Source organism: uncultured Abiotrophia sp., from assembly GCF_938010525.1.
In the GTDB taxonomy this organism is placed as follows: Bacteria; Bacillota; Bacilli; order Lactobacillales; family Aerococcaceae; genus Abiotrophia.
Genome location: NZ_CALLVK010000021.1, coordinates 230,687 through 288,357, shown reverse-complemented (window position 1 = coordinate 288,357; position 57,671 = coordinate 230,687). Strand labels below are relative to the sequence as shown.

The 57,671-nt window shown below is 46.2% G+C and carries 51 protein-coding genes (2 of these 51 running past the window's edge); 44 read left to right on the top strand and 7 right to left on the bottom strand.

All coding sequences use genetic code 11. From position 1 onward, the window contains the following. From Q0339_RS05945 to Q0339_RS05935, 3 genes are all read left to right on the top strand, one after another. Positions 1–12: the final stretch of a hypothetical protein gene (locus tag Q0339_RS05945; protein ID WP_070756218.1), read on the top strand. The gene continues 738 nt to the left of window position 1, outside the view; 12 of the gene's 750 nt are visible here — the last part of the coding sequence; the start codon falls outside the window, past its left edge; it ends in the stop codon at positions 10–12. A 20-nt stretch (positions 13–32) separates the two neighbouring features. After that, entirely contained in the window at positions 33–1,121 is a 1,089-nt protein-coding gene (locus tag Q0339_RS05940) for a D-alanine--D-alanine ligase (protein WP_070756219.1), read from the top strand. Positions 1,122–1,194: 73 nt separating this feature from the next. Next, positions 1,195–2,355, top strand: coding sequence for a low temperature requirement protein A (locus Q0339_RS05935; RefSeq protein ID WP_298077902.1), 1,161 nt, complete (start codon positions 1,195–1,197; stop codon positions 2,353–2,355). A 36-nt stretch (positions 2,356–2,391) separates the two neighbouring features. Here Q0339_RS05935 and Q0339_RS05930 read toward each other — a convergent pair whose 3' ends face one another. Next, positions 2,392–3,477: an aminotransferase class I/II-fold pyridoxal phosphate-dependent enzyme gene (locus Q0339_RS05930; protein WP_298077901.1), complete on the bottom strand. Its 1,086-nt coding sequence runs from the start codon at positions 3,475–3,477 to the stop codon at positions 2,392–2,394. Between the two features lie 481 nt (positions 3,478–3,958). On the opposite strand from Q0339_RS05930, the gene Q0339_RS05925 reads away from it, so the two are divergent. The 4 genes from Q0339_RS05925 to pcp all read left to right on the top strand — a co-directional run bounded on the left by Q0339_RS05925 (position 3,959) and on the right by pcp (position 7,507). Then, complete coding sequence (locus Q0339_RS05925; RefSeq protein WP_298077900.1) at positions 3,959–5,068, top strand: hypothetical protein; 1,110 nt, start codon at positions 3,959–3,961, stop codon at positions 5,066–5,068. A 171-nt stretch (positions 5,069–5,239) separates the two neighbouring features. Next, positions 5,240–5,914, top strand: a complete 675-nt coding sequence (locus Q0339_RS05920) for a DUF969 family protein (protein WP_298077899.1) — start codon at positions 5,240–5,242, stop codon at positions 5,912–5,914. A 5-nt stretch (positions 5,915–5,919) separates the two neighbouring features. Then, the gene (locus Q0339_RS05915; protein WP_143227688.1) at positions 5,920–6,843 is read left to right on the top strand and encodes a DUF979 domain-containing protein; all 924 of its coding nucleotides are present in this window, start codon (positions 5,920–5,922) and stop codon (positions 6,841–6,843) included. Positions 6,844–6,859: 16 nt separating this feature from the next. Further along, a complete protein-coding gene (pcp, locus tag Q0339_RS05910; protein WP_298077898.1) occupies positions 6,860–7,507 on the top strand; it encodes a pyroglutamyl-peptidase I in 648 nt (215 codons plus the stop codon). Between the two features lie 29 nt (positions 7,508–7,536). Here the strand turns inward: pcp and Q0339_RS05905 are convergent, their stop codons facing one another. Further along, a complete protein-coding gene (locus Q0339_RS05905) occupies positions 7,537–8,484 on the bottom strand; it encodes a glycosyltransferase family 2 protein (protein ID WP_298077897.1) in 948 nt (315 codons plus the stop codon). A 248-nt stretch (positions 8,485–8,732) separates the two neighbouring features. On the opposite strand from Q0339_RS05905, the gene Q0339_RS05900 reads away from it, so the two are divergent. The 3 genes from Q0339_RS05900 to Q0339_RS05890 all read left to right on the top strand — a co-directional run bounded on the left by Q0339_RS05900 (position 8,733) and on the right by Q0339_RS05890 (position 12,318). Then, positions 8,733–9,656 (top strand): sugar phosphate nucleotidyltransferase, encoded by a 924-nt coding sequence (locus Q0339_RS05900; protein ID WP_298077896.1) that lies wholly within the window; start codon positions 8,733–8,735, stop codon positions 9,654–9,656. A 25-nt stretch (positions 9,657–9,681) separates the two neighbouring features. Beyond that, positions 9,682–10,809 (top strand): aminoglycoside phosphotransferase family protein, encoded by a 1,128-nt coding sequence (locus tag Q0339_RS05895; RefSeq protein ID WP_298077895.1) that lies wholly within the window; start codon positions 9,682–9,684, stop codon positions 10,807–10,809. Positions 10,810–10,968: 159 nt separating this feature from the next. After that, entirely contained in the window at positions 10,969–12,318 is a 1,350-nt protein-coding gene (locus Q0339_RS05890) for a hypothetical protein (RefSeq protein ID WP_298077894.1), read from the top strand. 60 nt (positions 12,319–12,378) lie between these two features. Here Q0339_RS05890 and metA read toward each other — a convergent pair whose 3' ends face one another. Both metA and Q0339_RS05880 read right to left on the bottom strand, forming a co-directional pair. Further along, on the bottom strand, positions 12,379–13,302 hold the full coding sequence (gene metA / locus Q0339_RS05885; RefSeq protein WP_298077893.1) for a homoserine O-succinyltransferase: 924 nt from the start codon (positions 13,300–13,302) through the stop codon (positions 12,379–12,381). Positions 13,303–14,360: 1,058 nt separating this feature from the next. Next, on the bottom strand, positions 14,361–14,699 hold the full coding sequence (locus Q0339_RS05880) for a helix-turn-helix domain-containing protein (RefSeq protein ID WP_070756231.1): 339 nt from the start codon (positions 14,697–14,699) through the stop codon (positions 14,361–14,363). Between the two features lie 147 nt (positions 14,700–14,846). On the opposite strand from Q0339_RS05880, the gene Q0339_RS05875 reads away from it, so the two are divergent. The 23 genes from Q0339_RS05875 (at position 14,847) to Q0339_RS05765 (ending at position 41,361) form a co-directional block, all read left to right on the top strand. Continuing rightward, complete coding sequence (locus tag Q0339_RS05875) at positions 14,847–15,272, top strand: MarR family transcriptional regulator (RefSeq protein WP_298077892.1); 426 nt, start codon at positions 14,847–14,849, stop codon at positions 15,270–15,272. 138 nt (positions 15,273–15,410) lie between these two features. Further along, positions 15,411–15,638 carry a hypothetical protein gene (locus Q0339_RS05870; RefSeq protein WP_298077891.1) on the top strand — a complete coding sequence of 76 codons (228 nt, stop codon included), beginning with the start codon at positions 15,411–15,413 and terminating at the stop codon, positions 15,636–15,638. Between the two features lie 357 nt (positions 15,639–15,995). Beyond that, positions 15,996–17,405: a glycoside hydrolase family 1 protein gene (locus Q0339_RS05865; protein ID WP_298077890.1), complete on the top strand. Its 1,410-nt coding sequence runs from the start codon at positions 15,996–15,998 to the stop codon at positions 17,403–17,405. Further along, the gene (locus tag Q0339_RS05860; RefSeq protein WP_298077889.1) at positions 17,402–18,253 is read left to right on the top strand and encodes an ROK family protein; all 852 of its coding nucleotides are present in this window, start codon (positions 17,402–17,404) and stop codon (positions 18,251–18,253) included. The genes Q0339_RS05865 and Q0339_RS05860 overlap by 4 nt, the downstream gene beginning before the upstream one ends. 364 nt (positions 18,254–18,617) lie before the next feature. Then, entirely contained in the window at positions 18,618–19,502 is an 885-nt protein-coding gene (locus Q0339_RS05855) for an ABC transporter permease subunit (protein WP_298077887.1), read from the top strand. 11 nt (positions 19,503–19,513) lie between these two features. Next, positions 19,514–20,434 (top strand): carbohydrate ABC transporter permease, encoded by a 921-nt coding sequence (locus tag Q0339_RS05850; protein WP_023391290.1) that lies wholly within the window; start codon positions 19,514–19,516, stop codon positions 20,432–20,434. Between the two features lie 59 nt (positions 20,435–20,493). After that, entirely contained in the window at positions 20,494–21,948 is a 1,455-nt protein-coding gene (locus Q0339_RS05845; protein WP_291454054.1) for an ABC transporter substrate-binding protein, read from the top strand. Positions 21,949–22,103: 155 nt separating this feature from the next. Next, positions 22,104–24,386, top strand: coding sequence for a GH92 family glycosyl hydrolase (locus Q0339_RS05840; RefSeq protein WP_298077884.1), 2,283 nt, complete (start codon positions 22,104–22,106; stop codon positions 24,384–24,386). Next, positions 24,376–25,002, top strand: a complete 627-nt coding sequence (locus Q0339_RS05835) for a DUF624 domain-containing protein (protein WP_298077882.1) — start codon at positions 24,376–24,378, stop codon at positions 25,000–25,002. Before Q0339_RS05840 ends, Q0339_RS05835 begins: the two co-directional genes overlap by 11 nt. Next, the gene (locus Q0339_RS05830) at positions 24,974–26,701 is read left to right on the top strand and encodes a sensor histidine kinase (RefSeq protein WP_298077881.1); all 1,728 of its coding nucleotides are present in this window, start codon (positions 24,974–24,976) and stop codon (positions 26,699–26,701) included. Before Q0339_RS05835 ends, Q0339_RS05830 begins: the two co-directional genes overlap by 29 nt. Beyond that, positions 26,659–28,140 carry a response regulator transcription factor gene (locus tag Q0339_RS05825; protein WP_298077880.1) on the top strand — a complete coding sequence of 494 codons (1,482 nt, stop codon included), beginning with the start codon at positions 26,659–26,661 and terminating at the stop codon, positions 28,138–28,140. Before Q0339_RS05830 ends, Q0339_RS05825 begins: the two co-directional genes overlap by 43 nt. A gap of 159 nt (positions 28,141–28,299) precedes the next feature. After that, positions 28,300–30,150: a nucleoside-diphosphate sugar epimerase/dehydratase gene (locus Q0339_RS05820; RefSeq protein WP_298077879.1), complete on the top strand. Its 1,851-nt coding sequence runs from the start codon at positions 28,300–28,302 to the stop codon at positions 30,148–30,150. A 12-nt stretch (positions 30,151–30,162) separates the two neighbouring features. Further along, positions 30,163–30,993, top strand: a complete 831-nt coding sequence (locus Q0339_RS05815) for an LCP family protein (RefSeq protein ID WP_298077878.1) — start codon at positions 30,163–30,165, stop codon at positions 30,991–30,993. Between the two features lie 10 nt (positions 30,994–31,003). After that, complete coding sequence (gene galU / locus Q0339_RS05810) at positions 31,004–31,897, top strand: UTP--glucose-1-phosphate uridylyltransferase GalU (RefSeq protein ID WP_298077877.1); 894 nt, start codon at positions 31,004–31,006, stop codon at positions 31,895–31,897. A 305-nt stretch (positions 31,898–32,202) separates the two neighbouring features. Then, the gene (locus Q0339_RS05805; protein ID WP_298077931.1) at positions 32,203–33,552 is read left to right on the top strand and encodes a sugar transferase; all 1,350 of its coding nucleotides are present in this window, start codon (positions 32,203–32,205) and stop codon (positions 33,550–33,552) included. A gap of 173 nt (positions 33,553–33,725) precedes the next feature. After that, positions 33,726–34,589, top strand: coding sequence for a diadenylate cyclase CdaA (gene cdaA / locus Q0339_RS05800; protein WP_298077875.1), 864 nt, complete (start codon positions 33,726–33,728; stop codon positions 34,587–34,589). Next, positions 34,586–35,716, top strand: coding sequence for a CdaR family protein (locus Q0339_RS05795; protein ID WP_298077874.1), 1,131 nt, complete (start codon positions 34,586–34,588; stop codon positions 35,714–35,716). Before cdaA ends, Q0339_RS05795 begins: the two co-directional genes overlap by 4 nt. Positions 35,717–35,767: 51 nt before the next feature. Next, the gene (gene glmM, locus Q0339_RS05790) at positions 35,768–37,123 is read left to right on the top strand and encodes a phosphoglucosamine mutase (protein ID WP_070756244.1); all 1,356 of its coding nucleotides are present in this window, start codon (positions 35,768–35,770) and stop codon (positions 37,121–37,123) included. Positions 37,124–37,258: 135 nt separating this feature from the next. Further along, a complete protein-coding gene (locus tag Q0339_RS05785; protein ID WP_298077873.1) occupies positions 37,259–38,152 on the top strand; it encodes a methyltransferase domain-containing protein in 894 nt (297 codons plus the stop codon). Positions 38,153–38,302: 150 nt separating this feature from the next. Then, the gene (locus tag Q0339_RS05780; RefSeq protein WP_298077872.1) at positions 38,303–38,935 is read left to right on the top strand and encodes a GTP pyrophosphokinase family protein; all 633 of its coding nucleotides are present in this window, start codon (positions 38,303–38,305) and stop codon (positions 38,933–38,935) included. Between the two features lie 17 nt (positions 38,936–38,952). Then, complete coding sequence (locus Q0339_RS05775) at positions 38,953–39,789, top strand: NAD kinase (RefSeq protein WP_298077871.1); 837 nt, start codon at positions 38,953–38,955, stop codon at positions 39,787–39,789. A 31-nt stretch (positions 39,790–39,820) separates the two neighbouring features. Further along, entirely contained in the window at positions 39,821–40,429 is a 609-nt protein-coding gene (locus Q0339_RS05770; RefSeq protein WP_298077870.1) for a thioredoxin family protein, read from the top strand. A 2-nt stretch (positions 40,430–40,431) separates the two neighbouring features. Further along, the gene (locus Q0339_RS05765; RefSeq protein ID WP_298077869.1) at positions 40,432–41,361 is read left to right on the top strand and encodes an RluA family pseudouridine synthase; all 930 of its coding nucleotides are present in this window, start codon (positions 40,432–40,434) and stop codon (positions 41,359–41,361) included. Positions 41,362–41,409: 48 nt separating this feature from the next. Here Q0339_RS05765 and cbpA read toward each other — a convergent pair whose 3' ends face one another. Continuing rightward, positions 41,410–42,045, bottom strand: coding sequence for a cyclic di-AMP binding protein CbpA (cbpA, locus tag Q0339_RS05760; protein WP_298077868.1), 636 nt, complete (start codon positions 42,043–42,045; stop codon positions 41,410–41,412). A 228-nt stretch (positions 42,046–42,273) separates the two neighbouring features. Here cbpA and Q0339_RS05755 point away from each other — a divergent pair, with 228 nt between their 5' ends. From Q0339_RS05755 to Q0339_RS05725, 7 genes are all read left to right on the top strand, one after another. Continuing rightward, a complete protein-coding gene (locus tag Q0339_RS05755) occupies positions 42,274–43,650 on the top strand; it encodes a hemolysin family protein (protein WP_298077867.1) in 1,377 nt (458 codons plus the stop codon). Positions 43,651–43,719: 69 nt separating this feature from the next. Continuing rightward, entirely contained in the window at positions 43,720–44,235 is a 516-nt protein-coding gene (locus Q0339_RS05750; protein ID WP_298077865.1) for an AAA family ATPase, read from the top strand. Between the two features lie 153 nt (positions 44,236–44,388). Further along, positions 44,389–45,186, top strand: a complete 798-nt coding sequence (locus tag Q0339_RS05745) for an epoxyqueuosine reductase QueH (protein WP_298077864.1) — start codon at positions 44,389–44,391, stop codon at positions 45,184–45,186. Next, positions 45,179–45,778, top strand: coding sequence for a GNAT family protein (locus tag Q0339_RS05740; protein WP_298077863.1), 600 nt, complete (start codon positions 45,179–45,181; stop codon positions 45,776–45,778). The genes Q0339_RS05745 and Q0339_RS05740 overlap by 8 nt, the downstream gene beginning before the upstream one ends. 210 nt (positions 45,779–45,988) lie before the next feature. Then, positions 45,989–47,038 carry a Gfo/Idh/MocA family oxidoreductase gene (locus Q0339_RS05735; RefSeq protein WP_298077862.1) on the top strand — a complete coding sequence of 350 codons (1,050 nt, stop codon included), beginning with the start codon at positions 45,989–45,991 and terminating at the stop codon, positions 47,036–47,038. 42 nt (positions 47,039–47,080) lie between these two features. Beyond that, the gene (locus Q0339_RS05730; RefSeq protein WP_298077861.1) at positions 47,081–48,556 is read left to right on the top strand and encodes an HAD-IA family hydrolase; all 1,476 of its coding nucleotides are present in this window, start codon (positions 47,081–47,083) and stop codon (positions 48,554–48,556) included. 58 nt (positions 48,557–48,614) lie between these two features. Continuing rightward, positions 48,615–50,171 (top strand): ClC family H(+)/Cl(-) exchange transporter, encoded by a 1,557-nt coding sequence (locus Q0339_RS05725; RefSeq protein WP_298077859.1) that lies wholly within the window; start codon positions 48,615–48,617, stop codon positions 50,169–50,171. A gap of 37 nt (positions 50,172–50,208) precedes the next feature. On the opposite strand, the gene Q0339_RS05720 is transcribed toward Q0339_RS05725, so the two are convergent. Then, entirely contained in the window at positions 50,209–51,552 is a 1,344-nt protein-coding gene (locus tag Q0339_RS05720) for an APC family permease (protein ID WP_298077858.1), read from the bottom strand. Positions 51,553–51,846: 294 nt separating this feature from the next. On the opposite strand from Q0339_RS05720, the gene Q0339_RS05715 reads away from it, so the two are divergent. Continuing rightward, positions 51,847–53,814: an alpha-N-acetylgalactosaminidase gene (locus Q0339_RS05715; protein WP_298077857.1), complete on the top strand. Its 1,968-nt coding sequence runs from the start codon at positions 51,847–51,849 to the stop codon at positions 53,812–53,814. 56 nt (positions 53,815–53,870) lie between these two features. Here Q0339_RS05715 and Q0339_RS05710 read toward each other — a convergent pair whose 3' ends face one another. Then, the gene (locus tag Q0339_RS05710; RefSeq protein WP_298077855.1) at positions 53,871–54,704 is read right to left on the bottom strand and encodes an AraC family transcriptional regulator; all 834 of its coding nucleotides are present in this window, start codon (positions 54,702–54,704) and stop codon (positions 53,871–53,873) included. A 495-nt stretch (positions 54,705–55,199) separates the two neighbouring features. Here Q0339_RS05710 and Q0339_RS05705 point away from each other — a divergent pair, with 495 nt between their 5' ends. The 3 genes from Q0339_RS05705 to Q0339_RS05695 all read left to right on the top strand — a co-directional run. After that, positions 55,200–55,598, top strand: a complete 399-nt coding sequence (locus Q0339_RS05705) for a hypothetical protein (protein ID WP_298077854.1) — start codon at positions 55,200–55,202, stop codon at positions 55,596–55,598. Positions 55,599–56,283: 685 nt separating this feature from the next. Then, positions 56,284–57,510, top strand: a complete 1,227-nt coding sequence (locus tag Q0339_RS05700) for a hypothetical protein (RefSeq protein ID WP_298077853.1) — start codon at positions 56,284–56,286, stop codon at positions 57,508–57,510. Positions 57,511–57,618: 108 nt separating this feature from the next. After that, positions 57,619–57,671, top strand: the 5' portion of a protein-coding gene (locus tag Q0339_RS05695) for a hypothetical protein (protein ID WP_298077852.1). Its footprint extends 769 nt past the window's final position; only the first 53 of its 822 coding nucleotides appear in the window; it begins with the start codon at positions 57,619–57,621; the stop codon falls past the right edge of the window.

The following is a 57,671-nucleotide window of genomic DNA, read 5'->3' as shown; positions in this document are numbered from 1 at the left end:
TTGAATATCTAAAATTGATGGAGGAACTTTACATGAAAATCGTCTTACTCTATGGTGGGCAGAGTGCTGAACATGATATTTCCTTGATTTCAGCACATAATATTATGCAGTCCATCATGTACAATTACTATGAAGTACAACCAGTTTATATTACCAAGCAAGGAGACTGGCTCAAGGGGGCGCCTTTATCAGGTCCGCTTAGCCACTCTAATCAACTTGCCCTAAGCGCTGGTCCGCAAGCACGTTGGGCTGAGGGGCCAGAGGGTCAATCAGTCGGGACCTTAATTCAACCTGGCGACATTAAGGAAGCAGATACCATTGTCTTTCCTATCTTACATGGGCCTAACGGCGAAGATGGGACCATCCAAGGTTTCTTGGAAGTCTTGGGTATGCCTTATGTCGGGGCTGGCGTGACTGCTAGCGCCTGCGGTATGGACAAGGTTATTTCCAAACAACTTTTCCACCAAGCTGGCTTACCACAAGTGCCATACGTGGCCTTTGATTCTCGTGAATGGGCTCAGTCCCCTGAGGAATGGATGAATCGCTGCGAGGGCAACTTGCTCTATCCGCTCTTTGTAAAGCCTGCTAATATGGGCTCTAGCGTGGGGATTTCTAAAGCCACCACGACCGAAGAGCTGCGTGCAGCCGTAGAGAAAGCCCTGCAATTTGACCGCCGTATCGTGGTGGAACAAGGGATTTCTGCCCAAGAATGCGAAGTAGCAGTTCTAGGTAACGATGATGCGCACGCTAGTGTAGTCGGCCGCCTGGTCAAGACTGCTGATTTCTATGACTACGATGAAAAGTACGTCAACAACACAGTTGAAATGGAGATTCCGGCTCAATTGCCAGACGCCATTAGTGACAAGATTCAAGAATATGCCCTACGCGCCTACCGCGCATTGGATGGCAAGGGCTTGTCACGGGTTGACTTCTTTGTCACGGCTAGCCACGATATCTATATCAATGAAATTAACACCATGCCAGGCTTCACGCCTTACAGCATGTATCCATGTCTTTGGGAAGCAACCGGGCTTAATACCCGCGACTTGATTGAAGAGCTCTTGCAGTTAGCGCTTAAGAGCTTCGAAGACAAGCAAGCTTATAAACAAGTAAGTCGTTAAAGACAAAACCACATGGCAGATGCCGTGTGGTTTTCTTTGTCGCACAAAAACTTTATCAGAAAGGAAGTTAGCTGTGTCAGTCACTGCCAAACGCGTTTCCAACTACGAATTATTTTATGACTTGGTCTTTGTCATGGCCACTTCGTCTATGGTGGGCATGTTCCATCACGTTGGGGAGCACTCGCCTATTGGAGCTTTAGATATCATCCAATTTGTGGTGGTCAACATTAGTTTCTGGAGCCTATGGTTTACTCAAAATATCTATATGAATAAGTACAGTCGCAGGGACCGTAATGATATTTACTCCCTGATTCTGTCCATGTTAGTCATCGGTAATCTGGCCATCAACTTGCATGCTGAATGGCGCACGACTATCCTTAATTTTAATGGGCTGAGTCTCCCAACATATTTTGTATTTAATGGCTTATTAATCCTAGCTTATGCCATTATTTTGCTTCAGTACTGGCTGCATGGTCGCCGCTATAAGGTTTACACGCCAGATATGGCAATGCAAATGCGTCTGATAGTCTTCGTAATCGTCATTCTCTTATTGACTTTGCCGCTTATCGCAGTGCTTCCTGTTGAGATGGGAGTCTATGTTTATGGGCTAGCCTATCTCTTGATTGTAGGGGTGCCTCTATGGATTGAGCGCTATAACAATCATGATGCCATGAACTTTCCCCATTTGGTTGAGCGGATGCAGCTGATTACGATTCTGACCTTTGGGGAAGCTGTTATTAGTGTAATTCGAACTTTCCCTCTGAGTCAGAATGTCTGGCTAGCGCTTGTGACCTTTGCCTGTCTGGGGGCAGCCTTTATTAATTATGTCTCACAAACGGCCATTTCCTTGGAACATAACCAAAAGAATAGTCCAACCCTTTTAATTTCTGCTCATCTAGTACTCTTAATGGGACTCAATATGTTTACGGTTGGAATTGAGCTAACAACAAGTGATTTAGCCTATTTGACTAGCCCCTTCTTAGTCTTGCTAGGCCTGGTGATTTATCATCTTTGCCTACTCTTAACCGCTCGCTATAACAAAGAAGAGCTGCGTTTGACCCGGCGCTTGCTATTACAATATGTAGGGTTATTGGCTCTAGGCGTAGGCTTGGCTTGGTACTTCCGGGACAGCATTTGGATCTTCTTCTCTGTTATTGCCCTTATGGAGTATGCCATGATGCGTGTGGGTTATCTTCATAGACGAGACTGGATTCGTCAAAACCTCAAATTCTAATGAGAAAAGCGAAGTGCAGAAGCACTTCGCTTTTTCTTAGGCATTGAGGGCCTGAATAATGTCTGCGATTAAATCTTGCGGGTCTTCAATCCCTACGGATACCCGTAATAAGTCAGCTGTTAAACCATAAGACTCGCGGATGTCTTGCGGGATGTCAGCATGGGTTTGGGTGGTTGGGTAGGTGATGAAGCTCTCGACACCTCCCAGGCTTTCGGCGAAGGTAAAGACTTTGAGAGCGCGTAAGAAGCTGTCTACCTTGCTGGCATCTTGAATCTTAATGGACATCATGGCGCCGCGACCAGGGTAGAGGACTTCTTTGATTTGAGGGTGTTGGCTTAGGGCTTGGGCTAGGGCCTGAGCATTGGCTTCTTGCCGGTCTAGTCGCAGGGACAGGGTTTTAAGTGAGCGGATAAAGAGCCAACAGTCAAAAGGTGACAAGGTTGGGCCTGTTGTGTTGGACAACCAGACTAGTTGCTCGCCCAAGCTAGCATCCTTGGTCACCACCACACCAGCCAAGATGTCGTTATGGCCAGTCAGGTATTTGGTGCCTGAATGAATGACTAGGTCAGCCCCTAATTCTAGGGGACGTTGACGTAGGGGCGTCAAGAAGGTGTTGTCCACGATAAGGCGTGTTTGGTGGTGTTGACAGAGTTGGGCCACAGCCGCCAAATCAATTTCCTGCATTAGCGGGTTGGTAGGTGTCTCGACGAAGACAGCAGCTACTTGATCGCTAATTAAGGAGGTCAAGTCTTCAAAATCTTGGAAATAAGTAAATTGATAGAAGCCTTGCGCTTGGAGCTTATCGAAGTAGCGGAAGCTGCCCCCATATACGTCTCGTGTTACCAGGAATTGACTGCCAGCTGGGAAGAGGCCCAGGACTAGCTGGATGGCACTCATACCAGAAGAGGTCACCACTGCTTGGGCGCCACCTTCAAGGGCAGCCAGGCCTTCTTCTAAGACCGTACGAGTGGGGTTTTTGGTTCGGGTATAGTCAAAGCCTGTACTTTGGCCCAAACCTGGATGGGCGTAGGCGGTAGACAGGTGAATAGGCAGGGAGACTGCGCCAGTCTGTTGGTCTTGTCGGTTGCCCAGTTGGGCTAGTTGAGTGTCACGATGGGTCATCAGGGTCAACTCCTTTATGGATTAATAGGTCAAAGAAAAAGCCCGACGCACAGGAAAAGGCCTGCGCGCCGGGACGAATCTTCGTGGTACCACCCGATTTTGTGCTTGCCTCACAGCAAGCACCTTGGTAAGTCTAAGACTTGGCAGTAACGTTGCGAACGTCTCACTGGCTGAAAAACAGTGAAATTCTCAGAGGTCATCTTGGGTCAAGGTGGCCACCCCTTTGCAGCAACTAGGGCTCTCTATAGACCGTGGCTTGACTTACTCATCTCGTCATCGAAGTAGTATTTGCCTCAGTGTAACACGAAAGCAGAAGCCTGTCAACAGAGCCATTCTGTCCTAAGTCGACTAATATGGCTGTCATGGGCTTTAATCATATTATTACCTCTCGGTGGCAATTCTTGACCTTGAACCACTAGGGGCTATCCAGTATAATAGAGACTATATTGGTGACCAATTGGACTGAAAGGGAGGAACTATAATGGCGCAAAATAATACAAGAAAAACTTCAATCTGGCGTCAGCTAGGTTACATCGTGCTATGCCTCATAGTGGGCGCTGCAATCGGCCTTCTAATAGGACGCTTCTTTGGTCCATCACTTGCCAATCAGATGCGTCATGTGTCTATTACCTATTTGCTAGCGACCTTTATAGTGAGCACGGTCTTACATATTATTATTCATGAAGGAGGCCACTTGCTTGGTGGTCTGCTGACGGGTTATAAATTTGTTAGTTTCCGGGTCATGGATTTAAAATTGGAAAAATCTGAGTCAGGTGGCTTTAAGTTTCGTTGGCAACATGTGGCCGGAACAGGTGGCCAGTGTTTGATGCGCCCTCCACGCTATCAAAGTCAACATTTTCCCTTTAGGCTCTACTTAGCGGGTGGTTTTCTGGCCAATATTTTGACTAGTGTCTTGGCCTATTGGCTCTGGCCTAATATCTATGTCTTTGTCTTTGCTAGTCTAGGGATTTTAATGGGCCTGACCAATGCCATTCCCATGAGTTTTAATGATGGCAAAAACTTACTTTTATTGAGCAAAAGTGAATTAAACCGCCTGGTTCTCTTCATAATGTTAGAAGATAATTACTGGGCCAATCGTGGTAAGTCTTATGATGAGAAATATCGCTATCTACGGCGTGTTACTATTAATGAGACGAACTTCTTGACTGATGCTACGATTTTTTATGACTTAGAGCAACTAGTGGATCAGGGTCAGTTCGAAGAAGTCTATATCCTGTCTAAGAAAATCTACCAGGAACGGGAGGATATGGTGACGCCCTATCGTCAGGAAATCTTGCGTCTCTTACTTTTTGCGGCTAGCCTGCAACATCCGGAAGACCCCCTGATTACGACCTTACTGGAAGATCCACTCTTAGTGGCCATGCTGAAAACCAAGCGACCAGAAAATTCAACGGCCCAGGCCGCCTATCACTGGCGGGTCAAGGGGGATGTGGCGACGGCGCTGGAACATTTGGCCCAAGCTAAGAAACGACTACCTCGTGCTCATAATCTTAGAGCTCAGGAGCAGGAAGCTCGGATTATTGATTACCTGGAAGAGAAAATCCAGGCAGAACAAACCAGCAATAATTAAGAACCTCAAGAATCGGCTACTAAACCGATTCTTGAGGTTTTTGGTTAAGTCAGAATACAGGACTAAAAAAACGGACGTTTACATATAGTAGGCGCTTTTTGTTCGGAAAAGCTTTACTTTGAGCAGGATAATCGCTATATTTAGATTAAACAATTTGAAAGGAGTGACAGTATGAACTGGTTCATATTAATTGGTATTGTTATTATTGTCCTTGGTTTTTCGCTTAAGTTGGATACCATGGCGGTCTTAATTGTAGCAGCCCTATCCACAGCCTTGGTGGCTGGTATTAACTGGCAAGAGGCGCTAATTCTCTTGGGGGAGAACTTCGTCAAGAACCGTTTGGTCACCATCTTCTTGATTCCAATTCCTATGATTGCTATGGTAGAGCGCTTCGGCCTGCGTCAACAAGCCCAGCATCTGATTAGTAAGCTCAAGGGCTTGACGGCACCTATTTTGCTTTATACCTATGTCTTGATTCGTGAGGTGTCCCTAGCCTTCCATATCCCTCTGGGTGGACATGTTCAGTTCGTTCGCCCCTTGATTTATCCTATGACCGACGCCACTGTGCGAGAAAAATGCGGCGATGATTTAAGCGATGAGGAGGTTGACGCTATTAAGGGCAAATGTGCGGCCGTAGAAAATATCGCCAACTTCTACTCTCAAAATATCTTTGTCGGTTCTTCAGGGGTCTTGCTGATTATTTCTACTTTAACTGAAGCAGGTTATGAAGCGGCGGCAACAGATGTTGCCAACACAGCTCTGACTGTAGGGATTGCTAGCTTAATCGTGGTAGCACTCTATATGGCATACTGGCAGCAAAGTCTGAATAGAAGGGGGAGAAAATAATGGAAATCACTGCAGTACGTGATCTGATTTTAGAATTCGCTTATTACATTGCGGGGGTAATCTTCTTCCTGTCAGCCTTCTATGTTTATCGCTCAGATAGTAAGACTCGATTGGGGGCTACCATCTTCTGGAGTCTCTTAGGGGTTATTTTTGCCTTTGGGTCTTACTTGCCACCATTTATAGTAGGGGTTCTGTTAGTAGTCATGGCGATTTTAACTGTGACTAAGCAAGTGACTACTCCTAGTCTTCATACGGTGTCCGATGCTGTGAAGGAGGAACGTGCTAAGCGCTATGGCTTATGGATTTTCTTGCCTTCTCTGACCTTGGCCTTAGTTGCCGTCTTGTTAGTTTACAATGTTAAAGGTTTAGGGGGGCAAGCGCCTTTAGTAATTGGTGGCTTAATTTCCTTGGCGGTTGCTTTGATTATGTTACGTCCTAAGCCAAAAGAAGTCTATGATGGGACCACTCAGATGACGCTACAAATGGGGGTAACCATCATTCTGCCTCAATTACTTGCTGCTCTGGGAGTTATCTTTACCAAGGCACAAGTCGGGACCTTGATTTCGACAGCTGTAGCCTCAGTGGTGCCAGCTGAGAATCGTTTGTTAGGTGTAGTAGCCTATGTTTTAGGGATGGTAATTTTCACCATGATTATGGGGAATGCCTTCGCAGCCTTCACAGTAATTACGGCAGGTATTGGGATTCCGTTTGTTTTCGCTTTGGGAGCTAATCCGGTGGTAGCCGGCACCTTAGCTATGACAGCGGGCTATTGTGGGACCTTGATGACACCGATGGCAGCCAATTTTAACTCTATGCCTGCTTCTCTCTTAGAAATGAAAGACCCAAATGGCGTCATCAAGCAGCAAATTCCTGTTGCGCTTGTCATGATTGTCTTGCACATTGCCTTGATTTACTTTATGGCATATTAGAATAGGAGATGAACTTATGAAAATTTTAGTAACAGGTTTCGATCCTTTTGGCGGAGAAGCCATTAACCCCGCCTGGGAAGCCGTTAGTCGCTTACCTAAGGAAATTGAGGGTGCTGAGATTGTGACGGTTCAGATTCCGACCGTTTTTGGTGATTCGGCTAAGCGTCTCTTTGAAGCGGTAGAACAGCAGCAGCCTGATGCGGTAGTCTGCGTCGGTCAAGCGGGTGGCCGCTTTGGTATTACGCCTGAACGGGTGGCCATTAACGTGGATGATGCACGGATTGCGGATAACAAGGGCCAACAACCTCTGGATACAGTCATTCAAGCTGACGGGGCGCCAGCCTACTTTACGACCTTGCCGGTTAAGGCCATGGTAGAGGCAGTCAAGAAAGCGGGCTTGCCAGCCAGCCTATCTAACACGGCTGGGACCTTTGTCTGCAACCATATCATGTACCAGAATCTCTATTATCTGGCTAAGCACCATCCCAATACTCAAGGGGGCTTCATTCATGTCCCTTATGTGACGGAACAAGTGGTCGACAAGCCTGGCCAGGCCTCTATGGCTTTAGCCGATATTGTTAAGGGCCTGACGGTCTGCTTAGAGACCCTTGTGGCCTACCAAGGCAAGACGGATGCTCGACTTGTGGGTGGCGAAACCCATTAATAACAATAAAAAATGAAGCCAACCCAGGGTTAGGCTTCATTTTTTTTGTCTGAACTTGTTTCAGTTTCCTTAATAATATAGATAGGACGCCGTTTGGTTTCCATAAAGATTTTACCGATATAGTTACCGATAATCCCTAAAGACAGGAGTTGGATACCTGAGAAGAAGAGGATGATGGAGACAATTGAAGGCCAACCAGCCACTCGGTCGCCGAAGAGAAGGGCTCGTACGATAATAACAACTAAGAAAAAGGCTGAAATTAGGCAGGTGATAGTCCCCATAATAGAGGCTAAGGTCAGAGGGGCATCGGAGAAGTTAATAATGCCATCAATCGAGTAGCGTAGCAATTGGAAGAAGTTCCAACTAGTTTGGCCAGCTACCCGGTCACGGTTTTCGAATTCTAAGTAGATTGTATCAAAGCCTACCCAGCTGAACAGACCCTTGGAGAAGCGGTTGTACTCGGATAACTCCAAGATAGCATCGACCATTTGGCGAGTCATTAGGCGATAGTCGCGGGCCCCGTCTACGATTTCGGTCTGGCTAATGCGATTGATAATTTTGTAGAAGAGACGGGCGAAAAAACTACGAATGGGTGGCTCACCCTTGCGGGTAGTCCGTCTAGTCCCGACGCAGTCTACCTCTTTGCTTTGGATAAGTTCAAACATCTGCGGAAGTAGCTCCGGTGGATCTTGTAGGTCAGCATCCATTAAAGTGATGTAGTCACCACGACAGGCTTTGAGTCCAGCAAAAATGGCGGCTTCTTTACCGAAATTACGAGAAAAGGAGAGGTATCTCACTCTGTCAGGATGCTCTTGATGTAAGTTACGTAGGACAGTTAGGGTCTCATCCTTTGAGCCATCGTTAACAAAAATATATTCTGTTTGGCAGCCAAGGCTTGTGATAACTTCTTCGGTCGCAGCAAAGAAATATGGGATGGCATCTGCTTCGTTGTAGCAGGGCACAATAATAGATAACATGCTGATTCCTCCTATCCTATCTCGTGACTATTATAGCACAGAGGCCCTACTAATGCGAGGTTTGTGGCGAAAGCCAGCGCCTGGTCCTTGTGTCAAGTGATGACAAAATGCCTGAGGAGAAATTATGTTAGCTCAAATGAAATAGCTTACAAACAGTTCGAAATATGCTAAAATAAAGTTGGCATCCATTCGATGATGGATAGCGAATAGAATATCGCCCCACTAGGGGTGTTAGGGGAGTCTTACAGATGAAAGAACCAATCCTGGTCATCATGGCAGCCGGAATGGGCAGTCGTTATGGTGGCCTCAAACAGCTTGATTCAGTCGGACCAAGAGGGGAGGTTATGCTGGATTATTCGCTTTATGATGCGAAAGAAGCAGGCTTTAAGAAGGTTATTTTTATCATTAAACCCGACATGGCCGAACGTTTTAAGGCCCAAGTTGGTGACCGTGTAGCGCAATATATGACGGTAGAATATGCCTATCAGAAATTAGAAGATTTACCGGCGGGTTTTGCTGTGCCAACTAGCCGAACCAAGCCATGGGGAACTGCTCATGCGGTTTGGTGTGCGCGAGACTTGATTGATGCGCCTTTTGCAGTTATTAATGCCGATGATTTCTATGGCCGGCACGCCTTCCAATCGGTCTATGATTATTTGGTGAAAATGCAGACCTATCGTAATCCGCGTTATAGTATGGTGGGCTATCCTCTCAAGAAAACTATCTCGGCTAACGGAGCGGTTTCGCGTGGCCTTTGCCAGCTTAATGAGTCAGGCTACTTAGTTGAAATCGAAGAGCAGACTCAGATTGAAGCCTATCCAGAAGGGATTCACTATACGCAAGACGGCTTAAACTGGGTGGATGTAGATCCAGAAACCATTGTGTCCATGAACCTCTGGGGCTTTCCCGAAGGTTTCATCCAAGTTATTGAAGGCTATCTACCAGAGTTCTTGGAGAAGGGCCTTCGGACTAAGCCTGATAAATGTGAATACTACCTACCAAGTGTAGTTCGCAAACAAATTAAGTCTGACCAAGCCAGAGTCAAGATTTTAGAAACCCAATCCCAGTGGTTTGGGGTCACCTATCAAGAAGACAAACCTTTAGTGGTAGAAGCCATTGAAAGCTTGACCCAGTCAGGTGTTTACCCAAGCCCCTTGTGGCCAGAAGTTTAGGATAGTAGCAAAAGGAGTGAAGCATATGTCAACCGTTCTAGCGACCGATTCGCCGGCCTACTTGGCCTATCAAGCTTATGATTTACCAGGGAACTTGCTTGCCCTAGAGCCCTTAGGCAACGGCCTGATTAATAAAACCTACCGCATCCAACAAGGGAATCATCAAGGCTGGCAAGGGGAGTACGTCCTCCAAGAAATCAACCAGTCTATCTTCCCTGATGTTCCCGGTCTTATGCAGAATATCTTGGCCGTGACAGATTACATGAAAGAAATTATCAGTCGCCGCGGTGGCGACCCCGAGCGGGAAACCTTGACGGTTGTGCTTAATCGTGAGGGCCTACCCTATACGCGCTTGGAAGATGGAACCTATTGGCGCATCTATGAGTTTATTAAGGACAGCTTCAGCATTGAACAAGTCACCAATGAGGACGAGTTCTATCGGGCTGGCCAAGCCTTTGGGGCCTTCGCCGCTGATTTAGACGATTTTGATGCTAGCCAACTGACTGAGGTCATTCCCAAATTCCATGATACCCGTCATCGCTATGCTCAGTTTGAAGAAGCCGTCGCCCAAGATCGGGCTGGTCGCGTAGCAGAGGTTCAAGATTGGATTGATTTTGTACGAGCTCGCAAATCTGATTGCTACCTGCTCTATGACTTGTTAGATGCAGGCCAATTGCCTCTACGAGTGACCCACAATGATACCAAACTCAATAATATTCTCATGGATGCTAGCACTGGCCAGGCCCTCTGTATCGTAGACTTGGATACCATTATGCCAGGTCTGGTGCTCTTCGATTATGGGGATGCCATTCGCTTTGGGGCCAACCATAATGCGGAAGACGAGGCAGATTTGAGCAAGGTCCAATTTGATGCCCATTTATTTGAAGTCTATACGCGCGGCTTTTTGAAGGGGATGGGGGATCGCCTCACCACCTTAGAAATCGAATTGCTACCTTGGGGAGCACGGGTCATTACCTTGGAGCAGGGGATTCGTTTCCTAACCGACTACCTCAATGGCGACGTCTATTATGGCACCAGCCGTCCAGGCCAGAATTTGGATCGGACAGCTACCCAGTTGACCTTAGTGGCTCAGATGGAAGCTCAATGGCCTGAACTCAAAGCCATTGTAGCGCGCGCGGCTCAAAGTCGCTAATAACAACTAAATTAGACTCGAAAATGCCGATTCTGTCGGCATTTTTTCTTGGCCTTGAATAAGTCAAAAAAGTTTTTATGGCTTTAAGTAGATTTTAAGTAAGCATCCTATACTTAAGCTATCAACTAAAACAAAAGAGTTGACGAAAGGATGATTAAGATGAAAAAACTACATAAAATTGCCGCACTCATTACTTCTGCTTTTATCTTAGCGCAAGCCAGTCTCATGACGCTGACGCTTAATACCCCACTTGTTCAAGTTCAGGCGGCACCACCTCAAGCACCTCCAGGCGGAGGATTTGGTGGATCTGGCACCGTTAATCAAGGGACGACTGCTACTGAGATTAGCGAGGACGGTACTGCGACCGATAGTCAGTATAGCTCTACTGGTGATGATGAAAATGCCCTCAGAGTAACCAATGCCAAAGTTACCTTAACAGGCATCAAAGTGGATAAAACAGCAGGAGCAAGCTCTAACACAGAAGATGGTGACTTCTACGGAATGAATGCCGGCTTACTAGCAACAGACGGCGCTAGCGTAACCATCAAAGACGCGACCGTTAATACCAGCGCTCAAAACGGTAATGGGATTTTCTCCTATGGCCAAGGCACGACAGTGAATGTAGCGGATACGACCATTATAACCACAGCCGATAACTCTGGAGGGATTCAGACGACAGGGGGCGCGACTATGAATGCGACCAACTTGACCGTCGAGACAGCCGGGAACTCAGCAGCAGCTGTCCGGTCAGACCGGGGTGGTGGTAGAGTAGTGGTTGATGGCGGGACCTATACTTCTAAAGGTTACAACTCACCAGCCATTTACTCAACGGCCAATATTACAGCTAAAAATGGGACCTTCACAGCTCAGAACTCTGAAGCCCTAGTAATCGAAGGTCAAAACTCTATTACCTTAGAGAATGCGACAGTTGAAGGCAATATGAGTGATACCAAAGGTAGCAGCTCTGATACCAATGTCCATAATGTCATGATTTACCAGTCTATGTCTGGGGATGCGGAAGTCGGTAAGGCCGCCTTCACCATGACGGATGGCAACTTGATTAGCAAGAATGGCGATTTAATCTATGTCACCAACACGCATGCTGACATTAACTTAACCAACGTGACTATCAAAAACCTGGATACAGAAGGCCGTCTCTTAGCTGTCTTAGGGAATGATGCTAGCCATGGTTGGGGGACTGCCGGGGCCAATGGCGCTAACGTCACTATGACAACCCATAATCAAACCTTGGAAGGCGCAATTGAGGTCGATACCATCTCTACCTTGAATTTAACCTTAGGCAAAGGTACCAACTTTACCGGCACCATCAAAATCGTCGATAACGCAGATGGTGGTAGGTCGGTTGCGGATAATGCAGTGGTCACAGTAGAAGAAGGGGCGACTTGGAACTTAACTGGGGATGTCACCTTGACTAGCTTAACCAACAAAGGCACTATCAACTTCAATGGACACACCATCACCTTAGCAGACGGGACTGTCCTTAAATAAGCACAAAAAGCAGCCCTCCCACTTAGGGGAGGGCTCTTGCTGTGTTTGGAGGTCTTATTTTTAAGCTTGGTCATCAAGCGTGGTTAAATCATAAGGTGTTTGTTGATAAACCAAGTTCAGCCAATTATGGAAGAAAAGATAAGCGCTAGATCGCCAACGATGTTGGGGTGGTAAATCTGCTTGATCTTGAGGATAGTAGTTCAGAGGCAGGCAGACTTGAGGATTAGAACCTAAATCCCGACGATATTCCTGATCTAAAGTCAAGGCATCGTATTCCATGTGACCCGTGACAAAAATTTGTCGATTATCCTTAGAAGCGGCCAATAGGGTCCCCGTTTCAGGCGCGGTAGCCAACACATCCAGCTCTGGGTGCTGGGCCAGTTTAGCTTCATCGATACCCGTGTGGCGCGATTGTGGCGCTAAGAAAGTGTCGTCTAGACCACGCGTTAGAGGATGGTGGCGCTGGGTCAGGGCATGACTAAAAATACCAAAAAGCTTAATAGGTAGGGTATGCTTAGCTATGCCATAGTCGTTATAGAGTCGCGCTTGCGCCCCCCAGCAGATATGGAGGCAAGAGAAGACATGGCTTTTAGACCAGTCGAAGATGCTTTGGAGTTCTGACCAGTAGGTGACGTCTTCGAAGTCGAGGTGCTCTACTGGAGCTCCCGTCACGATTAAGCCATCATAATAGCGGTCTTGGATTTGATTAAATTGATAGTAGAATTTCTCCAAGTGCGAGGCATTGGTGTGACTGGATTTACGGCTCGACATTTGGAGGAAGTCGACTTCAATTTGTAGAGGTTGGCTACCTAGAAGGCGTAGAAATTGAAGTTCAGTTTCTTCTTTTTTGGGCATGAGATTGAGGAGCAAAATTTTAAGCGGGCGAATATCCTGGCGCTGTGCGGTCTGCTCTTCCATGACCTGGATACCTTCATGAAGTAATTCTTGTTTGGCGGGTAGGCCATCAGCAATACGAATAGGCAAAGGGCAACCTCCTTACGTGATCACTCCTATCAAGTAAAGGAGCTTTTCTCTTATTGTAAGGGCTAAAGCGGGCTAGGGTCAATCATCTGGCTATACTGATTTTATAGGAGTATCTATAGTTTTTAACTATGAATAGGCAGGATAAATAAAAAATATAGGGTATAAATAGCTATTTATCTTATAAAAGGCGAAAGAAAACATATAAAATAGGAGCTATTATTAAGTTGTGAATAAAAATAAGAATACATTTAGAGAATATTCTAAGAAAGTTCAGGTTATTCCGAATATTTAGCGAAACGAATCTCTATTTATTTAGGAAAAGATTATGAAAATCAATGTATTGACCGAATGTCATTGACGTGATATAATTATTTCGAATTCGAGATAACTAAGTGCTTTAAGCGACTGCTTTTAGAACAGAGGGGAAGTAGTTCTTTTACTATGAGTCATTTCGAATTTAGGATGATCGTGACAACGGGTGATATCAATTACTTCAATCACTTGTTTGGTAGAAACCTAAATCTTTAGCTACTTATGGTTCTTTTTCTCGCCCGAGGGCGAGATCGGCTAACAGAAACTAACTTTGTCAAGCAACTGCGGCGCGTTGTAAATGGTGACAAAATATGTGAGTAGGCGAGAGAGGCGGGACAAGTGATAGCCACTATTTGCTAGTTGCAATGAATAGTGAACTCATTATTCGGATGGAGTGGAGACTTTCTCCCGTTGATCACATTATCTGAGGTTGCCTTTTGAAGAGGCGGAAGATACCTCGCCTTGGCACCTATCATAGACCACTAAGATTGAGGGATCTTGGTCAGATAGTCAAGGTACCACAGCTAGCAACAGGCTAGCGCAACCTTTTTAATTATTGGTTACTATTGATGATAGATGGCTCAGTTAGTACTTTTCCCTTTAGGGGAAGGTAAAAGTACAGTTGGGTGGAGCATCTTCAGTCAAATAGGAAGTTTAGGGGCTTACCGAATACTTTTCTATTTTGACGCGTCTATCATTATGAGAAAAGCGTGTTGACTTGGGGAAGTCAACACGCTTATTCTTTATTATTGAGTTTTAAGGAAATGGATATACTTGTTCCCCCAGGCCCCCAATTGTTGAAGCACTAAACGAAATTCCATGCCGATAGCGGATAGTTGATATTCTACCTTAGGTGGAATCTGAGGATAGGCCTTGCGGATAATGATGCCATCTTCTTCCAACTGACGTAATTGTTTAGTGAGGGTAGCTTGAGTGATTCCAGATAATTCACGGTGGAGAACATTAAAGCGTTTAGGACCTTGCTCAAGGGCGTGGAGGATGAGAATACTCCATTTGCCAGAGAGAACTTTTTGGGTAACAACAAAGGGGCAAGTAGGGAGTTTGTCACTGCTGAAGCGTGCCATATCTATTAAGTCCTTTACATAATTATTTTTGATACTTAATACAGTGTATAAAGTTATATTTAAAAGGTCAAGTATAAATATTTCTCTTGTTTAAAAAAACAAGACTTGTTATAATGAGACCTTAAGAAAAAATGAGGAGGTTGGCCTATGCATCAAGAATTAGCTTTGAAAGTGGTTGTGGGACTTATGCGGACCAGTGGCCAACTGACACAATTTTTAAAGAATGACGTCAGTAGTTACGGGCTTAATTCGACAGAGTTTGGTGTTTTAGAATTGCTCTGGTCTAAAGGGGAGTACCCTGTACAGCAAATTGCTAAGAAGATTCTGATTTCTTCCTCATCGACAACTTATGTCATTAATCAGCTAGAAAAAAAGGGGCTTGTTCAACGGAGAATTGATGCTAAGGATAGAAGGGTAGCTTATATTAGCCTAAGTCCATCAGGTTTTGACTTGATGCGAGAGATTTTCCCTGTTCACGTAGCCAAACTTGATAAAGTATTTGGTAACTTAAGCGAAGAGGAGTTGCAAGGGCTTAGCAGCCTACTCAAGAAAATAAATTTCGATCAATCATAGGCGATTTCCATCCATTTTTAATAAAGTAGCGCTGTTCTGACAGAAGAACAGCGCTACTTTTATGTTTCAAGAAAGGACTGCTTTACTTAATCATACCCCGCCCAGAAAGAAGGGGCTCGTTGGAGCCTCTATGGGGAGTTGCGTCGTCTCAACGGGACAACCAACAAAGACAAGGTCTTAAATGATTTCAAGGCCCTCATCAACCGTGGGGAAAACTTGATGTCTCTCTTCCCAACATCCACCTTATATCCATCCATTCAAAAAGCAGTGAACGCGGCTAAGGCCTTGTTGCCTTTAGAAGTGATTCCTGCTAGAGAAATAGAATCACTTAGCCGACAAATGAAAGACTTATTTGCTTGGTTTTAAGCCAAGAGGTGGGAGACTTAGGTCTCTCGCCTTTTTCTGTCTAAAGGGGCAAGCTAGAGAATTTTTAGGGAAAAGATTTTTGGCGAAATGAGAGACATTTTATCCAGGCCTACTTGATATAGAGGCATCCTTTTTGTCTTATATAACTTTCTTGTTTGGTCACGATTTTGACTCGAGTTGTGGTTAACCACAACTCGGTGTAAAAAATTGCCGCAATAAGGTGATGGTTCTCTGGGGCGGAGGGTAGGCTGTTTATGAATCCGTTTGGCGCGCTTTAAGATAAGCCTATAGTTTGTTGCAAAAGGTCTATATTTTGTACAGTCAGGGTCATGCTATAATAAGGGTGAGGTGATGACGATGAAAGTAACATTTCCAGTAGATTTTTGGTGGGGCGGGGCAACCTCTGGTCCACAAAATGAAGGGCGATTCCATAAGCCCCATGTCAATGTATTCGATTATCATTATGATACCAAGCCGGAAGATTTCTTCCGCTATGTAGGGCCGGATGCGACATCCGATTTCTACCATTTATATGAGTCTGATATCGCCCTATTCAAGGACTTAGGGTTTAATAGTTTGCGGACCTCCATTCAATGGACCCGCTTGATTGATGATTTAGAGGAAGGTACCTTGAATCCAGAAGGGCTAGCTTACTACAACCGGGTCATTGATGCCCTCTTGGCTGCCGGCATTCGGCCAATTATCAACCTTCACCACTTTGATTTACCGATCGAACTCTATGAGCGTTACGGTGGTTGGGAGTCCAAGCATGTCGTAGAGCTTTTTGTGAAATTTGCGCGCCGGGCCTTTGAGTGTTTTGGTGATCGTGTGACCGATTGGATGACCTTCAATGAACCTATGGTAGTCGTAGAAGGCCAGTATCTCTATGGTTTCCACTATCCTATGTTAGTAGATGGCAAGAAGGCTGTGCAAGTGGCCTATAACCTACAATTAGCCTCTGCCAAGGCCATTCAAGCCTACCGCCAAATCAATCAAAATCCAGCAGGTCGGGTCACCATTGCCCTTAACCTGACACCGGCTTATCCTGCTAGCCAAGCTGAAGAAGATTTGGCAGCAGCACATTTTGCCAACTTATTTGTCAACCGCCTCTTCTTAGATGCTTCAGTTAAGGGACATTTTCCAGAGGAATTAGTGGCCATTCTGGCTAAAGACGGAGTATTGTGGGAATCGACGCCAGAAGAGCTAGCCATTATCCGCGACAATCGTGTGGATTATATCGGGGTTAACTACTACCACCCTCATCGGGTTAAGGCTCCCGAAATCTCGCCTAACAGCTTAACCGTTGATTGGATGCCACAACGCTACTTTAACGACTATCAAATGCCAGGCCGTCGTATGAATGTGGACAAGGGCTGGGAAATCTATCCTCAAGCTCTTTATGATATTGCTAAGAACCTTCAAGATAATTATGATAATATTCCTTGGTTTGTCTCTGAGAATGGGATTGGCGTTTCGCGTGAGGAGCGCTATCTGGATCAAACAGGCGTTATCCAGGATCAGTATCGGATTCAGTTCTTTAGCGAACATCTCTACTGGCTTAACCGGGCCATGCAAGAAGGGGCTAACTGCTTTGGCTACCATGTCTGGACACCAGTCGATGGTTGGTCCTGGCTCAATGCCTACAAGAATCGCTATGGCTTAATCTCTAACGATATTCATACCCAGACTCGGACCGTCAAGAAATCCGGCTGGTGGTTCAAAGATTTGACTGCTAATCATGGTTTTGAATGGGAGGAAATGACATGAGCGAGCAACTATTAGTTTGCGATGTCGGGGGGACGAGCGTTAAGTATGGGATTTTTGATGGGCAAGTATTGAGCCATCAAGGAAAGTTCCCAACACCAGCGACTTGGGAGGAATTCCAGTCCCAGCTTGCCAAACTCCGCCAAGAATTGGACTTGCCGATCAAAGGGATTGGCTTTTCCGTGCCGGGGACTGTTTTGCCAGATAAAGGCCTTATCGAAGGTATTAGTGCCGTCCCTTATATCCATCATCGGCCTTTTGTTCAAGAGATGACCCAGGCCTTTCAAGTGCCCGTTACCATTGAAAATGACGCCAACTGTGCGGCGGTAGCTGAAGTGCATTCAGGAGCTGCTCAGGGAGCCCAAGCCGCCGCCCTCCTAGTCTTAGGATCTGGCATTGGGGGCGCCCTGGTCTTAAATGGCCAGCTCTACCGGGGCCCAGGGGGCTTTGCCGGTGAATTTGGCTATGGCATGGTCGACTTTAGTCGCCGGGTCAGCCCAACCATGAGCCCGGTCAATGTGGCGCGGCGCTATAATGGGTCCAGCGACTTTAAGGCCCTTTTGGAACTGGCGGAACAAGGCTATCCAGAAGCTAAGGAAGCCGTCAATCAAATGGTAGATGACTTGGCTCTCTTGATTCATAATCTCTATGTCTTCATGGATTTGTCACTTATTTTGATTGGCGGCGCCCTGTCGGGTAATCAGGACTTCAGTCGGCTACTGGAAGAGCGGGTCAAGACCTTCTTAGATGCGTCTGAAGTCCCTCATCATCCTCAGGTGCGTTCTTGTGCCCATCAAGCAGATGCTAATTTGATTGGGGCAGGGGTAAGCTGGTTGGCAAGGTCTAAGTGAGTTTAAGTCATAATATTTTTGCGTTTAAGGCATGACTGAAGTCATGCCTATTTGCTTGGCCAAAAGCCTATTAAATATCTGCCTAAATTAGCTAGAGGATAGTGCCTTAAAAACTTCAATCTAGATGCTAGAGTCTCAGCATGGACTAGTATTTGCCTATGCTAGTTTAATATACAAAGTATGATTTAATACCTATAATTTTTAATAAATTACCTATGATTTGAGGATAGGAAGTCAGGGGCAATTGGCGTATAATACAAACTGTAAACGTTAACAGAAAAGAGGAGTGACAATGGAAGCAGCGAAAAAAGCTAAAAGCTCCAAAAAACGACGCAAATGGAAACAAAATATACCCTTGCTCATTATGACTTTACCGGGGCTGATTTGGCTTATTTTTTTCTACTATATTCCAGTATTAGGGAACGTGGTGGCCTTTAAGCAATTCCGTTTCTCCAAGGGGGGATTTGTTCAGTCCATCCTCGACAGTAAATGGGTAGGGTTCGCTAACTTTAACTACTTATTTTCAAGTTCTAAGGCCTATCTTATTACCCGGAACACTGTCTTATATAACCTAGCCTTTATTGTTATTGGCCTTATCTTCGCCGTTATGTTCGCGATTATTCTCAGCCAATTACGCAGTAAGCTCTTGGTTAAGACCATTCAAACCTCCATGCTCTTACCTTATTTCTTGTCATGGGTTATCATCAGTATCTTCGTCTTAACCTTCCTATCTACTGACCGCGGTCTTTTGAACCAAATGTTAGGGGATATGGGCATGAAGGCCGACACTAACTGGTATACAACACCTGATATGTGGCCACCATTCCTTGTCTTCATGGGGATTTGGAAAGGGATTGGTTATTCCTCCATTATCTACTTCGCGACCATCGTGGGGATTGACCGGACCTACTATGAAGCCGCTCAAATGGATGGCGCTAGCAAGTGGGACCAAATTCGTCACGTCGTGATTCCACATTTGGTGCCTATGATGATTATTCTGGTTATCTTGGGGATTGGGAACATCTTCCGGGCCGACTTCGGTCTCTTCTACCAAGTGCCACTTCAATCTGGCCCGCTTAAAAATGTGACGTCCGTCTTAGATACCTACATCTATGATGGTTTGAAAAACGCAGGGAACCTGGGGATGACCACCGCAGCTGGGCTTTATCAGTCCTTCGTTGGTTTCATCTTGTTGCTGTCAGCTAACTTGATTGTGCGCAAGATTGATCCAGATTCTGCTTTATTCTAGGAGGTGCCACCATGACTCAGACCAAGAAAAAACTGGGTAAGGTATCGGTGGATACCTTCGGCCCCAAAGCTAACTTCTTCTTCAGTCTTCTGATGACCTTGGTTGGTTTAACGGGTGTTTTTCCCTTCATCTTTGTTATCATCTTATCGCTAACCGATGAAAACTCCATTGTGCGGAACGGCTATCGCTTGATTCCGGATGCCTGGTCAACGGCAGGTTACGAGTATCTCTTTACGCAAAGTTCTACCATCGTCAATGCCTTTATGGTGACAGTCTTCGTGACCGTGGTCGGGACCTTGATTAACGTAACAGTTACTTCGACTTATGCCTATGCCTTATCACGACCTTACTTCATTTTCCGCCGATTCTTCCTCTTCATCATTTTGGTGACCATGTTGGTAGGGGCTGGGATGGTGCCAAGCTATATCGTGATGACTTCCTTACTTAAGTTAAGAAACTCCATCTGGGCCTTGATTTTGCCAATGGCCTTGAGCCCCTTCAACGTCATTATCATGCGGACCTTCTTCCGTAAGTCTATTCCCGAATCCATCATTGAATCCGCTAGGATTGACGGGGCAGGCGAATTTCGGATTTTCCGCCAAATCGTCCTACCACTGGCTATTCCAGGGATTGCAACCATCTCCCTCTTTGCGGCCATTGGTTTCTGGAACGACTGGTTTAGCGCTTTGCTTTACTTAGATGATCAAAACCTCTTCCCACTGCAATATGTCTTGATGCAAATCCAAGCTAATATTGACTATATCGTTAAAAATGCTGCCCAAGGTGCTTCGGCCGTATCGGGCGTCTCTATTCCGCGGGAAGCAACGCGTATGGCCATGGTGGTTATCTCCACCTTGCCAATCGCCTTAAGCTATCCTTTCTTCCAGAAATACTTTATTTCTGGTTTAACCATAGGTGGCGTCAAGGAATAGACGTGACCACTCCATTCTTACAGGTAATAACAATATAAAAATTTTAGGAGGAATCCACAATGAAAATGAAACGTCTTGTACGTAATATGGCTATGTCTGCTTTAGCAGCAGTATCGGTAGCTTCTGTCTTCACTCCAGCTGTTAAAGCTGAAGAGCCAACTACTATCACCATGTACCAAATCGGGACACCACCTGATAACTTGGATCAACTTTTGGCTAAAGTTAACGAAGCTTTCGTTCGTGACTTAAACCTTAAACTTGAAATCCGCTACCTAGGTTGGGGTGAGTACGATGACAAGATGAACGTGATGACCAACTCAGGTGAAAAATACGACATCGCGCGTGCCTCTGGCTACATCCAAAATGCTTCAAAAGGTGCTTATGCTGACTTGACTGACCTAATCAAAGAACACGCTCAAGACTCCTTCAAGTACTTAGATGAAGCTTACATCAAAGGGAACACAGTTGACGGCAAGATGTATGCTTTCCCAGTGAATGGGAACGTTTATGCACAAGAATTCTACACCTTCAACCCAACCTTCTTGAAGAAATATGACCTCAAATTAGACGGCATCAAAGAACTCAAAGACGTAGAACCTCTCTTACAAACCATTAAAGACAAAGAACCTGGCGTAGCACCTTTAGCTGCAGGTCGTGGTTGGCGTGTAGGGCATGACTTTGACTATGTCATTGGCGATGCTGTACCACTCGGGGTTTACCTCAAAGGCGATACTGCTAAAATCGTGAACCCTTATGAAGAAACAGATGCCTTCATTCCAGAAATCAAGGTAATGCACGAATTCTACAAGAAAGGCTTCGTACCTAAAGACGCTGCAACTTCTGACCAAGGGTACCCATTAGATGCTGATACTTGGTTCATGCGTCGTGAAACAGTAGGGCCACGTGACTACGGTAACTACTTACTCCGTGCCGTTTCTGGTAAAGACTTAGAAATTGTGCCTCACGGCGACACCATCATCAAGACTAACGCTCAAGCACGTATGTCTAACTTCGTTATCGCTCAAAACTCTGATCACGTTGAAGAGTCAGTTAAATTGCTTAACTACATCAACTCTAAACCAGAAATTATGAACACCTTGGTTTATGGTCTAGAAGGCGAGAACTGGGAAAAAGTTGGCGAAGACAAGATCAAACTCTTGCCTAAGTACAACGAAGGTGCTACTCACATGTCTGCATGGAACACAGGGAACGCTGCCTTGCTTTACAAAGATGAACGCATCACACCAGAACAATTGGCTGCTTCTGAAAAGGGCTTGAAAGAAGCAACAGAGTCTCCACTCTTAGGTTTCAACTTCAACCAAGAACCTGTAGCGGACGAAATTGCGAACGTCAACAACGTCGTTAACGAATATGTTGCAGGTCTCCACACTGGTACAGTTGACCCTGAAAAAGTCTTACCTGAATTCAACAAAGCTTTGAAAGACGCAGGTATTGATAAGATCAAGGAAGAAATGCAACGTCAATACGACGAATTCTTGAAAAACAAAAACTAATGCCTAATGAATGAGGCGAGGCTGGGACTCAGTTCCAGCCTCTTGTTGTTAAAGGAATCTTCGATTCTTGCAACCGGAGCAGCCCGCTTAGGTTGGCTTAGTCAGCATGCTCCGTCAGTCCAGGGATTGACGATTGAAAGAAAGGAAGAAAAGAGATGTCAGCTCCTTACCAAACCGTTGATACCCGTTGGGGGACGCGGAATAGTCACCGCTTAGGTCAGGGCAACACCCTGCCTTATACTGGGGTGCCCTTTGGCATGAACCATTTTGTTTTGGAGACCCGGCCTGGGGAACCACGCTTTTTCCATCCGGAAGATGGTACTGCTTTTGGGATTAGGTTGACCCACCAACCCAGTCCCTGGATGGGCGACTTTGCCTGGGTTACTTGGCAGGTGGCCTGCCTAACGGATAAGGAGTGGAATCAACTTAAGAGCCCTCTGTCTGCTGAGGCCAGTCGAGAACTAGCTAGCTCTGGCTATCGCGGTGATCTAGCTCAATTTCGACCAGGCTTTTTGTCCTACCAACGATTGCGAGATGGTTTGCAGGTGGCTTGTTGTCCAACCCGGGATGGGGCAAGCCTTAAGGTGACGCCTGACCGACGCTATCCTAAGGGACATTGGGTCATGAGCTTGGTTTTGGCCCAAAGTGGTTGGTATGAGCTAGAGGGTCATGAGCTGACTTTCTACACCAATCAGCTAGCAGGGTCTAAGTACGGTCAATATGGTCAATATAGCCGGATGCTAGCGCCGGAGGGTGTCACCTTCAAGCTTTGCCAGGTGGTGGATTTGGGAGAGGGTCTCCACCAACTTTGGCTAGAGTTGGACGGCATTGAAGCTATCTCAAACCAGTCTTTGCATTTGGAATGGGTGACATCCTATATTAGCCCAGACCAGCTCGAGCTTAATTATGGGCAATCTGACTTCTTCGGCCAGACCTGGGACCAGCAGTGCGCTCAGACGGAGGCAGCGTGGGAGGACTATCTGAGTCGTTTAACAGTTAGCCATCGAGAAAGAAAGCTAGTCGATCGTTTTTATCACTGTCTCTATCGGACGGCCACCTTTCCTCAGGCGGCCTATGAGTGGTCGGAGGCCGGGGAGCCTATTCATCAATCGCCTTATACAGGTAAGTTGGAGCCTGGCTACTTCTTCACCAACAATGGCTACTGGGACACCTTCCGGACTAACTACCCACTCTATGCCTTAATTGTGCCTGAAATGGTGCCACTCTTCCTAGAAGGCATTCTAGCTGTCGCCCGAGAAGATGGTTTCTTGCCTAAATGGCTGTCTCCTGATGAACGGGGGCTCATGCCAGGGACCTTGGTGGATGCGGTCATTGCGGATGCTGTCGTCAAAGGACTGGTGGCTGGAGAGTTAGCCCACAAGCTTTATCAGGCCATGCTTTATACGGCTGAGACAGAGAGTGCCCACTCCTTAGAAGGGCGCCAGGGAGGCGCCGACTATGGCCGTTTGGGTTATTTGCCAGCAAGCTATAGCGAGTCGGTCAATAAAAGTCTGGACTACGCCTATAGCGACTTCTGTATTAGTCAGGTAGCGCAGGCTTTAGGCGATTATGAGAGAGCCAAGGACTACCGCCAACAATCCCTCAACTACCGCCATCTATTCGATGGAGAGACTGGCCTCATGCGGGCCAAGGACCAAGTAGGTCACTTCTTAGACAGCTTTGTTAGCCAAACCTGGGGTGGTCCTTATACCGAGGGTTCTGCCTGGCAGCAGTCTTTCGCGGTCTATCATAATTTAGCCGACTTAGTAGACCTACATGGCGGGGATGCTGCCTTCTACCAGCAGCTGCAGGCCTTAATTAATCAACCGGCTAGCTACCGGGTGGATGGCTATGGCTATGAAATTCATGAAATGTTAGAAATGGCCCGTCGCGACTGGGGCCAGCTAGCCCTGTCCAATCAGCCGAGCTTCCATTTGCCTTACTTGCCAATCTATGCTGGCCACCCACATATGGCCCATCAATTGCTTAAATCGCTCATGCTAGAGGCCTTTAAGTTGGAAGAAGAGGGCTATATTGGTGACGAGGACAACGGCTCCTTATCAGCCTGGTTCGTCTTGAGCTCTCTGGGAATCTATGCAGTGACACCAGGGACTAATCAATATGTCTTAGGGATCAGCATCTGGGATCAGGCCAGTCTAAACTTAAGTGGCGGGTTAAGGTTCCAATGGTCTACCTTAAATCCTAGCCAGGTACTCAATGTGGTTTTACGCCGCCAATTAAATGGCCGAGATTATGATGCTCACTTCTTGACTTATGAGGACATAATGGCGGGTGGCCAATTAGAGCAGGAGCTAGGCTTTCTACCGTCACTGAAGCCAACAGAGCCATCTTTAAGACCGTTTTCTCTAGCGCTAAATGGCCAAAGGGAGTATAATAGTTTTGATTGTAAGATAGAGGAGGAAACGCATGGAAACTAAACTTGTTGAGATGATGATGCGAGTCTACTATTGGATGAAGGGGGCCGCCTTTTTCTGGTTAGGCTGGTTGGCTGGTTTGGGCCTTTTTGGCACCATGGCTAGTCTGACGGCCTTAACTGAAGCCCACCAAAGCGCTAAATGGCGAGCAGACCTGCTGACTTTCTCTGGCTTTTGGGATAGCTATAAGGCCAACCGCCGTGATAGTTGGGGCCTCAATCTCTTCTATACCCTCTTGTCTATCTTTCTTTGTTGGTTGATTTTTATTAGCTCTCAAATGCGGGGCCTCATCTTCTTGGTGGCCCTTGTTATCCAAGCGACAGTTTTAGTCCTAGTGAACCTAGCTTTAGTAGCAGAGAGTCAAATGCGGGTTGTCTACCAGGGAGAAGCCAGCCAATTCATTAAGTTTAGCTTCTTCCAACTTTTGGTGACGCCACGTCCCAATCTTCTGACCTTGGTTTATAGTTTGGTTATTGTCTGGGTGGTGATGACCTTCCCAGCCTTGGCCTTTATCTTCGCGGTCCCTCTCTGGGTGACTAGCTTGTCATCCTTCTATTTGAGAGAGTGGCGTCGGCAAGGAGTGATTCCGCATGAGCCAGAAGAATCCCAACCGCTTTAGTCGGCTCTTACGCTACTATGCGACCCTGATTTTGGTCTTAGTTTTTCTTCTGCCACTAGTAGCGGTCTACTTGCTCTATCAACATAACATTAATAATGCCCTGGCTGAGCTCAATCTCATGCATTACCATATTCAGTCAGAGCTCAGTCAGGCTGATCAAGATACTCAGAAAATCGCGCAAAAACTGACCGAGTCAACCAAGCAGATTGAAGCCTTGCGCCATTATGCCAATTCTAGCTACCAGGAGTCGCTAGAGAGTTTTCTGATGAATCGTCAGTACAATCTCTACTTGCCTGATAAGCTCTATCGACTTCATCGGGAGTTTCAAGATATTACCTCTATTGTTATCCATGTCGATAATGCCAAAGAACTGATTGTCTCTACCGCCGACAACACACGAGGCCGTAAGATGATGCCGTCTGATATAAGTAAAGAAGAGGGTAAAGAGATTGGCTTTGACCGGCCCTTATTTGACTTGCGTTCTGGCCATAGTTTGGGGCAGGTACAAGTCAACTACCATGCCGATCGTTTCTTTCAAGGGGTGGCTGAGTCGCCGCTCTTAACCAAGGCTCAAACTGTTGTCGTCGATGCCAAGCTCAAACGCATGCTCCTAGAACGTGGCAAGCTGAGTCAAGACAAGCTACAAGCGGTCATCAGAGGAGAAAACGTGCCTTCTGGCTACCTGGTCAGCCGCATGGAGACGGGCGAAGATTTACTAATCATCAGCCTTCTGCCTAAGTCCATTATCTGGCAACGGGTTACGGGTCCTGTATTAGTGATTACCTTGATTACCATACTTGTGGCCGTCATCCTCTTGGCCTTGCTTTATCGTTTCTTCGGGGCCTATTCCAATCAGGTTCATGATATGGTCACGACCCTCAAGCGAATTGGAGAAGGGCAATTTTACTATCGTATTCGGGAAACGGATAAGCAGGATGAACTGCGGGAAATTACTCATTCCATTAATACCATGTTAGACCAGTATCAGGTTAACATACAGGAACTCTATTCCATGGAAGCTCGCGAGCACGAAGCCATTCTCAAGGCTTTGCAGTCGCAAATTAATCCGCATTTTATGTATAACACGCTAGAGTTTATTCGCATGAGTGCCCTGACTGAGGGGGCAGATGAATTGGCCGATATCGTCTATGATTTTGCTGCCTTATTAAGAAATAATATTAGCGATGAGAAGGAGACGACCTTGGAGCGTGAGCTTTCCTTCTGCCGTAAATACATCCACCTCTACCAAGTGCGTTATCCTAACAAATTGCAGGTGGATATTGAAATGACGTCAGAATGTCAAGCTTTCGTCTTGCCTAAGTTTACCTTGCAACCATTGATTGAAAACTATTTTGTGCATGGCGTGGATTTCGCTAGGAGTGATAACCACTTAGTCATCAAAGCCTGGGTGGAAGACGTGGCCGACCAAGCCAACCTGACTAGCAGGCTCTGGATTGAAGTGTCTGATAATGGGAGAGGTATGTCCCCAGAAACCCTCAGCTCCTTAAATCAAGGATTAAGAGAAGGGGCGCGACCCATTGAACCGAATAGCCGGCAGTCAATTGGGATCTTTAATGTGGCTGAGCGACTCCATCATTATTTTGGTGGCCAGGCTACTTTATCTTATCAAGTAAATGAAGAAGGAGGTGTCCGTGTATGGCTCCAGTGTCCTTTCAACCCACCCCACTCAGGGTCATGATTGTGGACGATGAGTACATGATTGTCAAAGGCTTAGAACGCCTGATCCGCTGGCAAGAACTAGGTTTGCAACTTGTAGGGACAGCCGGTAATGGCCAGGAAGCCTTGGACTTAATGAGTCACCAAGCTGTGGATATTGTCATCACCGATGTCAATATGCCTAACGTAACGGGGATTGATTTTATTAGTCAAGCCAAGGAGCTAGGCCAGGACTTTGTCTTCATTTTTGTGTCAGGTTATCAGGAATTTGAGTACGTTAAGCGAGGCATGGAATTAGGAGCCAAGAATTATCTGCTTAAGCCTATCGACAAGGTAGAGCTTCATCGGGTGCTTAGCCAAGTGGCCCAAGAAATTCGGGATAAGCGAGCCCTAGCTCAGGTTATTTCTGACCATGAGCAAGCTCAACTGACTAGTTGGCTAGAGATAGGCCAAGGGAGCTTGCCTCTTCGTTACCAGGATGTCACTGCCCCCAATTGGCAGTGGGTTTTGGCACAAAAGACTTGTCAGCCCCAATTGTTGGCTGCAGGTGGTTGGTCTATTATGGTGCTAGGTGACTGGCTACTAGGGATTATACCTCAGTCGGATTTTAAGCAAGATCCTCAAGATAGTGGCATGCAAATACAGACTAATCTGTCGCTGACCAACATCCATCATAAACTCCAAGCCTTCCTTCAGGCTGAAAGTCGACGGCTTTTCTATGAATGGGAGTGGGATGAGGAGCGAGCTAGGCAAATCTTTTGGCAGGATGAGCGTGACGCTGCCCAAACGGATCCTACGACCGTTAAGTTAGTCGATCAATTAGTGGGCCATCTCTATGAAGCCATCGATAATCAGAATAGCATTAAGCTGGATGCGGACTTAGATAGCTTCTTGGCCTTTTGCCAGGAGCGGGAACTAGTGCCTCAGGAAGTGGTGCAATTAACGGCCTTGATTCGGCATTACTTTGATATTAAGTCTAACCAGCATACCCCAACCAGTCTCCTAGATGAAGGGGCCAATCAACCTCTGACTTTTGCCTTGCTAAGCCAGCATCTCAAGGAAAGTTTGGATTTAGGTGGGCATGAGAAGCGCCACCACCTCTATCCACCTATTGTCAATGAAGTCTTGGCGGCCATCTATGAACGCTATAACGAAAATATCTCCATGAAGAGTTTGGCAGATGACCTCCATGTCAATGTTATGTACTTAGGGCAACTCTTTAAGCGCGAGGTTGGCATGACCTTGTCCCGTTATATCAATCAATATCGTTTAGCGATTGCCAAGGATTTACTGATTGCGTCTAAGCTATCAGTGGCACAGATTGCGGTCAAAGTCGGCTACCAGAATCAAGCCTATTTTTACCGGGTCTTTAAACAATCAGAGGGTGTCAGTCCCAAAGAGTATCGCCAACACTACCATGATCACCTTAAGGCCCAAGAAGATAAACCAGTCACACGGTAAGGTTTCACCTTACCGTCTTTTTATTTAGGATGCAGGCAAAATCCAATGAGCTGACTTAGGCCCTTTTTGGCGAAAATACATTGTATTTTGCCCCAATCAAGAGTAAAATAGTACTGATACAAAAGAATGCAAATCTATAGAAAAGGTGGCAGTATGATTTTGAATAAAGATATAGCCGGCTATGTAATAGACATCGTTGAAAGATTAAATCGGGGGCAGAAACAATTTTTCTGGGCCATCAGTGACTTAATAAGTTTTATTGTAGCCATTGTGGTATCCTATGTCCTCTTCTATACCTTGATTAACCCTAATCCCTTTGACTATATTGTGTATGTGGGGTTAACTTTTGCAATTTACCAAGTCTTAACCCATCTTATGGGCTTGGCAGCAAGTATGAGCCGATACAATTCCCTAGATGAATTTATGAAGCTCTTTTCCACCATCGCCATTTCCAGTGTGGTGGGCTATGGCATTAGCTATGTCTTCTTGCCTCAGTTTTCCGTTCGTTTCTTGGTTCTCTTCATTCTCTTGAGTACCTTCTTGGTCTTTGCACCACGTTTGATTTGGCAGCTCTTATACTCCCAACGTGATCGCGGCCAGGAGGTGGCGACCAGTCGCCGGATTTTCCTAATTGGGGCTGGGGACGGAGGCGCGGCCTTCATGAACAGCTATCAACCTCAAACCAGTGATTTGGACATTGTGGGGATATTGGATAACGACCTCAATAAGAAGGGGCAACAGCTAAGTGGCGTGCCGGTCTTAGGTCGTTACGATGACTTAGCCAGCCTAGCCAAAGAATATGATATTGATGAAGTCATTGTGGCTATTCCCTCTCTTGAACCGCGCGAATATGAACGTATCCTCGAAATGTGTAACGAGGCGGGCTTAACCGTCTATAAAATGCCTAAGGTTGAAGATGTTATTCAAGGGGCTGGCCCACAACGCAATGAGATTAAGAAAATTGACATTGTAGACCTCTTGGGTCGTAAGGAAATCCGCCTGGATGAGTCATGCCTGGACCAAGAGCTAAGTCATAAAACCATCTTGGTGACTGGGGCGGGCGGCTCAATCGGGAGTGAAATCTGCCGGCAAGTCAGTCGCTTCAAGCCTAAACGGGTCATTCTCTTAGGTCATGGCGAAAACTCCATTTATCTGATTTACCATGAATTAATTAAGAGTCATCCAGAAATTGAATATGTGCCCGTTATTGCAGATATTCAAGACTATCCACGCTTATTACAAGTCTTCCAGGATTATCAACCAGCTATCGTCTATCATGCAGCAGCTCATAAGCATGTGCCGATGATGGAGCGTAACCCTAAGGAAGCCCTCAAAAATAATATCCACGGGACCTATAATGTGGCCAAGGCAGTCGACCAAGCTGGTGTGCCTAAGATGGTCATGATTTCGACAGATAAGGCGGTCAACCCACCTAACGTGATGGGGGCAACCAAGCGTGTGGCTGAACTGATTGTGACAGGCTTCAATAAGACTAGTCAATCCACCTATTGTGCCGTTCGCTTCGGTAATGTCCTAGGTAGCCGAGGTAGTGTCATTCCAGTCTTCGAGCGGCAAATTGCTGCAGGGGGCCCGCTAACGGTGACCGACTTCCGTATGACCCGCTACTTTATGACTATTCCGGAAGCTAGCCGTTTAGTTATTCATGCTGGGGCATATGCCCGCGACGGCGAAGTCTTCATCTTAGATATGGGTGAACCCGTTAAGATTTATGACCTAGCTAAGAAAATGGTCCTACTCAGTGGCCATACTGAAAAAGAAATCCCAATTATTGAAGTAGGTATTCGCCCGGGTGAAAAACTCTATGAAGAGCTCTTGGTGGCATCAGAATTTGTAGATAACCAAGTACATGATCAAATCTTCGTTGGCAAGGTAAATACCATGCCGCTGGCTACCATTGAAGCTAAGATGGCAGAATTCGACACCTTAGAAGGCGATGTGCTCAAGGAAGCCATTATTGGTTTTGCCAATCAAACTACTCAAGCTGACTAGGAGGCTCCCTAGATGAAATCAAAACTCCAGCATTTGCTTTTAATTGTCGTCTTGGGCCTAGTGGCCAGTCTGTGGCAAGGGCCTCAAGTTCAGGCAGCACCAGATTCTGAGCCTGTGTCTTTCCTCTTTCTAGGAATTGACACGGGGGAACTGGGCCGGACAGAACAAGGTCGTTCCGATACCATCATGGTGATGACCCTGAACCCTAGCCATAAAACCCTACGCCTCGTTAGCCTACCGCGAGACACCTATGTCAATATTGAGGGCTACGAGGGCATGGATAAGCTCAACCACGCCTATGCCTATGGTGGTGCGGAGTTATCCAAACTAACCGTCGAGCACTTACTAGGCGTCCCCATCCAACACTATCTAGCGCTTAATATGAAGGGGCTAGAAGATTTGGTGGATTTAGTGGGTGGCGTAGAAGTAGTTCCACCTGAAACATTTACCATTGATGGCTATGAATTTTACCAAGACACGCCGGTTTATTTAGATGGCCGGACAGCCCTCTACTATGTGCGAGATCGCTTTTCTTCAAGCGGGGACTATGCCCGCCAAGCCCGTCAACGACAAGTGCTTGAAGCCCTGATGCATAAGGCACAAGATGCTTCTTTTAAGCTAGATCCTTTGAAAGTTGCCTCTCTTATGACTTCCGTCTCGACGGACTTGTCTCTAGAGCAATTGATGGGCCTCTTCAACCAGTATCGTCAGGCCGATTTACAACTTGAACTTGGCCAGCTACAAGGGCAGGGCCAAACCATTAATGGTGTTTACTACGATATCCCTGATCAAGCCTCTCTAGCTGAATTGCGCACGACCTTGCTATCTGATCTAAAAGAATAGGAGACTCCTCATGAAGAAAATTAGAAAAGCTGTTATTCCAGCAGCAGGCTATGGAACAGGCTTCTTGCCAGCCACTAAAGCCTTTGCCAAGGAAATGCTCCCGATTGTAGATAAGCCTATTATTCAGTTTATTGTGGAAGAAGCGATTGCGTCTGGTATCGAGGAAATCTTGATTATTACGGGTAAAACCAAACGTCCTATTGAGGACCACTTTGACTCCAATATCGAATTGGAAGACAACCTCCGCTCAAAAGGCAAGGCTGATTTGCTTAAATTAGTAGAGGGGACTACCCAAGCCAATCTCTTCTTCGTTCGCCAATCCTATCCAAAGGGCTTAGGAGACGCGATTTTAGCAGCTAAGGCCTTTGTGGCGGATGAGCCTTTTGTAGTCATGCTAGGCGATAATATCATGACGGGTGAAAAACCTGTCACGCGCCAACTCATGGACCTTTATCAAGAGACCCAGACGGCCAATGTAGCCATTATGGAGGTTTCTGATGAGGAAGCTGAACAAATGGGGATTGTTGAATTGGGCAAAGTAGTCGACAATCAAGTGGGCTTACCGGTTCATCACATTAACAATATGGTTGAAAAGCCAAAGGCCAGTGAGCTCAAGAGTCACATGGCTATTGCAGGACGTTATGTCTTGCCGCCTGAAATCTTCAATCTCTTGGAAGACTTACCTGTAGGTAAGGAAGATGAGGTTCAGTTGACTGATGCCCTTAATAAGCTCAATCAGACCCAACGAGTGCTGGCGGTCCAGTGCCAAGGCAACCGACATGATGTCGGCAACAAAATGGGTTACATGCGCTATATGGTTGAATATGGTCTAAATCATCCTGAAACGGAATCAGGTCTAAAGGCCTACATCAAGCGTTTGGCAATAGAACTTGATAAATGCTAACAAAGGCTGGGATGAGAGTCCCGGCTTTTTTGATGTCAGTGCGATGAATATTACTAGCCCCTTGTTGAAAGGGTTTGTTGTTTATGATATTATTGCTAAACATTTTGCGCACTTTCTTTCATCTTCTAGATGAAAAACAATAAGTATCAATTTTCATTGTGAAAAGCATAGAATTTTTAGGTAAGAGGTGCTATAATGGGTTAATGTTGTTACTAAGCCCTTGGCTGTTCCAGTAAGGAGGATACCCTGTTGTGACCACGAAAGATCGTGATTTGAAAAAATTTTTAATATGTTTGGTTGACTTGATGGGTGTCATATTAGTAGGCCTATTTTTAGCCCAGAGTAGTTCACCTCGATTCCATATTGATATAGAAGATGTTAATACCATGCTGCTGATTCATATAGCGGCTTTTTATGTGTCAAGCCAGTTTAACTCCTTGTTTGATAGGGGTTATCTAGAGCAACTCAAATCAGTCATTATCTATTCTTTGTATTTTCTTGTTGGTATTACCATGATGGTCTTTATGTCAAAAAGTCATTTCTATATTCCTCGGACTGCATCCTTGGTTTTTGTCGCTTTGAATGGACTTTTGGTTTTTGCTATTCATTCGAGTATTAAGTACTATTACCAACACCTCTATCCAACTCTCAAATATTCACGTAAGGTTCTGTTAGTTACTACTTCCGATCGATTAGATATCATTGCCGAACGATTTAAGGTCAGTCAAGGTTGGGGTGGTCAGATTAGTGCGATTGCGCTACTAGATAATCCTCAAGAAATTACTTTGCCTGATATTTTTAAAGGTAAGCATCTAGTCACTGTTGATGAAATGGAATGTTATGCTAGGCAAAATGTTGTTGATGAGGTTTTCCTTAATTTGTCTCGTGATTTCGATGAGCAGATTTCAGACTACCTTTTGCTCTTCCAATCTATGGGGATTATAGTAAGCCTTAATATTTCGGCCTTTGAGATTCCTCTCAATTCGGATCGCCGAGTCCGCAAGTTAGGTAAATTTAGTGTCTTAACTTTCTCTACTAAATTCTATGATTACGAGTGGATGGTAATTAAGCGACTACTGGACATCCTAGGTGCCTTAGTTGGTCTTGTCCTGACCTTTTTAATAGGGTTAGTGCTAGTGCCTTTGATTAAGCTAGAATCCAAGGGCCCAGCTATCTTCGCCCAAAACCGTGTAGGTCGTAATGGACGGGTCTTTAAGTTCTATAAATTCCGTTCCATGTACGCTGACGCTGAAGAGCGCAAGAAGGAATTAGAACAATACAATCAGATGAAGGGCCTCATGTTCAAAATAGAAGATGACCCACGTATTACAAAAATCGGTCGCTTTATTCGCCGGACTAGTTTAGATGAGCTGCCGCAGTTCTATAATGTTCTGATTGGTGACATGAGTCTAATCGGCACCCGGCCACCGACTGAGAGTGAGTTCAAAGCCTATTCTGCTGGCCACAAAAAACGACTCAAGTTACGGCCCGGTATTACCGGCCTCTGGCAAGTAAGTGGCCGTAGTGATATTACTGACTTTGAGGAAGTCGTACGGTTAGACGCCGAATATATCGATAACTGGTCCTTGTGGCTAGATGTCAAAATTCTCTTGAAGACCGTGAGAATCGTCCTTCTGGGTAAAGGCGCACGTTAAAATGGCACTAGAAAAAGATCGGCTGCGGCCGGTCTTTTTATCTACCTAAGAAAGCTCGCTAGTTTAGCAATAAGTCAGTGGAGCCTAACTTAAAAGTTCACTGTACAAATATTTCCTTCCCCTAGCTAAATTATGGTATAATGGGTTGAATACAAGAGAAAGGTGAGGAGAAGATGTTGGATTGGTTTCATCAATTCTTAGTGGATAAGCCTTTAGTTCGACTCCTGGATATTGCCATAGTCTGGTACATTATCTATCGTGTCTTACTCTATGCACGTAATACACGGGCAATGAACTTATTAAAAGGGGTAGGCATAATCTTAGCCGCTAAATTTATTGCCTCGGTTGTAGGCCTGCAGACCATCGATTGGTTGCTGCAACAAGTTATTTCCTGGGGTGTGGTGGCCGTGGTCATCCTCTTCCAACCAGAATTACGTAGAGCTCTAGAATCAATTGGCCGTACGGTTAGTTCTCGCTCACGCAAGGGATTGGAGCATGATCCGACTGCTCGTTTGATTCAAGACTTAGATAAGAGTATTTGGTACATGTCGCGGCGGAAAATCGGGGCCCTGATATCCATCGAACGAGAAAATAGCCTGAATGAATACATCCAAACAGGGATTCCTATGGATTCAGCTATTTCGCATCAGCTCTTAGTTAATATCTTCATCCCCAATACGCCACTTCATGATGGGGCCGTTATTATCGCTGGCCATCGCGTGGCAGCTGCTGCCTGCTATCTGCCTTTATCTGGTAGTCAAGCCATTCCTAAGGAATTAGGGACGCGCCATCGGGCGGCGATCGGTCTATCAGAAGTCACAGATGCGGTGACCTTGATTGTCTCGGAAGAGACAGGTGGGGTTAGCTTGGCCATGAGAGACCATTTGCACCGGGATGTAGACCCTAAGGAGCTCAAGGAGCTCTTAAAACGATATTTAAGTAGAGACGACCAAGGTGATAATACTGAGTCTAATCGTAACCGCCTGGTTAATGAGCTCTTGTCATTCTTTAACAAGCAGAAAGGTGGTGCCGCATGAAGAAGTTTTGGAATAGTCGTTGGTACGACAATAAATGGTTCTTGCGGATTGCTTCTCTAGTCTTTGCGGTCTTCCTCTATGGCATGGTTCAGGCAAGTAGCCCATCGGTAACTAGCCTATCTAATTTACAGCAAGTAGTCAGTGTGGATACAACCGAAACCATCTCCAACGTACCAGTTAAATTAGGTAAGCATGACGACGATATCTTCGTCAGCCAACTGCAAGAAACCGTGACCGTTACCCTAACTGGTCCTAAGAATATCGTTTCTTCCCTAGCCAGTGGCAATTTGGTTGTGCAAACCGAAGATCTAACCGGAATAGAGACAGGGCAACAAACCCTCAAATTAGAAATTCCTGGTTTGCCAGACAGTGTTAAATATCAGATTAATCCTTCGCGGGTAGTCGTTCAGGTCGCCAGACGTAAGACGGTGACCGTGCCTGTAGAATATGAAATCGAAGAAGGTACCATTGCCTCTGGTATGGAAGTTGGGAATGTGACACTTAATCCAAGTCAAGTTGAGTTGACGGGCAACGAGGAAAATATCAATAAGGTGAAACGAGCCTACATCCGCATCAGCAATACTACTGCTCACAACCGGACCTTTACCGGTAAGTTCAAACTCCAGGTAGTGGATGCTGACAACAAACTCTTGGACGTCAATGCCAATGTTAGCGAAGTAGAAGCACATGTTGAGCTTAACGCACAACAGCGTAAGACGGTTAACTTAGTGGTGGCCGCGCAAGGCGAATCCAATAGCTATCGTTACCAATATCAACTGGTTGATGCTAGTCAAATTGCCCTTCAAGGGTCGGCTTCAGTATTAGAAAACATCCGTAATATTAAGGTCAATGTAGACGTCAGCAACCTGACCTCTAGTGCTACACTCAAGGGGCAGTTAGAACTGCCAGAGGGTGTCACTGCCAATCTCTCAGGTCCCGTTTCAGTTGCTGTGACTGTCACCCCAATCACAACGGATACCAGTGATACGACCAGTAGCACACCTGCCGCTAGCTCCAGCAGTGCGGTGGAAGAAGCCCCAACAACCCCCAATCAAAATGGTGGCAACGCCAACCCAGGTGTGACAGAAGACAATAACGCCAATCCTGGTGGTCAAGGTGTCGAATAAGCATCGAACACCTTTAGATTAGCTCATAATAAGAAGGAGAAAACAAACATAATGGGAAAATACTTTGGAACTGACGGCGTTCGTGGCGTCGCTAATACGGAATTAACACCGGAGTTAGCCTTTAAACTAGGCCGGTGCGGGGGTTACGTTTTAATGCAACATGCACCAGAACAGGCGCATCCACGCGTCTTGGTGGCGCGCGATACCCGTATTTCCGGTCAATTACTAGAACAAGCTTTAGTAGCCGGTCTTTTATCAGTGGGGATTGAAGTTATGCAATTAGGGGTCATCTCGACGCCAGCAGTAGCCTACTTGACTCGTACTCAGAATGCGGCAGCAGGGGTTATGATTTCTGCTTCCCACAACCCAGCTCTGGATAATGGGATTAAATTCTTTGGTTCTGACGGTTTCAAACTCTCTGATCAACAGGAAGAAGAAATTGAAGCCTTAATTGATGCGCCAGAAGATACCTTGCCACGGCCAAGTACCGACGGTCTTGGGACCATTGATGAGTTCCCAGAAGGGGCTATCAAATACTTGCAGTTCCTGCAATCAACTATTTCGGGCGATTTGGAAGGCATTCGTGTCTGCATCGATGCAGCTAACGGGGCAACAGCACCTCTAGTTAACCAACTTTTCGCTGATTTGGAGACCGACTTCTACACCATGGGAGACCGTCCTAACGGCATTAACATCAATGATGGCGTAGGTTCTACTCATCCAGAAGGTCTGCAAGCCTTCGTCAAAGAAAAAGGCGCCATGGTTGGTTTGGCCTTCGATGGAGATGGCGACCGTCTGATTGCAGTAGATGAGAATGGTGAATTGGTTGACGGTGACAAAATTATGTTCATCTGTGGCCAACACCTCAAATCTAAAGGCCGCCTAGAGAAAGACACCATCGTATCAACGGTTATGTCTAATATTGGCTTCCACAAGGCCATTGAAGAACATGGCATGGTGGCACTTAAAGCCCAAGTGGGAGACCGTTACGTAGTAGAAGCCATGCGTGAAGGTGGTTATGTCCTAGGGGGCGAACAATCTGGCCACATCGTCTTCCTTAACTTGAATACAACTGGGGATGGCCTCTTAAGTGCCGTTCAACTCCTAGCGGTAATGAAGGAAACAGGTAAGAGTCTGTCTGAATTAGCGGCTCAAGTGACCATCTTCCCACAAAAATTAGTTAACATTCGCGTGCGCGACAAACACACCGTTATGGATGAACCTGCTGTTAAAGCAGTAATTGAAGCGGTTGAAGCTGAAATGAACGGTGACGGACGTATCTTAGTTCGTCCAAGTGGGACTGAGCCTCTCTTACGGGTTATGGCAGAAGCCTCAACCGACGAGAAGGTTTCCCGCTATGTGGATACCATTGCCGATGTCATTCGTGCTGAGCGCGGCATCGAATAAGCCTAGTATTAGGTTGGGACCTTAGGGTGCCAACCTTTCTTGTTGTTATTGGCTAGCTCGATTGAAAATTCAGCGGATAAGGGCTATAATGTCCAATGACGATGATGCGATAGAAAAATGCGGAAGGAGCCTATCATGACGGAATTAAAAAGCAAGAAAGACCGGACCCAGGACTGGCTCCAAACGCATTTGGGGCATCTGAGCCTGCGCTGCCATCACTGCCATCAAGCCTTGAGCCTGGAGGGCTATAGTTTGGTTTGCCCTCAGGGACACCGAGTAGATAGCCATAAACAAGGTACCTATTTTTTGAGCAATAAGTCAGTCGATGACCATTATGACCGCCAGCTATTCCAAGCAAGACGGCGCTTTATTCAAGAATCTGCTTATTACGCTCCCTTGCAGGACCTGCTAAACCAATTAGTAAGCGCCCATCAAGCCAGCCTAGGGCAATCAGACTTACCCTATCGTATCCTAGATGCAGGCTCGGGCGAAGGGAGTCACTTGGCCTGGCTCTTAGATCAAGACTCTAACCACCGGATTGGACTTGGTGTGGATTTGGCGCGAGCAGGTATTGCGTTGGCAACCGACTTTAATGGGCAACAACTTAATCTAGTAGGGGACCTAGCTCAGTTACCAATTGGCGACCATAGCATCGAGGGCCTATTGTCCATCTTGTCACCTTCCAATTATCAGGAATTCGACCGGGTCTTGGCTCCGGGCGGACGGGTCTTCAAGGTTATTCCAAATGCCGGATATTTGGCAGAAATTCGTCGAGCCTTAGGGCAAGAGACTGTCAAGCAAACCTATGACAACCAAGCAACGCGACAAGCCTTTGAAAGCCACTACCGTCATCATCAAGCCTATCTAGTGCAGGAAAAGCGTCTGCTCACAGACCAAGCCAAGGCTGACTTGGTCTCCATGACGCCTTTGACTTGGCATCTAGATGCAAGTCAGGCTAGTCAATTAGTGGAGTCTCTGCCGGATGAATTTCTACTTGATGTGACGGTCTTAGTAGGCTGGAAGGAATAAACATCAAATAAAGGTGCTAGGACCAAAATCCTAGCACCTTTTTCTATGGTATTTAGCTTCATATTGCTTGCTGTTTAGTTAGGTTACTAGTAGCCGAAGGACCTTCAAATATGATAAAATGAAGGGTGTGAGTATGAGGAGGTAGGTTGCATGATCGCGGATGATTTTATTGATGATTGGCAATTATTTTTGGCACCCTATGAGCAGGCGGTCGATGAGCTTAAGCTTAAACTCAAAAACCTGCGCAAGGAGTTCCGGATTGAGCACCGTCGGGCTCCTATCGAGTTTGTAACTGGACGGGTCAAAACGCGGGAGAGCATCTTAGAGAAGATGGAAGTGCGCAAGATCGCGCCAGAAGATGTGCTAGTAGGGGTGCAGGATATTGCCGGTGTTCGGATTATGTGTCAGTTCGTAGAAGATATCTATGAGGTGGCTAATATCTTGAAGAATCGCCAGGACTTCAAGGTACTCTTAATTCGCGATTATATCCAAAACCGTAAGCCAAGCGGTTATCGCTCCTATCATATGGTCTTGGAATATCCTGTCCAGCTAGCCTCAGGCGAGGTAAAGCAACTCATTGTTGAAGTTCAGATTCGGACCTTGGCTATGAACTTCTGGGCCACCATTGAGCACTCGCTTAACTATAAATACCAAGAGGAATACCCACAAGAAATCTTAGAACGGCTAGAGCGCGCCTCGGAGGCAGCCTTTCGCCTGGACGAAGAGATGTCGGAGATTCGCGATGAGATTCGTGAAGCGCTCTTGCTCTTCGACAAACGCTAAGGAAGGACGGTTGACGGATGAAACAAGCAATCATGATTTATACCAATCAACAGCCCCAATCCTTAGAAATTGAGGCTAGTCTCAAGGATAAATTGGAGCTTGCAGGCTTCCGATTGGTGGAATCTGGCCAGGTGCCTGATTACCTGATTACCATTGGCGGTGATGGCACGCTCCTAGCGGCCTTCCACGATTATCAGGACTGGTTGGATTGTGTCATCTTTATCGGGATTCACACCGGCCATCTGGGCTTCTATGCCGATTGGCTTCCACATGAAATAGACGAGTTAGTCGACAGTTTGGCTCGTTGTGGCGGGCAAGGCCATGTTAGCTATCCTTTACTTAAGGTAGAGGCTGCTTGCAAAGATGGCAAAACACATGAATGGTTAGCTCTAAATGAGTGTTCCTTGCGGACTATGGCTGGCACCATGGTGGCCGAGATTCAGATTAACGAGAAGTTCTTTGCGACCTTCCGTGGTGATGGTCTCTGTATCGCAACACCAACCGGGTCCACCGGCCTTAACAAGTCACTAGGTGGGGCTGTCATGCATCCACGCGTAGACGCCTTGCAACTAACAGAGATGGCTGCCCTTAATAATCGGGTCTATCGAACGCTAGGTGCACCTATGATTATTCCGCGTGATGAATACCTAACCTTGCTAATTCAAGAAGAAGCTCAGACCATGCTCATGATTGACCATCTCACTTGCGAGACTAAGGGCATCCAGTCAGTCAAATTCCAGTTGGCTGATACAAGGATTAAGTTTGCCAGCTTCCGCCACACCCATTTCTGGGACCGCGTAGAGAATTCCTTTATCGGCCATAAGCAGGAACGGGATGCAAAAATCAAGCACTAGCAAGTCAGTAAATAGAAAAAGAGGGAAACACATGCGTTTTAACCTACATGCAATCATCAAATTCAGTCTTTTAGGACTAACAAGTTTGAGCCTAGCAGCTTGTAATTTAGGACCAGAGGCGAGTCAGCCTTCAAACAGCTCCGTGGCTAATGTGCCGGTTTCAGAAGTTGATCAAAAGGTCGAGATTCCTGAAGATACTAATATCGCGAACATGCCTGAATCTGATAAGGCGAGTTTTTACGCTAGTTTAGATCAAATTACCTTAGATACGAGCGAGGGCCATAAGGCTTCCAATTATTCCAACTTTAAGGAGATTATAAGCGAACAGGATTATAACGACTTAATTTTGTCAACGGCAGGTGGGGCTAAGATTATCTATCTGGGCTTTGACGAGTGTCCTTACTGCCACGCCTTCTCTCCTAAGTTAAACCAACTGGCCAAGGAAAAGGGCGTGACCGTTTATTACTACAATACGCGTAAACACGCTAATGACAGTAACTTCGAATCTGCTATGCAAGTCTATGGTGTGAATAAAGTGCCTAATGCTTTTATTGTTAAAGGGGGCAAGCCAGGGATCAATGTCAACCACTCCAGCAAAATGGCAGATCTTGAAGCCTTTGTCAATGAGGCGGCGAAATAAGCGTGGTTCAGTTTCAATGGCACTATGAGGGGGACCATCCAGTACGGATTAAGGATTACCTTAAGCATCTGGGCATCCCTCGCAAGTTCGTATCACATGTCAAATTCGAAGGCGGCAACATCTTACTGAATGGTCAAGAGGTCAATGTCCTTGCCAAATTAGAAGCAGGCGATGTCCTGACCTTGGTGGCGGCCGACGAGGGCACACATGAGACGGTGCCGCCTTCACATGTTCCCATCCAGGTCATCTACGAAGATCGGGACCTACTGATTGTCAATAAGCCAACAGACGTTGTCTCCATCCCTTCCAAACGGATTCCGGATTCCGCCATGGCCAATCGGGTTAAGGGCTATTATCAGCGCCAAGGCTACGCGGACCAGGTGATCCATATTGTCACCCGCTTGGACCGCCAGACCACCGGCCTCATGTTGATAGCTAAGCACCGTTTAGCTCACGCCATGTTGGATAAGCAGGTCCAAGGTGGGCAAGTTGAGAAGTATTATTTGGCCATTTCGACAAAATCAGACTGGCCGGCTCACGGCGTCATTGATCGCCCCATCGCGCGCACCGAAGATTCGATTATCACGCGACGGGTCCATGAAAGTGGCCAGCGGGCAGTCACCGAATATTGGCTTAAGCAAGCTTTTGCTGACAGCAGTCTACTCAAGCTTCGCCTTCATACGGGACGTACCCACCAGATTCGGGTCCATATGCAAGATGCAGGTGGGGTGCTAGTTGGAGATGACCTTTATGGTGGCCCGCATTTGGAAGAGATTAGTCGCCAGGCCCTCCACTGCGGTGAACTACGTCTCACCCAGCCCTTCACTGGACAGCGCCTAGTGCTATCGGCCCCTCTACCTGAGGATATGGCCGCCTGGCTAGCCAAAAGGGAAAGTAACTTAGAACAAAAAGAGAGCTCGATAGCTGACTAATCGAGCTCTTTTCTTATAGAAAAAGGTTGGAGTTAACTCCAACCTTACTTAATGTATACGGTAGCTTCGAATGCGGTAGCCACGTCGCTCTAATTGCTTGACCAATTGATTGAACTCAACGGGGTCTAGACTGCTTGGCAGAACATAGAGGATCTGGCCCTTGGTATCCATATCGGTTTTCTCCAGGGTGGTAGCAGAGACAATGTCGCTAAAGCGATTGATTAACTTGCTGACTTGAGCCAATTCTCCACGACTACCTAGGGTCTCGACTGATAGGGCAAAACCTGCATTCGGCATGGCCCAGGCTTGAGCTAGCCACTGCAACATGGTGTTATGACGAATAATACCGCTGAATCGATTGTCACGGTCCAGAACAGCGACGTAAGGTAGGTCATTGAGGGTAAAGACCATATGATAGAAGGAGTCCTGCTCGTGCACTACGCGAGTCGTGTTTTTGAGGAAGTGGGTGACTGGCAGGCTACTCAAATCTTCGTCAGGGTGATGGTAGGCATATTGATAGATGTGATAGCGATAGAGATTACCGCGGTAGAGGGTCTGGGTGGCGTCTAGGACGGGCACACAGCGTAGTCCCTGATCTTCTAATAAATCCAAGGCGTTTGCGCAGTTATCGGCTTCGGTTAGATAGGTAATCTGCTGTTTAGGGACGACTAGTTGTTCAATCATAGCGGTACTCCTTTCTGGGGAACTTTTGCCCCTTAAAATGGGGCCCAATCTCGTATAGTGTATCAAAAATAAGGACAAAACACAATGTTTTCTCATGGATATCTCATATAATATTAAAAATATCTAAAAGAAAACGTATTATTGGTCCCTAGCTCTTGCATTTTGCATCATTTTTACCTATTATTAAACTTAACATTATATTGTAAAAGCAAAAGGAGATTGACGACAATGGACCCCTCGGGGAATTTAAGTACACAAATCTTATTAATCTTAGTACTGACCTTTATTAATGCGATTTTCTCGGCATCAGAGATTGCCTTCGTCTCGCTCAACCAACAAAAAATGACTCAACTGGCGGAATCAGGCAATGTCAAAGCCCAACGCGTGATGAAACTTTTGGATAAGTCGGATGACTTTTTGGCTACCATTCAAGTTGCCATCACCTTAGCGGGCTTCTTCTCTAGTGCGTCGGCTGCAACCACCTTTGCAGATCGAATTATGACTTGGCTGCCAAGTCTGCCGGGCGGAAAAGCAGTCGCGATTTTGATTGTCACCTTTGTTTTATCTTATTTAACCCTGGTTTTAGGGGAACTTTATCCTAAGCAGGTCGCCCTTCAGATGCCTGAAGAGATTGCCTTAGGCACGGCGGGCTTTATCTCTGTTACTCAGTGGTTAGCCAAGCCTTTTGTGGGCTTGCTGACGGCTTCAACGGGGCTTTTGAAGCGACTGACGCCAATTGATTTTACCAAAGAAGAAGAAAAATTCACCCGTAGTGAGATGAAGGCCCTCTTGGCCAACAGCCGTAACGATGGGGCCATTGACACGGATGAGTTTGCTATGATGCAGGGCGTGCTATCGCTTGATAGTAAGTTGGCCCGTGAGGTCATGGTGCCTCGGACAGACACCCAGATGATTGATATTGAAGATCCGCTAGAAGAAAATATCAATGCCTTATTAGATAGTCCTTTCTCGCGGATTCCACTCTATGAAGGGGATAAGGACAATGTGATTGGTGTGATTCACGTTAAAAACCTCTTACGTGCCTCGCGCCAACATGGCTTTGATAACATAGACTTACGTGAGATTGCCAATGAACCAATGTTTGTGCCGGATACCATCTACACAGATGACCTACTCTTAGAGTTCCGTCGCGAACAAACCCATTTGGCCATCCTCAAGGATGAATACGGCGGTGTCGAAGGGATTGTCACCCTAGAAGACTTAATTGAAGAGATTGTCGGGGAAATCGAAGACGAGTCCGATATCAACAGTGAATCCTTCCAGGCCATTGACGAGACCCACTGGGAAGTTGATGGCGGGGTGACCTTAGATAAGTTTAATGCGACCTTCAATGAGTCTGTGCGGTCAGAGGACGTGGAGACGATTGCCGGCCTCATGATTCAAATTATCGGCTATGTGCCAGATGATGATGAACGCTTGTCGGTGCGGGTTAACGACTATGTCTTAACGACCACGCAAATTGAAAATGGCCGTATTCGTTGGGTGCTGCTGACATTAGATGCGGAGCGTACCTTGACCACTGATTTTGACTACCAAGACTTCGAAGAAGAAGAATTTGGTGACGAAGAAAATGAAGAAAACTAGACTTCTAAAGGGGTAGAGACATAGCGTCTCTGCCTCTTCTTCTATAGAATTTGAGAGGAAAGAAAGAGTATGATTATCTTAATTACGGGGGCGTCTCATACAGGCAAAACCCTACTCGCGCAGAGACTATTGGAAAAATATCATTATCCCTACCTATCCATCGACCATCTAAAAATGGGCTTGATTCGGAGTGGCCATAGTCCCCATCATGCCATGACGGATGATCAGACCTTGACCGAATTTCTCTGGCCGATTGTGCGGGAGATGATTAAAACAGCCATTGAGAATGGGCAAAATTTGATAGTAGAAGGCTGCTATATCCCTTTTGGTTGGGCCAAGGATTTTGAAGCAGACGAACTTAGCCAGATTAAGTATTATTGCCTAATCATGAGTGAGGATTATATTAGAAAGCACTTTGCCGATATCAAAGCACATGCCAATGCCATTGAACAAAGGGTAGATGACACTTGGTGTACCCTAGACAGCGTCTTGCGGGACAATGCCAGACAGCTAGCTCAGGCTAAGCAAACGGGCGCCAACTATCTTCTGATTCAGGATGATTATCAGCTAGATATTGACTTATAGAAGCGAATGGGGCACTGCAGGAGCGGTGCCCCATTCGCTTTATCTGAAAAGAAACACTAAGTGAGACCGCAAATAAAAATAGGGGCCAAGTCTTCCATGGTACCGGTTTTATGGTATACTATAGGTAGATAAAGGCGGGAAGGAGATGAGGCCATGCATGCTAAGATTAACGCAGAAGAAGTCTTACGACGTCTGAAGAATCAGACCATTAACTATGACAAGGTCTTACGCAAAATGATTGTTAAATGGGAGGCCCAGGAAGACAAGCCAACCATCCTCTTGCATTCTTGTTGTGCGCCATGTTCGACTTCCACCCTCGAATTTCTCTGCCAACACGCGGAGGTGACCATCTTCTTCTCTAACTCCAATATTCATCCTAAGTCTGAGTATCAGCGCCGAGCCCATGAGCAGAAGCGCTTTATTGACCAATTCAATGAACGAACTGGCCATCAGGCGGGCTTTATTGAAGATGAATATCGGCCAGAAGTCTTTACGCGTATGGTCATGTTCCATCAATTGGCTGAAGAAGAAGAAGGGGGCGAGCGTTGCTCAGCTTGCTTTAATATGCGACTAGACCGAGTGGCTCAAGTGGCCCAAGAATTGGGCTTTGACTACTTTGGTTCGGCTCTGACCCTATCCCCTAAGAAAAATAGTCAGCTCATTAATGAATTGGGGCTAGAGGTTCAACAACTCTATGATGTTAACTACTTACCAAGTGATTTTAAGAAGAATAAAGGCTATGAGCGTTCAATCGTTATGTGCCGCGAATACGATGTCTATCGCCAGTGTTATTGTGGCTGTGTCTTTGCAGCCAAGCAACAAGGGGTGGACTTACGGGAGGTGAATAAGGAAGCCTTGGCTTATCTCAAGGATAAGCATGAGAATTGGGACAAGATTTCATTTAACTTTGGCAGGAGCAAGGCGAAGGAGGCCAAAGAAAACCATGATTAAGATATTTGGTGGCGTGGTGGACAACCACTTGCCACGCGTGGAGACCAATCGCCTAGTCCTGCGCAAGCGGACCTTGGCGGACGCAGAAGATATGTTTGCTTATGCTCATTTGGATACCGTGGCTCAGGCCGCGGGTTTCCCACGCATTCGGAGTCTAGAACAAGAAATTACCTACTTTACCCAAGTCTTTCCTCAGGAAATGAGTTATCGCAGGGTGCCGATTGGTTACGGTATTACCCTTAAGGGAATTGACCGAGTGATTGGCTCTATTGATTTTATCGATCGTCTGGGGCCAGATATTTTAGAGATTGGCTATGTACTGCATCCAACTTATTGGGGGCGGGGCATTGCACCCGAAGCTGTATCGGCCTTTACCGAGGTGGCTTTTGGCTTGTTGAATCTCTATAAATTAGAGGCGTCCTGCTATAGCAGTAATGAACAGAGTCAGTCAGTCTTACGCAAATGTGGCTTTTCCCTAGAAGCATGTTTGCGGGGCAGACATCAGTTGGATGATGTCCGTATCGATGATTTACGTTATGGCCTACTCAAATCAGACTGGGCTCGTCGTCGCGAGCGCGCTTCTTATGCATAGGCTAAAATGGAACCGGTACTGTCTAGTGGTGAGTTACCGGACAGGAAAACCAGGCTAGAGCTTGAACTCTAGCCTGGTTTTTGTCTCTGGGGGCAGGGAATAGAAAGCGCTTGTCGATAGCCCTCATCATTGCGTATAATAGAAGTAATTAGCAACTTAAGTCAGCGTAGATTTCGCTATTTCTCGTCACTAGCAAAAGGAGGCAACGCTATGACCACTCAGCCCCTCACTCTAGCCTATATCGGCAATGGCAAGAGTACTAACCGCTATCACCTACCCTTTGTCGATCAACTGCCCCATTTGTTTCGAGTCAAAAGTGTCTATGTCCGGCATTTTAACTTTGCTTGGCCCAAACGCCCAGATATCCACTATAGTCAGGACTTGGCGGCTATTTTGGGCGACCCAGAAGTGGACTTGGTGGTCATCACGACGCCCCTGGACTCCCACTATGACTATATTAAACAGGCCCTCCTAGCAGGTAAACACGTTCTGTGTGAGAAGCCTTTTTTAGCGACTGCCCAAGAGGCGCGCGAGCTCTTTGGCTTGGCGGAAGGATTAGGCCTACACCTAGAGTGTTATCAAAATCGTCGCTATGATTCGGACTACCTGACCAGCCTTGAGGTTATCGAGTCGGGCAAGCTAGGCGATTTGCTGGAAGTTGAGATGCACTTTGATTACTATCGACCAGAAGTTCCGCAAGGACAAGAAACGTTTACTCTCAATTCAAGCTTTCTCTACAGCCACGCCTGCCACACCTTAGATCAAGTGATTGCCTATTTTGGTCGGCCTGACCGGGTGGTCTACGATGTTCGCTCGCTCTTAGGCCCCAATCGGATGAATGACTACTTCGACCTGGATCTCTATTATGGTCCCCTCAAGGTTTCCGTTAAATCCTCCTACTTCCGCCTAGAGGAACGGCCTTCCTTCCAACTTTATGGGAGTAAGGGTTCCTTTATCAAGGCAAGCAAGGACCGCCAGGAGGAAGATCTCAAGGCCTTCTATATGCCAGACCAGCCTGATTTTGGTTTGGATAGGCCTGAGCACTATGGCATTCTGTCTAGCCTCGATCAAGAGGGGCACCTAGTCCGACAAGCTATCCAGAGTCAAAGGGGAGATTATGGTCGCGTCTATCAGGCCCTCTATGCCACACTCAGAGAAGGGGCGCCTCGTCGCGTTCAACCGCAAGAGACCCTGCTTCAGTTGGAAATACTAGAAGCCGGTATCGCCAGTCTGAAGGCTAGTTGGCAAGTAGCACCTTAGTATTCAGCAAATAACTTAATTCAAGAAAAGGAGTTGACGCCCATGGCCAACTTTATCTGGGACTTGGACGGGACCCTCATTAATTCCTATCCCCATACCCTAGAGGCGCTAGCCGAAACCTATCAAGAATTCGGCCTCAGCTTCGATCGAGACGTGGTAGCATCCTATATTATTGATTATTCCATCCGTGACCTCATTGCTGGGCTAGTAGCATCAGGTCAGGTGGACCGCGACTCTTTTGTGGCCAGACTCAAACAAGCGACCGCTGCTCGGGACGAGCAGATTGGCCCCATGGATGGGGCAGATGCTATACTGGCTGGCTTGAAGCAAGCGGGCCATCGCCACTTTGTCTACACCCATAAGGACAAGGCAGCCTTTCAAGTCTTGGACCGATTGGGTTGGACGGACTATTTTGATGAGGTTATCACGATTGAAGCAGGTTTTAAGCGTAAACCTGACCCTCAAGGGGTTCACTATCTCTTAGATAAATATCAATTGGATCCGGCTCAAACCTACTATGTTGGCGACCGCGACCTAGATATTGAGTGTGCCTTGGCTGCCGGGGTAGGAAGCATTAATTTTATCGGAGCAGAGACTAGCCAGCAACGCGTCATGACGCAGTTAAAGGATATTCTAGATTGGTTTGTGCCTCATGATGGGCCCGTCACACTAGCATTTCAGGCTAAGTTAGCGGCATCTTTGTCAGCTCATTTGACACCTTTGGACCATCTATCGCTTAACGCGGTTTTCCGAGCAGACTTGCCTCAGTATCAACGGCGCTATTTCGTCAAGGTGTATGCGGAAGCAGACAAGTTTAATCGGGATAAGCTAGGTCTTCTGGCAATCTGGCCTGATTGGTATGTCGCGGATCTAGTTCTAGAGGGACGCCATGTTCTCATTCAAGACTGGCAGGAACTAGCCCCAGTGGTGACGCCAAGCCTTGAAGATTTAGGCAAGCTAGGTGAGCTCTTAGCCCAAACGCATTTGAAGCTAGCACCTTTAGCTAATCATTTGCGGCGTCAACCGCCTCTCAGTCAGCAAATAATTAGCTGGCGCCAGGATTTACTAGGCAGCTCTGAAGCGGCAAGGCTGGCACCACTCTATGACTTTTTCCAAGCTCGTTTTGAGCAAATCGATGTGGAGTATGCCAGCCTTCCGCAAACTGTTCTGCATGGGGATTACTCTTGGCGTAACCTCAAGTGTAGGGGAGATGAGTGGGCGGTTATTGACTTTGAGCGTCTTGTAGTTGATATTCCCTGGCGTGAATTAGCTAAGCTCTGGCTGCGTGAAGTCAAGCAACCAGAAGAACGCCAAGCCTTCCTAGCGGGCTACCGCAAGATTCTACCCCTGGAAGAACCAAGCCCCCTGCTAGATGCCTGTCTCTCCTTCCAATTGGCCCAGGGCATCTACCGCTATGTCCTCAAGGTCGATGATCGGGAATTCCGTCAGATGGCGGATCAGGTGATTGAGGATGTTCATGCCTGGTGCGTGAGCCAAGGGATGGGTATTAGTAATTAATATTTTTGCCACAGCCCGACAATTTTTTGCTATAATATTCACTAGAAGAGGTGATGGTATGCGTAGTAGATTTCAAGAATTTGCGGCTCGCCGTAATAAGACACGATATGTCATGGCGGGACTCTTAGTCGGGGTCTTAGTCGGGTTGATTGTGTCGGCCTTCCGCTTCCTAATAGGTTTTGTCCTGTCTTGGGTGGTATCGGCTTATCAGGCCATGCAGGCCAACCCTTGGCTGATTTTGCCTTATATTGCGGGGACCATAGTGCTAGGCTATTTGCTAGGCTTAATTGTCCGAAGTGAACCCTATATCAAGGGGAGCGGGATTCCACAGGTGGAGCTCCAGCTTCAAGGGCATCTAACCCTCAACTGGTGGTCAATTCTCTGGAAGAAATTTGTTGGGGGCGGTATTGCCATTGGGTCCGGACTTTTCCTGGGTCGCGAGGGTCCCTCCATTCAGTTGGGCTCAGCGGTTGGACAAGGGGTGGCTAAGCTAGCCAAGAGCAATCGTGTCCAAGAAAATATCCTGATTTCCAGTGGGGCAGGGGCCGGCCTAGCAGCGGCCTTTAATGCTCCTATTGCGGGCTTACTCTTCGTCTTGGAGGAGGTCCACCATAGTTTCAGTCCGACTGTTGCCTTGACGACTTTGACGGCAACGGTGACGGCCAACTTTATTTCCCTTCATGCTTTTGGCAATCATCCGGCTCTTGATTTAGGCAATCATCTTAAATTTCCAGTTGCCTATTACGGTTATTTGGTAGTCTTGGGGATTTTCTTAGCACTTTTTGGCTGGTGCTATCAACGTGTCACCTTTGCTTTGCCACGGCTTTATGCAAAATTAGTGCCTTGGGTTAAACCCCCATTTTATGGCATTGTGGCTGGCTTGCTGCTTATTCCAATTGGCTTAGTCGCGCCCCATATTCTAGGTGGAGGTGGTGAGCTCATCTTAGAATTAGCTCACACTAAGACGCCACTCCTAGTGCTAGCCCTTATTCTCCTGGTACGTTTTGTATTTTCCATGGTTTCTTATGGGTCTGGTCTGCCAGGTGGGATTTTCCTGCCGATCTTGTCCCTAGGTGCCTTGGTAGGTGCCTTATACGGTCAGTTCATTATCAATATTACCGGCATGGATCAAGAACTCTTACTCTGCTTTATTTTCTTCGCTATGGCAGGGGGCTTTGCAGCCATCGGGAAAGCCCCACTAACGGCTTTACTTCTAGTTAGCGAAATGGTGGGTGGCCTCAACCAACTCATGCCGCTAGCAGTAGTGGTCCTATCTGCCTTCCTTCTTGCGGAAGCCCTTAAGATGCCCCCAATTTATGAGGCATTAGCTGAAAAAATGCTGCACCAAGAGGATCTAGCCAAGACAGGTCGACGGACAACCTTTGAAGTGCCAATTTTCGTTGACAGTCCCTTAGTAGGCCAAAAGGTAGCCGCAATTAAGTGGCCTGAAGATGTTTTGATTGCCACCATCCGCCGTGGCGAGAAAGAATACATCACTAAAGGCAAAATGGTCCTGCAGGCAGGCGATATTCTGATTGCGGTGACGGATGAAGGCATTGTGGGCAATATGCATCAAGCCATGACCCAACTAGCTATACCAGCGCAAGATTCATGATAATAAAAAAGGCTGAGACAGCGTCTCAGCCTTTTTGTTAGTTTTGCATTTGGCGTTTAGAGTAAAGCCATCCGATTAAAATCACTAGGGCGCAGAGTAAACTGAAAACCAAAGTAGTTTGAAGGGAAGAAATCAAACTCCCGCCAATGACCAGAGCAGCCCCGATAATCCCCATCACTGGAGCAAAGAGACTGGTCAGGCGATTGCTAGCCAAGCCCTCGCGATTGAGTTTGATGACGCGAAGATAGAGGATGATGTAGAAGATGTAGTTGAAGACAATGGTAATTTCGCTGACATCGCCCTTGCCCATAATCCCGAATTTTTGCGTTAGGTAATGGATTAAGAGCCAAACCACCGTAATAGCAGTGAAGAGAACGGCGGAAGGTACGGATACCTGATATTTAGGGTGAATCTCTTCCAAGCGACCTTTTGGTAACATGCCTTTTTCAGCATAGGCCTGTGGTAGACGCATCCCAGCTAAGAGGAGGCCGTTGAGGACCCCTAGCATGGAGATAATCACCACGACTAGAATTAGGTTACCAGCGCGTTCACCTAAGAGTGAAGTTAGGGCGTAGGTGATGGCTTGGTCACCAGTTGATAGCACGAAAGTTGCCCCCAGAATGCGGACCATGCCATAGAAGAAGAGCAAGTAAGTTAGGAGAATAATGAGCGGGCCAATAATGAAGGCACGAATCAAATCACGTTTTGGATGTTTGAGCTCGGGTGCAATAGTCACGACATAGTTCCAACCTTCATAGGTGAAGGCCAGGGGAACTAGGGCCGATAGCCAACCTAAGCCCACATTGCTCGGTTCAATTGCGGAAACACCATCCGGAAGATTTGGTGCGGGTGCTGACCAGAAGAGACCAGCAAAGACAATCAGGGCCAAGGGCACCATCTTGACGAACATGGTCAGGGTTTGGAAGTAACCCCCGAGGACACGAGAGAGGACGTTCAAGGCCATGAAGAAGAGGGTATAGGCCATACCTAAGAGCACTTGCTGACCTAGGTTCAGGTCAAGATTAAAGAGTAAGCCGGTGTAGATGGCAGAAGCCCAAGACACAACAGCAACCACACTTGGAATCATGACGAAGGCTAAGAACCAACCATAGCCAGTCGCTAAGCGAGAAGAAATAAAGCGGTCTAAGTAAGCCACAACCCCACCACTTGAAGTCTCTAACTTAGCAAATTCTGACAAGGATAGGGAACCGAAGACGATATTGCTGGCCCCAATGGATAGAACCAGTAAGCCTAGGGCTAGGCTACCACCCGTATAGGTCAGGATGTCATCAGCCTTGAAGTAAATCCCCGAACCGACCACAATCCCAATAATCATCGCTACAGCAGTTAAGAGGCCGTAGGCTTTTTTTGGTTGATTCATATATAATACCTCCTAATATCAATGATGAATTACTCTACATTATACGCGTTTAGGCCTTGGCGCACAAGAAGAATTTGAATAAAGTGGCAAAAAAATGAGAATTAGATGAGCTGTATTTGGTTCTGAGCGTTTTTATACTGGAAATATGTGTAAAATCTACTATAAATATGACAAAAGTTCCTTAGTGATTAATCAGCACATAGAGTAGGTAGCAAAATAAGATAGTAAAATATTTGCTAGGCGCTTACAATTATATTAGGTAAGTATGATTACTTTTATGAGGAGGAGAGGCGTATGGAACTCCAAAGCCAAACGCTTATCGGACATTTTGTCTGCAATCATCAACAGTTTTACTTAGACCGGCTGACCAATAGACAGACGGGAAAGACCTATGCATTAAGTGAGAGTGAGCCCTTTGTCATCCATTGGCAGAAGGGGGGGCAACTAGCCGCTAGCCAGATGCAAGCTCAACTTGAGAAGGAGACCGCAGAAGCCATTCAGGTAGAGTACCAAGACGACCTAGCGCGAGTCAAGGTGATTTATGAGCTAACAGACGGTTACCTCAAATGCAAGGTTAGCCTCTTAGAGGCAAAACAGGCCATTAACTTTCTAGACTTATCGGTCATGACCTTCCAGGAAGATGCCAAGTTTTATCAACCAAAGGAACAAGAGGCAATTCCTGAGATGGCAGGATTTAGTGGCTATTATGTGGCCTGTGGCCAGCCAGTTTACGCTAATAGTTTCTTCTTAGGGATGGAATTTCCCCTAGCAGAGAACCGCCTAGAACAAGGTCGCTATTGGTCCCGCTACTATCTAGGGCGAGAGGTGACTTCAGACCAGCCAGTGAATTTACATGCGACGGTCATAGGGTCAGCGGCCAGCCCTGAATTTTCAAGCATCCAACAAGCCTTCTTCGCTTATATTGAAACTATCGCATTGCCAAACCACTTCCGCCTACAATATAATTCCTGGTACGACCATATGTTGGACATCGACGAGGACAAGATTATGACTTCCTTTGCCGCTATACGGTCGGGCTTCAGTGATTATGGGGTGCCACTGGATACTTATGTGGTGGATGACGGCTGGGCCAATTATGAGAGCTTTTGGGAATTCAATGCGAAATTCCCGCTTGGCCTCTCACGCATTAAGGACCAAGTGGCCAGCTATGGCGGCCAGCTTGGCCTTTGGATGGGGCCACGGGGTGGCTATGGTGGCACGCAGCTAACCATGAGCAATTGGCTCAAGGCTCATCCAGAATTAGGACTAGGAACTAAAAATGAGCGGACTCAAGACGTCAATGTGGGTGACCCGGCTTATTTGGATGCCTTGGAAGCTAAGCTCCTAGCCTATCAGGACCAGTATGACCTGTCTTATTGGAAGCTAGATGGCTTTTTGATTGAGCCAGCTCAGGATGATGTCTCAGGTCCCCATGGTATGCACCAAATGACGGCGACTTACGAACGTTTGATTAAGCTCTTCCAGAACTTACGGTCTGCCTATCGTCAGAAGCATTCCCAAGACCATGATGAAAAAGGGGCGCAGCGAGACCTATGGCTGAATTTAACCTCTTACGTCAATCCAAGCCCTTGGTGGCTAGCCTATGTCAATAGCCTTTGGATTCAAGTTTCTCAGGATACAGGCTATGATTCACTTGGAGAGACCGATTTGGCTCGCATGATGACCTATCGGGATGATCGTTATCACGCCTTCATTCGCGAGCGAGCTATCCAAGTGCCCCAGAAATATTTCTATAACCATGAGCCAATCTTTGCTCATCGGGCGACTGCAGGGCTCTTAGACCATCCAATTCAGGCCAGTGTCAGTGAATTCCGCGACTATCTCTACTTTATTGGGACGCGTGGTAATGCCTTCTGGGAGTGCTATTACTCCTACGACCTCTTCGACCATGAGCGTTGGCGTGCTAATGCCGAGGCCATTCGCTGGGTACAGGATAACTATGATGACTGCCTTAAGAATAGTCGCTTTATCGGCCATAAGCCAGCCGACCATACGGGCCTTTATGGCTATCGTTGCTTGAGCGATGACGGGCGTCGTGTCATTCTGTCACTACGTAATCCGACAGCTCAACCTCAAACCTATATTTTAGGGGATGGCGAGCTCCAGACCCTCATGCAGGTCGCAGGGCGAGCAAGCTTGGAACGGACGGAAAAGCATATTTGGCAAGCTACTTTAGCGCCTCAGGAATTAGTCATCTATCAACTAACTTATGCCGATCCCATGATTGGATCAAGAAATTAGAATGAAAAAATCCGCACTGATTGAGTGCGGATTTTTCTATGTCATCATATCTTCGGCTAACGATAACGTCGACGCCATTCCATAGGCGTCATACCCTTGACACGTTTGAAGGCCGAAGAGAAGTTGAACTGATTGCTGTAGCCGATTTGCTCGGCAATGTCGCGAATGGAACGATTGGTTGAAGCCAAGAGCTCGCAGGATTGGTTGATACGATAGGTCAAAATGAACTGCGAAGGTGTCATTTGGAGCTCTTGCTTGAAGAGACGGGTGAAGTAATTGCGGTTGAGGTGGCAGATGTCTGCCAGTCGATCCACGCTAGGGTTGTCCATATAGTGGTCCTGGATATAATGGATAGCCTCTCTAATATAGAAGGAATGAATCTCGTTAGGACGCTGCTGAGGACTGTGCTTAGAAAAGCGAATCAGATGATCAACTAAGAGATAGAGCTGGGCAATCAGAAAGGACTCATGCTGGGAGTGGTTACGGATGATGGTCTCCAAGGTGTCTTTGATACTAGAGATAATCATGGGCTTATGAGGCGTAAAGATCAGATTGTTAGCATTCAAACCTGCCTGACGCATGAAATTAGCAGCCTTGAGTCCATTGAACTCAATCCAACAATAGATCCAGGGGTCGTCTTGGTCAGCCGTATAGGAACAGACCGTGTTAGGGGGCATGAGAAAGCCTTGGCCTGGCCCCAGTTGAATGACCTCCTGCTTCTCATTCTCGAGAAAGCTCCCCCGCCCCGACAAGATGTAGTGGAAGAGGTAATTATGGGTCAGGGTTGGCCCATAATGATGCCAAGGGTCACACTTCTCCTTGCCAAACTGAATGGGGTAGAAATCAACAGAAGATATATTATGGAAAACGTAAAACTCTTGCTCGGACATGGATATCACCTCGTCTGATAGAAGTTGTAAAACTATTATAATGCTAGTTAGCTCAGATAGTCAATTTAGATATGTTGTGTATATGATGAAAATTTGTGTAGCTAAGTTAGAATTGGAGACGCGAATGGAAAACCCGAATATTCTCCTATCTATGAATTGGCTTAGGCTTACCAGATGCTGAGATGGTGACAAGTGTTCTCGCCTAGTAAAGTTCATAGTAGAGATATAAACAGAAGTTTTGTGGTAAATTTAGTGGGACGGAACATTCAAAATCTGAAAGTTAACAGAAAGTTGATAAAATACAAGGTGTGAGTAGATGAAATGTTGATTTATCAGGTTTTTATCGGGTGTATAAGATAAAATCTAGCAAGAATGAATGAGGTGAAAGCTTTACTAAGTTTCGAGAACTTTGGTATAATGATGCCATATTAATAGTCTATTAATTAAAGTCCTAACGGCATTAGGTTGGTTAGGGCAGACTGTGAGGTATGGAAAATGACGGAAGAAGTCAAGCAAAGCCACCAACCAGGCTTTGAAAGATATATGAAGATCTATACGGCTTTGAGGCTGATAACTCTCGTAACAGGAATTCATATGTTAGTTAATGTCAAAGAACTCCCAATCATATGGTTAGTATACTTAGGTCGTCTACTAGCCTTTTATTGGTTGATGACAGGTTGGAAAACCAATGATGGACCCCGTTTCAACTATGGATTTATCCTAGATACTATCTTGTCAGTACTTGAACTTTCGGTTTGGGTGGTAGGGCTACTTGTGGCGTGGCCATTCGTAATTTTGGCATTATCCTATGCACCAATGTTTTTGATTTTTATAACTCCAATTATAGTGTGGGCAGTGCTTTTTATAGCCAAGCTTCGCTTTGGTTCAGACTAGTAATATAAGCTTAATTGTAAGTTAAGGAGGCACAAGCATTGATTGACGAGAGTAAAAAGGGGCGCCAGTCCGAGTTTAACCTTTACATGATCTTGTACACTGTTTTGCGAGTATTAACGCTGATAACAGGATTAGTCTTACTGTTGTACTCATTGCTATTAGGATTTGTATATGTTGGACGCCTATTGGCTTTCTATTGGTTGATGATTGCGTGGAAAGATCATGATACGACAATCTTCAAAAGAGGCTACCGACTGGATTTAGTTTTGACCAGTCTAGAAGTAGGCTTAGGGGTGCTTGGAATCTCATTTTTCCCATATGTTTTATGGGCAAGTCAAGGCCTTGTCCTGATACTATTGATCATCCCTATCATAATCTGGCTAGTACTCCTAGGCGCCAAGAACCGCTTCGAGGAAGCCAGGGCTGCTTGGTTACATGAACTAGAAACTAAGAGATACAGGCATCAATCGCAAGATTAGGAGGGGCCTAATGACAGAAGAAAACAAGAAGGATTACCAAGCTGATTTCGAAGGTTTCATGATAATTCCGTTTTAAGAATTCTATCTGTCATACTAGTGCGCTTTATATTAGAGTTATCGCAGTCTACATACAGTGCGGTCTTGCCTAGCTAGTTCTAACTAGACAAAGCCAGTAAGATTGAATATCCCTAAGAGGAGGAAAACATATGCAAGTTAACAGGTCAGTATCTGATCATCAACGTTGGCTGCTTGATTGTCAACTGGTCTATCTTTTATTCCGGCTTAGCCCCATTCTTTTTGGTTCTGCCGTATTTAGTTGGTTAAGTCAGCCTATTTTAGGGCACTTATTGTTAGAAGAAGCAATCTTTTTATTACCACTAGTACTGACTTGGTTAGGTTATAAGTCAAAGCAGGCCTGGTGTCATTATCTAGCTGGCGCGGTTAATACTGGTATTGTCATCTATGTCTTGGTAAGTTTAGATTTTCAAAAATTATTGGCCTTTTCGCCACTTATCGCTTTATCAAATCTCATCCCAAAACTCTTTGTATCAGTAGCTCCTATGGTTTATTGTGCCTATCAGCAATTCTTGGTCGGGCGCCAATTGAATAAGCAAGGAAATCAATTAAAGCTAGTTCCAACTGAGGGAAATAAGGCACTTAATCGTGTGTTCTTAGGCTATCTCTTCATTAAAGGATGGCAGATGCTCGTCTTACACCTGGATTATTCTCATGAGCCCCTTTACCTATTAGCTATAATCTTATGTCTTGCTACTAGCTACTTAGCTTGGTGGGGTTACCGTAATCATCGCCCAGACTTGCTCAAGAGAGCCTGGAACTTAGATCTAGTTTATCTCGTAATGGGTATCTTGCTTCTTATAGTTAATAGAATCTCTCTTTTGGTGATAGGGACGATTATTCTTCAATTTCTTAGTCAGGTGAGAGATTCCGAGACGGTAGTAAATCTTATCTTTGGCCTGGGCTTATCTGCTCTACTCTTGATAGGGCTACCGACACTCCCCCTATTTTTTTTACGTAAGCTTAAAGCGGGTGTCAAAGGCTATGTCTTTGGCGTGACTTCCCATTACCAAGGGGCAGAGGCCTATCAGTTACAAGATTTAGACCAAGTATTGGCCCAAGCAGAGACCTTAAGTGGCCAATTAATTGAATGTCGCATGACCACTAATGAGAAGGGCTTTTTAGGACAAGTAGGGGATGCTTACTGGTTTACTTTCAGTCAGTCGACTGGTGGGGAAGCTTCAGCTAAAGTTCTGAGAGTGCGCGTTCAGGGGAAAGTCCCACAGGCTATCAGCACTTGGCAGGGAGTCCTAACGCTTCGTGGACAAGTAGGCTATCATGAAATAGGCAGTCAGGCCATCCCAGATGGCTGGTATTTGGATGCAGATTGGCTTGCATTTGTGCCAGACAAGAATTAAGCGCTAATATGAGAAAGTGCGGGTGAGTCCGCACTTTTTTTGAGCTAGTCGGTTAATGACGCCTCTTGGGGAGTCTGCTATAATAAAGAAAGGAAAGGAGGGACTGCCATGGAACCCATAGTGGACAAAACAAGCCAAGAACGCGCTTTTGCCTTATTTTT

Coding starts and splice junctions, on each gene's coding strand:
- Q0339_RS05940 (WP_070756219.1), top strand. CDS start 33: ATGAAAATCGTCTTACTCTATGGTGGGCAGAGTGCTGAACATGATATT.
- Q0339_RS05930 (WP_298077901.1), bottom strand. CDS start 3,477: ATGACCCATCGTGACACTCAACTAGCCCAACTGGGCAACCGACAAGAC.
- Q0339_RS05925 (WP_298077900.1), top strand. CDS start 3,959: ATGGCGCAAAATAATACAAGAAAAACTTCAATCTGGCGTCAGCTAGGT.
- Q0339_RS05920 (WP_298077899.1), top strand. CDS start 5,240: ATGAACTGGTTCATATTAATTGGTATTGTTATTATTGTCCTTGGTTTT.
- pcp (WP_298077898.1), top strand. CDS start 6,860: ATGAAAATTTTAGTAACAGGTTTCGATCCTTTTGGCGGAGAAGCCATT.
- Q0339_RS05905 (WP_298077897.1), bottom strand. CDS start 8,484: ATGTTATCTATTATTGTGCCCTGCTACAACGAAGCAGATGCCATCCCA.
- Q0339_RS05900 (WP_298077896.1), top strand. CDS start 8,733: ATGAAAGAACCAATCCTGGTCATCATGGCAGCCGGAATGGGCAGTCGT.
- Q0339_RS05895 (WP_298077895.1), top strand. CDS start 9,682: ATGTCAACCGTTCTAGCGACCGATTCGCCGGCCTACTTGGCCTATCAA.
- Q0339_RS05890 (WP_298077894.1), top strand. CDS start 10,969: ATGAAAAAACTACATAAAATTGCCGCACTCATTACTTCTGCTTTTATC.
- Q0339_RS05880 (WP_070756231.1), bottom strand. CDS start 14,699: ATGGCACGCTTCAGCAGTGACAAACTCCCTACTTGCCCCTTTGTTGTT.
- Q0339_RS05875 (WP_298077892.1), top strand. CDS start 14,847: ATGCATCAAGAATTAGCTTTGAAAGTGGTTGTGGGACTTATGCGGACC.
- Q0339_RS05865 (WP_298077890.1), top strand. CDS start 15,996: ATGAAAGTAACATTTCCAGTAGATTTTTGGTGGGGCGGGGCAACCTCT.
- Q0339_RS05860 (WP_298077889.1), top strand. CDS start 17,402: ATGAGCGAGCAACTATTAGTTTGCGATGTCGGGGGGACGAGCGTTAAG.
- Q0339_RS05855 (WP_298077887.1), top strand. CDS start 18,618: ATGACTTTACCGGGGCTGATTTGGCTTATTTTTTTCTACTATATTCCA.
- Q0339_RS05850 (WP_023391290.1), top strand. CDS start 19,514: ATGACTCAGACCAAGAAAAAACTGGGTAAGGTATCGGTGGATACCTTC.
- Q0339_RS05845 (WP_291454054.1), top strand. CDS start 20,494: ATGAAAATGAAACGTCTTGTACGTAATATGGCTATGTCTGCTTTAGCA.
- Q0339_RS05840 (WP_298077884.1), top strand. CDS start 22,104: ATGTCAGCTCCTTACCAAACCGTTGATACCCGTTGGGGGACGCGGAAT.
- Q0339_RS05835 (WP_298077882.1), top strand. CDS start 24,376: ATGGAAACTAAACTTGTTGAGATGATGATGCGAGTCTACTATTGGATG.
- Q0339_RS05830 (WP_298077881.1), top strand. CDS start 24,974: ATGAGCCAGAAGAATCCCAACCGCTTTAGTCGGCTCTTACGCTACTAT.
- Q0339_RS05825 (WP_298077880.1), top strand. CDS start 26,659: ATGGCTCCAGTGTCCTTTCAACCCACCCCACTCAGGGTCATGATTGTG.
- Q0339_RS05815 (WP_298077878.1), top strand. CDS start 30,163: ATGAAATCAAAACTCCAGCATTTGCTTTTAATTGTCGTCTTGGGCCTA.
- galU (WP_298077877.1), top strand. CDS start 31,004: ATGAAGAAAATTAGAAAAGCTGTTATTCCAGCAGCAGGCTATGGAACA.
- Q0339_RS05805 (WP_298077931.1), top strand. CDS start 32,203: ATGGGTGTCATATTAGTAGGCCTATTTTTAGCCCAGAGTAGTTCACCT.
- cdaA (WP_298077875.1), top strand. CDS start 33,726: ATGTTGGATTGGTTTCATCAATTCTTAGTGGATAAGCCTTTAGTTCGA.
- Q0339_RS05795 (WP_298077874.1), top strand. CDS start 34,586: ATGAAGAAGTTTTGGAATAGTCGTTGGTACGACAATAAATGGTTCTTG.
- glmM (WP_070756244.1), top strand. CDS start 35,768: ATGGGAAAATACTTTGGAACTGACGGCGTTCGTGGCGTCGCTAATACG.
- Q0339_RS05785 (WP_298077873.1), top strand. CDS start 37,259: ATGACGGAATTAAAAAGCAAGAAAGACCGGACCCAGGACTGGCTCCAA.
- Q0339_RS05780 (WP_298077872.1), top strand. CDS start 38,303: ATGATCGCGGATGATTTTATTGATGATTGGCAATTATTTTTGGCACCC.
- Q0339_RS05775 (WP_298077871.1), top strand. CDS start 38,953: ATGAAACAAGCAATCATGATTTATACCAATCAACAGCCCCAATCCTTA.
- Q0339_RS05770 (WP_298077870.1), top strand. CDS start 39,821: ATGCGTTTTAACCTACATGCAATCATCAAATTCAGTCTTTTAGGACTA.
- cbpA (WP_298077868.1), bottom strand. CDS start 42,045: ATGATTGAACAACTAGTCGTCCCTAAACAGCAGATTACCTATCTAACC.
- Q0339_RS05755 (WP_298077867.1), top strand. CDS start 42,274: ATGGACCCCTCGGGGAATTTAAGTACACAAATCTTATTAATCTTAGTA.
- Q0339_RS05750 (WP_298077865.1), top strand. CDS start 43,720: ATGATTATCTTAATTACGGGGGCGTCTCATACAGGCAAAACCCTACTC.
- Q0339_RS05745 (WP_298077864.1), top strand. CDS start 44,389: ATGCATGCTAAGATTAACGCAGAAGAAGTCTTACGACGTCTGAAGAAT.
- Q0339_RS05740 (WP_298077863.1), top strand. CDS start 45,179: ATGATTAAGATATTTGGTGGCGTGGTGGACAACCACTTGCCACGCGTG.
- Q0339_RS05735 (WP_298077862.1), top strand. CDS start 45,989: ATGACCACTCAGCCCCTCACTCTAGCCTATATCGGCAATGGCAAGAGT.
- Q0339_RS05730 (WP_298077861.1), top strand. CDS start 47,081: ATGGCCAACTTTATCTGGGACTTGGACGGGACCCTCATTAATTCCTAT.
- Q0339_RS05725 (WP_298077859.1), top strand. CDS start 48,615: ATGCGTAGTAGATTTCAAGAATTTGCGGCTCGCCGTAATAAGACACGA.
- Q0339_RS05720 (WP_298077858.1), bottom strand. CDS start 51,552: ATGAATCAACCAAAAAAAGCCTACGGCCTCTTAACTGCTGTAGCGATG.
- Q0339_RS05715 (WP_298077857.1), top strand. CDS start 51,847: ATGGAACTCCAAAGCCAAACGCTTATCGGACATTTTGTCTGCAATCAT.
- Q0339_RS05710 (WP_298077855.1), bottom strand. CDS start 54,704: ATGTCCGAGCAAGAGTTTTACGTTTTCCATAATATATCTTCTGTTGAT.
- Q0339_RS05705 (WP_298077854.1), top strand. CDS start 55,200: ATGACGGAAGAAGTCAAGCAAAGCCACCAACCAGGCTTTGAAAGATAT.
- Q0339_RS05700 (WP_298077853.1), top strand. CDS start 56,284: ATGCAAGTTAACAGGTCAGTATCTGATCATCAACGTTGGCTGCTTGAT.